General features: G+C 39.6%; 54 protein-coding genes, 2 tRNA genes, 3 rRNA genes and 1 pseudogene (2 of these 60 only partly in view). 31 read left to right on the top strand and 29 right to left on the bottom strand.

Translation table 11 applies throughout. The features are described 5' to 3' along the window. On the bottom strand, nt 1–578 hold the 5' portion of the coding sequence (gene mazG / locus CDG55_RS03815; RefSeq protein WP_087536598.1) for a nucleoside triphosphate pyrophosphohydrolase. Its footprint begins 229 nt before the window's first position; only the first 578 of its 807 coding nucleotides appear in the window; it begins with the start codon at nt 576–578; its stop codon lies beyond the left edge, outside the window. Nucleotides 579–671: 93 nt separating this feature from the next. Between mazG and CDG55_RS03810 the strand changes: the two genes are divergently transcribed. The 5 genes from CDG55_RS03810 (at nt 672) to CDG55_RS03790 (ending at nt 5149) form a co-directional block, all read left to right on the top strand. Continuing rightward, a complete protein-coding gene (locus tag CDG55_RS03810) occupies nt 672–1445 on the top strand; it encodes an SDR family oxidoreductase (protein WP_087536597.1) in 774 nt (257 codons plus the stop codon). Nucleotides 1446–1646: 201 nt separating this feature from the next. After that, complete coding sequence (locus CDG55_RS03805) at nt 1647–3017, top strand: COG3014 family protein (RefSeq protein WP_087536596.1); 1371 nt, start codon at nt 1647–1649, stop codon at nt 3015–3017. Nucleotides 3018–3035: 18 nt separating this feature from the next. Further along, nucleotides 3036–3443 carry a DUF1425 domain-containing protein gene (locus CDG55_RS03800; protein WP_087536595.1) on the top strand — a complete coding sequence of 136 codons (408 nt, stop codon included), beginning with the start codon at nt 3036–3038 and terminating at the stop codon, nt 3441–3443. 28 nt (nt 3444–3471) lie between these two features. Beyond that, nucleotides 3472–4074 carry a penicillin-binding protein activator LpoB gene (gene lpoB, locus CDG55_RS03795; RefSeq protein WP_005164332.1) on the top strand — a complete coding sequence of 201 codons (603 nt, stop codon included), beginning with the start codon at nt 3472–3474 and terminating at the stop codon, nt 4072–4074. A gap of 73 nt (nt 4075–4147) precedes the next feature. Continuing rightward, on the top strand, nt 4148–5149 hold the full coding sequence (locus tag CDG55_RS03790) for a CsgG/HfaB family protein (protein WP_171287531.1): 1002 nt from the start codon (nt 4148–4150) through the stop codon (nt 5147–5149). Nucleotides 5150–5249: 100 nt separating this feature from the next. Here CDG55_RS03790 and CDG55_RS03785 read toward each other — a convergent pair whose 3' ends face one another. The 4 genes from CDG55_RS03785 to cysM all read right to left on the bottom strand — a co-directional run bounded on the left by CDG55_RS03785 (nt 5250) and on the right by cysM (nt 10841). Continuing rightward, nucleotides 5250–7556 carry a RelA/SpoT family protein gene (locus CDG55_RS03785; protein WP_004664174.1) on the bottom strand — a complete coding sequence of 769 codons (2307 nt, stop codon included), beginning with the start codon at nt 7554–7556 and terminating at the stop codon, nt 5250–5252. A gap of 31 nt (nt 7557–7587) precedes the next feature. Further along, entirely contained in the window at nt 7588–8997 is a 1410-nt protein-coding gene (gene rlmD, locus CDG55_RS03780) for a 23S rRNA (uracil(1939)-C(5))-methyltransferase RlmD (protein ID WP_087536593.1), read from the bottom strand. 9 nt (nt 8998–9006) lie between these two features. After that, complete coding sequence (locus CDG55_RS03775) at nt 9007–9828, bottom strand: 3'-5' exonuclease (protein WP_087536592.1); 822 nt, start codon at nt 9826–9828, stop codon at nt 9007–9009. Nucleotides 9829–9917: 89 nt separating this feature from the next. Then, nucleotides 9918–10841, bottom strand: a complete 924-nt coding sequence (gene cysM, locus CDG55_RS03770; RefSeq protein ID WP_087536591.1) for a cysteine synthase CysM — start codon at nt 10839–10841, stop codon at nt 9918–9920. Nucleotides 10842–10990: 149 nt separating this feature from the next. Here cysM and CDG55_RS03765 point away from each other — a divergent pair, with 149 nt between their 5' ends. The 5 genes from CDG55_RS03765 (at nt 10991) to rsfS (ending at nt 16849) form a co-directional block, all read left to right on the top strand. Next, nucleotides 10991–13801, top strand: coding sequence for an ATP-binding protein (locus CDG55_RS03765; RefSeq protein WP_087536590.1), 2811 nt, complete (start codon nt 10991–10993; stop codon nt 13799–13801). A gap of 76 nt (nt 13802–13877) precedes the next feature. After that, entirely contained in the window at nt 13878–14666 is a 789-nt protein-coding gene (locus tag CDG55_RS03760; protein ID WP_005164310.1) for a crotonase/enoyl-CoA hydratase family protein, read from the top strand. An 18-nt stretch (nt 14667–14684) separates the two neighbouring features. Beyond that, complete coding sequence (locus CDG55_RS03755; RefSeq protein WP_087536589.1) at nt 14685–15551, top strand: NAD(P)-dependent oxidoreductase; 867 nt, start codon at nt 14685–14687, stop codon at nt 15549–15551. 23 nt (nt 15552–15574) lie between these two features. Then, nucleotides 15575–16369, top strand: coding sequence for a hydroxypyruvate isomerase family protein (locus tag CDG55_RS03750; RefSeq protein WP_087536588.1), 795 nt, complete (start codon nt 15575–15577; stop codon nt 16367–16369). A gap of 81 nt (nt 16370–16450) precedes the next feature. Further along, the gene (gene rsfS, locus CDG55_RS03745; protein ID WP_087536587.1) at nt 16451–16849 is read left to right on the top strand and encodes a ribosome silencing factor; all 399 of its coding nucleotides are present in this window, start codon (nt 16451–16453) and stop codon (nt 16847–16849) included. A 40-nt stretch (nt 16850–16889) separates the two neighbouring features. Here the strand turns inward: rsfS and CDG55_RS03740 are convergent, their stop codons facing one another. Both CDG55_RS03740 and CDG55_RS03735 read right to left on the bottom strand, forming a co-directional pair. After that, on the bottom strand, nt 16890–17504 hold the full coding sequence (locus CDG55_RS03740) for a hypothetical protein (protein ID WP_087536586.1): 615 nt from the start codon (nt 17502–17504) through the stop codon (nt 16890–16892). 12 nt (nt 17505–17516) lie between these two features. After that, on the bottom strand, nt 17517–18839 hold the full coding sequence (locus CDG55_RS03735) for an ammonium transporter (RefSeq protein WP_087536585.1): 1323 nt from the start codon (nt 18837–18839) through the stop codon (nt 17517–17519). A 263-nt stretch (nt 18840–19102) separates the two neighbouring features. On the opposite strand from CDG55_RS03735, the gene CDG55_RS03730 reads away from it, so the two are divergent. Then, nucleotides 19103–19924: an SDR family NAD(P)-dependent oxidoreductase gene (locus CDG55_RS03730; RefSeq protein WP_087536584.1), complete on the top strand. Its 822-nt coding sequence runs from the start codon at nt 19103–19105 to the stop codon at nt 19922–19924. A 59-nt stretch (nt 19925–19983) separates the two neighbouring features. Here CDG55_RS03730 and CDG55_RS03725 read toward each other — a convergent pair whose 3' ends face one another. The 4 genes and pseudogenes from CDG55_RS03725 to soxR all read right to left on the bottom strand — a co-directional run bounded on the left by CDG55_RS03725 (nt 19984) and on the right by soxR (nt 24085). Beyond that, complete coding sequence (locus tag CDG55_RS03725) at nt 19984–21438, bottom strand: NAD(P)(+) transhydrogenase (Re/Si-specific) subunit beta (protein ID WP_087536583.1); 1455 nt, start codon at nt 21436–21438, stop codon at nt 19984–19986. A gap of 3 nt (nt 21439–21441) precedes the next feature. Next, nucleotides 21442–21765, bottom strand: a complete 324-nt coding sequence (locus CDG55_RS03720) for a proton-translocating transhydrogenase family protein (RefSeq protein ID WP_004881735.1) — start codon at nt 21763–21765, stop codon at nt 21442–21444. An 11-nt stretch (nt 21766–21776) separates the two neighbouring features. Beyond that, on the bottom strand, nt 21777–22904 hold the full coding sequence (locus CDG55_RS03715; protein WP_087536582.1) for a Re/Si-specific NAD(P)(+) transhydrogenase subunit alpha: 1128 nt from the start codon (nt 22902–22904) through the stop codon (nt 21777–21779). A 697-nt stretch (nt 22905–23601) separates the two neighbouring features. Continuing rightward, a pseudogene (soxR, locus tag CDG55_RS03705) lies at nt 23602–24085 on the bottom strand (redox-sensitive transcriptional activator SoxR). A 71-nt stretch (nt 24086–24156) separates the two neighbouring features. Here soxR and CDG55_RS03700 point away from each other — a divergent pair. Then, nucleotides 24157–24576: a RidA family protein gene (locus CDG55_RS03700; RefSeq protein WP_087536581.1), complete on the top strand. Its 420-nt coding sequence runs from the start codon at nt 24157–24159 to the stop codon at nt 24574–24576. Between the two features lie 20 nt (nt 24577–24596). Beyond that, nucleotides 24597–25796 carry an MFS transporter gene (locus CDG55_RS03695; RefSeq protein ID WP_087536580.1) on the top strand — a complete coding sequence of 400 codons (1200 nt, stop codon included), beginning with the start codon at nt 24597–24599 and terminating at the stop codon, nt 25794–25796. 139 nt (nt 25797–25935) lie between these two features. On the opposite strand, the gene orn is transcribed toward CDG55_RS03695, so the two are convergent. Further along, nucleotides 25936–26490 carry an oligoribonuclease gene (orn, locus tag CDG55_RS03690; protein ID WP_034601948.1) on the bottom strand — a complete coding sequence of 185 codons (555 nt, stop codon included), beginning with the start codon at nt 26488–26490 and terminating at the stop codon, nt 25936–25938. A 124-nt stretch (nt 26491–26614) separates the two neighbouring features. On the opposite strand from orn, the gene rsgA reads away from it, so the two are divergent. The 4 genes from rsgA (at nt 26615) to secB (ending at nt 28944) form a co-directional block, all read left to right on the top strand. Beyond that, on the top strand, nt 26615–27673 hold the full coding sequence (gene rsgA / locus CDG55_RS03685; RefSeq protein ID WP_087536579.1) for a ribosome small subunit-dependent GTPase A: 1059 nt from the start codon (nt 26615–26617) through the stop codon (nt 27671–27673). Nucleotides 27674–27767: 94 nt separating this feature from the next. After that, nucleotides 27768–28184: a rhodanese-like domain-containing protein gene (locus tag CDG55_RS03680; RefSeq protein ID WP_087536578.1), complete on the top strand. Its 417-nt coding sequence runs from the start codon at nt 27768–27770 to the stop codon at nt 28182–28184. Nucleotides 28185–28195: 11 nt separating this feature from the next. After that, nucleotides 28196–28456: a glutaredoxin 3 gene (gene grxC, locus CDG55_RS03675; protein WP_004664142.1), complete on the top strand. Its 261-nt coding sequence runs from the start codon at nt 28196–28198 to the stop codon at nt 28454–28456. Between the two features lie 29 nt (nt 28457–28485). After that, nucleotides 28486–28944: a protein-export chaperone SecB gene (gene secB, locus CDG55_RS03670; protein ID WP_087536577.1), complete on the top strand. Its 459-nt coding sequence runs from the start codon at nt 28486–28488 to the stop codon at nt 28942–28944. 60 nt (nt 28945–29004) lie between these two features. On the opposite strand, the gene CDG55_RS03665 is transcribed toward secB, so the two are convergent. The 4 genes from CDG55_RS03665 to coaBC form a co-directional block, all read right to left on the bottom strand. Next, complete coding sequence (locus CDG55_RS03665; RefSeq protein WP_087536576.1) at nt 29005–29613, bottom strand: alpha-ketoglutarate-dependent dioxygenase AlkB family protein; 609 nt, start codon at nt 29611–29613, stop codon at nt 29005–29007. After that, nucleotides 29600–30442, bottom strand: a complete 843-nt coding sequence (locus tag CDG55_RS03660) for a bifunctional transcriptional activator/DNA repair enzyme AdaA (protein WP_087536575.1) — start codon at nt 30440–30442, stop codon at nt 29600–29602. Before CDG55_RS03660 ends, CDG55_RS03665 begins: the two co-directional genes overlap by 14 nt. A 203-nt stretch (nt 30443–30645) precedes the next feature. Then, on the bottom strand, nt 30646–31023 hold the full coding sequence (locus tag CDG55_RS03655) for a cytochrome b562 (RefSeq protein WP_087536574.1): 378 nt from the start codon (nt 31021–31023) through the stop codon (nt 30646–30648). A gap of 154 nt (nt 31024–31177) precedes the next feature. Further along, on the bottom strand, nt 31178–32434 hold the full coding sequence (coaBC, locus tag CDG55_RS03650; RefSeq protein WP_087536573.1) for a bifunctional phosphopantothenoylcysteine decarboxylase/phosphopantothenate--cysteine ligase CoaBC: 1257 nt from the start codon (nt 32432–32434) through the stop codon (nt 31178–31180). Nucleotides 32435–32544: 110 nt separating this feature from the next. On the opposite strand from coaBC, the gene radC reads away from it, so the two are divergent. Together radC and CDG55_RS03640 are read left to right on the top strand one after the other, a co-directional pair. After that, nucleotides 32545–33285, top strand: a complete 741-nt coding sequence (gene radC / locus CDG55_RS03645) for a RadC family protein (protein WP_087536572.1) — start codon at nt 32545–32547, stop codon at nt 33283–33285. Between the two features lie 38 nt (nt 33286–33323). Continuing rightward, complete coding sequence (locus CDG55_RS03640; protein ID WP_087536571.1) at nt 33324–34235, top strand: bestrophin family protein; 912 nt, start codon at nt 33324–33326, stop codon at nt 34233–34235. A 212-nt stretch (nt 34236–34447) separates the two neighbouring features. On the opposite strand, the gene CDG55_RS03635 is transcribed toward CDG55_RS03640, so the two are convergent. After that, a complete protein-coding gene (locus tag CDG55_RS03635; protein ID WP_087536570.1) occupies nt 34448–35299 on the bottom strand; it encodes a PHP domain-containing protein in 852 nt (283 codons plus the stop codon). A 45-nt stretch (nt 35300–35344) separates the two neighbouring features. Here CDG55_RS03635 and CDG55_RS03630 point away from each other — a divergent pair, with 45 nt between their 5' ends. Genes CDG55_RS03630 through mnmC form a run of 4 tightly spaced genes read left to right on the top strand, consistent with a single transcriptional unit; the run spans nt 35345 to nt 38655 of the window. Next, entirely contained in the window at nt 35345–35956 is a 612-nt protein-coding gene (locus CDG55_RS03630) for a septation protein IspZ (RefSeq protein ID WP_087536569.1), read from the top strand. Between the two features lie 24 nt (nt 35957–35980). Continuing rightward, nucleotides 35981–36283, top strand: a complete 303-nt coding sequence (locus CDG55_RS03625; RefSeq protein WP_005164260.1) for a YciI family protein — start codon at nt 35981–35983, stop codon at nt 36281–36283. A gap of 3 nt (nt 36284–36286) precedes the next feature. After that, a complete protein-coding gene (locus CDG55_RS03620; protein WP_087536568.1) occupies nt 36287–36739 on the top strand; it encodes a hypothetical protein in 453 nt (150 codons plus the stop codon). Between the two features lie 17 nt (nt 36740–36756). Next, nucleotides 36757–38655, top strand: a complete 1899-nt coding sequence (gene mnmC / locus CDG55_RS03615; protein ID WP_087536567.1) for an FAD-dependent 5-carboxymethylaminomethyl-2-thiouridine(34) oxidoreductase MnmC — start codon at nt 36757–36759, stop codon at nt 38653–38655. A gap of 69 nt (nt 38656–38724) precedes the next feature. Here mnmC and CDG55_RS03610 read toward each other — a convergent pair whose 3' ends face one another. Beyond that, nucleotides 38725–39039, bottom strand: coding sequence for a rhodanese-like domain-containing protein (locus tag CDG55_RS03610; RefSeq protein WP_004678456.1), 315 nt, complete (start codon nt 39037–39039; stop codon nt 38725–38727). Between the two features lie 90 nt (nt 39040–39129). Between CDG55_RS03610 and CDG55_RS03605 the strand changes: the two genes are divergently transcribed. Beyond that, nucleotides 39130–39618, top strand: a complete 489-nt coding sequence (locus CDG55_RS03605) for a YajQ family cyclic di-GMP-binding protein (RefSeq protein WP_004756136.1) — start codon at nt 39130–39132, stop codon at nt 39616–39618. A 14-nt stretch (nt 39619–39632) separates the two neighbouring features. After that, nucleotides 39633–40127, top strand: coding sequence for a DUF4442 domain-containing protein (locus CDG55_RS03600; protein WP_004681821.1), 495 nt, complete (start codon nt 39633–39635; stop codon nt 40125–40127). A 49-nt stretch (nt 40128–40176) separates the two neighbouring features. Here CDG55_RS03600 and CDG55_RS03595 read toward each other — a convergent pair whose 3' ends face one another. From CDG55_RS03595 to CDG55_RS03585, 3 genes are read right to left on the bottom strand one after another with little or no spacing between them, the layout of a single operon-like run. Next, nucleotides 40177–40590, bottom strand: a complete 414-nt coding sequence (locus CDG55_RS03595) for an acyl-CoA thioesterase (protein ID WP_087536566.1) — start codon at nt 40588–40590, stop codon at nt 40177–40179. An 18-nt stretch (nt 40591–40608) separates the two neighbouring features. Continuing rightward, the gene (trxC, locus tag CDG55_RS03590) at nt 40609–41031 is read right to left on the bottom strand and encodes a thioredoxin TrxC (protein ID WP_087536565.1); all 423 of its coding nucleotides are present in this window, start codon (nt 41029–41031) and stop codon (nt 40609–40611) included. Further along, nucleotides 41032–41928, bottom strand: a complete 897-nt coding sequence (locus CDG55_RS03585) for an alpha/beta hydrolase (protein WP_004906487.1) — start codon at nt 41926–41928, stop codon at nt 41032–41034. Between the two features lie 122 nt (nt 41929–42050). Here CDG55_RS03585 and CDG55_RS03580 point away from each other — a divergent pair, with 122 nt between their 5' ends. Beyond that, complete coding sequence (locus tag CDG55_RS03580) at nt 42051–42386, top strand: TIGR01244 family sulfur transferase (protein WP_004955517.1); 336 nt, start codon at nt 42051–42053, stop codon at nt 42384–42386. Nucleotides 42387–42441: 55 nt separating this feature from the next. Here CDG55_RS03580 and CDG55_RS03575 read toward each other — a convergent pair whose 3' ends face one another. The 6 genes from CDG55_RS03575 to CDG55_RS03550 form a co-directional block, all read right to left on the bottom strand. Continuing rightward, nucleotides 42442–44418 carry a hypothetical protein gene (locus CDG55_RS03575; protein WP_087536564.1) on the bottom strand — a complete coding sequence of 659 codons (1977 nt, stop codon included), beginning with the start codon at nt 44416–44418 and terminating at the stop codon, nt 42442–42444. A 280-nt stretch (nt 44419–44698) separates the two neighbouring features. Next, nucleotides 44699–44813, bottom strand: a 5S ribosomal RNA gene (gene rrf, locus CDG55_RS03570). A 195-nt stretch (nt 44814–45008) separates the two neighbouring features. Continuing rightward, a 23S ribosomal RNA gene (locus tag CDG55_RS03565) occupies nt 45009–47899 on the bottom strand. Between the two features lie 416 nt (nt 47900–48315). Next, nucleotides 48316–48391: transfer RNA gene (locus CDG55_RS03560), tRNA-Ala, on the bottom strand. A gap of 55 nt (nt 48392–48446) precedes the next feature. Beyond that, nucleotides 48447–48523 (bottom strand) — tRNA-Ile (locus CDG55_RS03555). Nucleotides 48524–48582: 59 nt separating this feature from the next. Next, nucleotides 48583–50119, bottom strand: a 16S ribosomal RNA gene (locus CDG55_RS03550). The 16S, 23S and 5S rRNA genes sit together here with 2 tRNA genes alongside, the layout of an rRNA operon. Before the next feature lie 560 nt (nt 50120–50679). On the opposite strand from CDG55_RS03550, the gene CDG55_RS03545 reads away from it, so the two are divergent. From CDG55_RS03545 to CDG55_RS03535, 3 genes are read left to right on the top strand one after another with little or no spacing between them, the layout of a single operon-like run. Continuing rightward, nucleotides 50680–51153 carry a YfiR family protein gene (locus CDG55_RS03545; protein WP_087536502.1) on the top strand — a complete coding sequence of 158 codons (474 nt, stop codon included), beginning with the start codon at nt 50680–50682 and terminating at the stop codon, nt 51151–51153. Nucleotides 51154–51158: 5 nt separating this feature from the next. Next, nucleotides 51159–52382 (top strand): diguanylate cyclase domain-containing protein, encoded by a 1224-nt coding sequence (locus CDG55_RS03540; protein WP_087536499.1) that lies wholly within the window; start codon nt 51159–51161, stop codon nt 52380–52382. Nucleotides 52383–52390: 8 nt separating this feature from the next. Next, a complete protein-coding gene (locus tag CDG55_RS03535; protein WP_087536498.1) occupies nt 52391–52870 on the top strand; it encodes an OmpA family protein in 480 nt (159 codons plus the stop codon). A 48-nt stretch (nt 52871–52918) separates the two neighbouring features. Here the strand turns inward: CDG55_RS03535 and CDG55_RS03530 are convergent, their stop codons facing one another. Further along, nucleotides 52919–53929: a metallophosphoesterase gene (locus CDG55_RS03530; RefSeq protein WP_087536497.1), complete on the bottom strand. Its 1011-nt coding sequence runs from the start codon at nt 53927–53929 to the stop codon at nt 52919–52921. A 168-nt stretch (nt 53930–54097) separates the two neighbouring features. On the opposite strand from CDG55_RS03530, the gene CDG55_RS03525 reads away from it, so the two are divergent. Then, entirely contained in the window at nt 54098–55663 is a 1566-nt protein-coding gene (locus tag CDG55_RS03525; RefSeq protein ID WP_241306663.1) for a phospholipase D family protein, read from the top strand. Nucleotides 55664–55679: 16 nt separating this feature from the next. Here the strand turns inward: CDG55_RS03525 and CDG55_RS03520 are convergent, their stop codons facing one another. Beyond that, nucleotides 55680–56492 (bottom strand): lysophospholipid acyltransferase family protein, encoded by an 813-nt coding sequence (locus CDG55_RS03520; protein ID WP_087536496.1) that lies wholly within the window; start codon nt 56490–56492, stop codon nt 55680–55682. A gap of 404 nt (nt 56493–56896) precedes the next feature. On the opposite strand from CDG55_RS03520, the gene hflX reads away from it, so the two are divergent. Then, nucleotides 56897–57671, top strand: partial view of a ribosome rescue GTPase HflX gene (gene hflX / locus CDG55_RS03515; RefSeq protein ID WP_087536495.1) — the 5' portion only. The gene runs 554 nt beyond the window's last position; 775 of the gene's 1329 nt are visible here — the first part of the coding sequence; its start codon is at nt 56897–56899; its stop codon lies off the right edge, out of view.

The following is a 57671-nucleotide window of genomic DNA, read 5'->3' as shown; positions in this document are numbered from 1 at the left end:
AAAGAAAATAGACAATCTCCAAATTCTTCTTGTATTTCATCAGTTTTTTGAGTTTTTATTGCCTGTTGCAATTCCTCTAATTCCTCATTTAACTTTCCATAAGCATCTTCAACTGTTTCAAAATCAAAACCTAGCTGCGCTGCTTTTTTTTGAATCTCATGTGCCTGTACCAATGCTGGCGCATGTTTCACTTCATCTAGTCGAGATTGAGCCTTACCTTGTTTTTCTTGTTGCTTAATTTGTTTCCATAGTTCACTGACTTGTTCTGGATCTAAATTTTGATATTTTTCAGCTTGAAATACATGTGGATGTCGACGAATTAATTTTTCACTAATCGCATCGACCACATCATGAAAATTAAATGCACCTTGTTCACTATACATCTGAGATTGGAACACGACCTGCAATAACAAATCGCCTAACTCATTACGAATTTCATTTAGATCACCCTCTCGAATCGCAGCTTCTACCTCATAGGCTTCTTCGATCGCATAACGCGTCAAACTATTTGGTGTTTGTTGTTGATCCCATGGACACTTTTGTCTTAATTCGTGCATGATTTCTAATAACTTTTCCATGAGTTTCTCCAAATACACCAAATTGTTGCAGCCTGAACCTGCTTATGCGTAATATACGCCGATTAAAGAAATATGATAAAGCAAGGGAAAGTAATGCAACATAGCGTATTTATCAGTGGGGCCGCACAAGGAATTGGTGCTGAGATCGCACGTATGTTTTATCGACAAGGTTATAAAGTCGGTATATATGATATTAATGATGAGCAAGCGCTTCGTTTAGCCAACGAACTTGGTGAAAATGCTAAAGCGGGTTATTTAGATGTCAGTAACTTTCGTCAGTGGAAAATAGCACTACAAGATTTTAAAAATTGGGCAGGCGAACTGAATATTTTAATTAACAACGCTGGAATCTTATACTCTGGCGCATTTGAAGAGACGTCAATTCAATCCCATCATCGCACTGTGGATATCAATATCAAAGGCGTTCTGAATGGTTGTCATGCTGGGTTACCCCATCTAGAAAAAGCGAGTTTTGCTCGTGTAATTAATCTTTCTTCAGCTTCAGCAATTTATGGACAAGCTGATTTAGCCTCATATTCAGCAAGTAAATTTGCTGTTCGTGGTTTAACAGAAGCCTTAGATGTAGAGTGGCAAAAATATAATATTCGTGTACTCGATGTAATGCCTTTATTTGTACAAACCAATATGGTGAAGAATATGGATGCGGGTAGTATTCAAAATATTGGCGTTGATTTAACCCCCGCTGATGTAGCAAAACAAGTATTACATCTAGCACAACAAAAAGATCATGCCCTGATTCCAACTCATACCCCTGTAGGTATCAAAACTAAGCTGATGTATCAACTCTCAAGCATTAGTCCACAGTTTTTAAATCGGCTGACTAATATTTTTTTATCAAAAAGATAAATTAAAAGATTCATTCAAACAATATTTGAATGAATCAAAATAAATAATTATGTTTCAAAAACTTATACTAATAAAAAAATCTTTTACTTTATAAAATAAAAATATTTATTAAATATCTCCTTAAATCCCTGTTAATTATTTATAACTTTTTGTATATTTACATAATTTTTTGATACATTTTGTATTTTTACAGGGGTTTATATGTCATCTTTATTATTAAAACCAAAGCTTTCACTCTTATTCATCAGTTGCATAAGTTTATCGATTTCTAGTTTAACAACTCAAGCACATGCTGGTTTATTTGATAACTATACGGATACGGCTCAAAATTTTCGTTCATCATTGACTCAACCGATATCGGCACCAACGCAAGAATTATTTGAAAAAAAAGCTAAAAGTAATGATGCAGCGTTGTATCTATTAGAAAAGGCGCGTTTAGAACAAGCAAACAAACAATATGAAGCCAGTAAGCAAACTTTTGAAAAAGCATTTGAACTATTAGATGCTCAAAATAATAAAGCAACAATTAGCGCCTCTAAATTAGGTTTTAAGGCACTTTCCCTCGTGAGTAATGATAGTGTAGCACCTTATAAGATTCCTGAATATGAACAGGTATTAGCACATGTTTACCAATCGATAAACTATCTAGCTTTAAATAATACTGAGGGCGCAGCTGTTGAAATGCGTGTAGCGCAACGTATTCAACGCGAAATTGAATTAGCTCATAGCAAAGAAGCAGAAAAAGCAGCAGCTAAAGGTCAAAATGTTAATTCTGCTCCAGCTGAATACGATGAAGCTTTAGCTGGACTAAATACAATTGCGGGTAAAGTAAAAAATACCTATCAAAATGCGTATGCATTTTATATGGCGGCAACATTATGGGAAGCCTTGGGTGAAAAAAATGATGCTTTAGTTGATTATAAAAAAGCATATGAACTACAGCCAAATGATTTTATTAAAAATGATGTAAAACGACTCGATAACGCCGCAAAGAAAGCAAATGGTCAATATCCAGTTGTTATTTTTCTGGAGCAAGGATTAGTTCCTCAAAAAATTTCTTCGACCTTAGCAATTCCAACACCAAATGGGTTAGTGAATATCTCATTTGCAAGCTATGACCCTTCAACCTATGTTGCACCAAGTCAGGTTGATGTGGCTGTAAATGGGAAAACCGTTGCAAATACAGCATTACTTACTGATATTGGTGCGTTGGCTGTAAAAACACTAAAAGAAAAGATTGCCGCTAATCTCACAACTCAAATTGCACGTTCTACAGCGAAATACGCTGTACAAAAAGAACTGGGCAATCGTTTAGGCGTATTTGGACAACTTGCAGGCAATATCTATAACACTGCCACAGAAAAAGCAGATGTTCGTGCATGGAATACCCTCCCAAGCAATGCACAAGTCACTCGCCTTTTACTCCCTGTTGGTAGTCATACCATCCAACTTAAAAACAACTATGCAAATCAATCGATCAATATTGAAGTGAAAGCTAATCAGACGACCTTCATTCATGGTATCGAAACCAACCAACAAATTGTCGCTGATAGCTTCAGTATCGCTAAATAACAACTTGAGTAAAACATAATGAAACAACGCCTTTTACCCATAATTCTGTGTAGCTTTAGCCTTGGCTTAACTGCATGTACAGCACCAAATGCGATGCGTACACAAACAGACCCAAATACTGGTGTAAGCAATGTCAGAACCATGACAGGTAATCCTATTCTCGCAACCCGTATTGGTGTCAATCGAATCAATATGGTCAGTCTTGGAGATATTAAAAAAGCATCACTCGCCTTAAAAAATGGTTGGTTCTACGAACAATCTTTTGAATACAAAGTTGTTTGGTTTGATGCCAATGGAACAGAAATCAATCCAGAAGGTGCAACTTGGAAACCAATCACATTACAAGGGCGTGAAGTAAAAACCGTTCAGTCTGTCGCACCCAATCCAAGTGGTGTTGATGTACTTATTTACATGAAGAAAGACTAATCAACAGCTTATTTATAAGGGGTAAAACATGAAATTCCGTACTTTGGCTTTAGCAACCACAATTGGCAGCATGGCATTGTTCAGTGGCTGTGCCTCTCAGGCTGTATCTTATGGCGATGCACAGGCAACTGAAACCTTAACCAAAGATTTTGGTTCAACCGACCTTCAACAAATCGCAGCCAAGATGGTTGATGACATGCTGGCGTTTCCACCCGTGATTGAAATGACTCAGGCTCGCCGTCCAGTACTGTTTGTTGACCGTATCAAAAACAAGACCCAAGAGCATATTGATACTGAATCCATCACTGACACCATCCAGAATAAACTAATTAATTCTGGAAAATTCCGTTTCGTTGACATGACTTCTGTCGGTGCAATGGCAGACCAGTTGGCTTATCAACAGCAAAGTGGCATGGTAGACAAACGTACAGCAGTGAAAACAGGCTCTCAAATTGCCGCTGAATACATGCTGAATGGTAACTTATCCAGCATCGTCAAAAATTCAGGCGGTAAGAGTGATGTGTACTACAAGTTCACTTTCAAATTACAAAACCTGAAAACAGGTATTGTTGAATGGACAGGCGAAAAAGAAATTCGTAAATCGGCTAAACGTGCTACTTTTGGTCTATAAACCATTCACAACAACAATAAACCCGATGCTCAGCACCTGCTGAACATCGGGTCATATAGAATGATAGAAAATGATGAAATCCTTACTTTGTGCAGCCCTGTTCTGCTTAACAACAATTCACTCAGCCAACGCCGCCCTACAAGAAGTCATGAAAGAAGCCACAGGTAGCGGCCCAACCCAACAACAGGCTATTGCAGAAGCCTTGCTGATTGCAGCCCAGTCTGTAAATGGCACCAGTGTTAGTTCACGCACTGACTTAGCGGAAGAAGTGAACATGGTGGTCAGCAACAACCATTGGAGCTACCAAGGAAAAACCTCACCTGTGTTCAGTGTTGAAACGCAGGGCACTAATGCGATTAATCGTTTTCAGGTGTTAAGTGTTTCGGGTTCGGGCAAGAACTACCGCGCCAAAGTGCGTGCTTATGTCAGCAAGTTTCAATCAAGTGTAGCGGATCAACACTTACGCCGTATTGCGGTTATGCCATTTCAATATAACTATTCAAAAACTCAACTCACAGATGGCAGTGATGCTGATGACTTTGTGACAGAAGTTGCTGATTTGGTCGGCACTCAACTGGCAAACTCACGCCAGTTAAGTTTGGTGAGTCGTGACTATATTGAGGAAATGGCAAGTGAAAATGCCTTTCTTCGTTGGGATGGTGCACCAGCAGAAATGGCAAGACTTGGGCAAAAAGTGGGTGCTGACTATATTTTAGTTGGACGTATCAATGAAGCAAAAACGACTCAAGGACGTTCATTTTATGGCGCTGTTCCAGCTGGGCAACAAGCAATCCGTCTAAATTGGCGAGTGATTGAGGTGAATACAGGAAAAGTTGCTGCTGCAGGAACTGTAAATCAACAGCAACGCCAATCTCTAGGAGAGCTTATTCATAATTCACAATCTACAACCTCATCAGACTTACTCGCACAACAAATAAGTAATGATGTCTTAAATGGCTTGTCTTTAATGCCGATCAGTTACCCTCGACAAAACTCGACACAAGTAGAGAGTTCAGAACCACTCTCGGATGCTGAACTCACACCAGGTTCGAGTGAAAAACCGATTCGTTGGTGATCGAATAATCTGTGTATATTCAATTTATGATTTTTTGTTGATGCAAAAAAGAACACTTTAAATTCGTTTAAAGTGTTCTTTTTTATAAATATAATGTCAATCAACTACCCTGAACCAAACGTCTTGCACTAATAATGCCTGGTTGCTGCTCTAAACGAGCCAATAAACGAGACAGTTGTGCCAAACCTTTCACTTCAATCAACAACTTCATATTGGCAATCCCATCTGCCTCAGAAATCGTATTGACCTGACGAATATTGATTTGATCTGAGAAAATCACTTGCGTGAGGTCTTTAAGCAGACCACGGCGATCATAAGCCTCAACCACGATTTGCACACTCTGACCACGGGTCGGTTGCATTTCCCAATCGGCTTCAACAGCACGTTCAGGCTCTTGAGTCGTCATACGCAAATAATCTGGACAAGCAACCTTATGGATACTGACACCACGATTTAAAGTGATATAGCCCCCAATCGACTCACCATGTACAGGTTGACAACACTGTGCAATATGCAATTCCACATTATCCAAACCGTCAATCAAAATCCCGTGTGCTGAGAGCGTATGGCTGGCACGTGGATTTAAGGCAGGTTTTAAAACCAGTTCAGGCTCATCTTGATCCAAGTGCATCTGACGATTCACTTGATTCATCAAAGCATGCAAACTGATATCGCCACTGACTAAAGCAACTAAAATGTCATCGCCTGATTTCAGATTAAAGTGAGATGAATAGTCTTTAAGATCGATACTTTTCGGGTGAATTGCTAACCGTGCTAACTCTTTATTGAGTAACTCACGCCCTACCTCAACATTCTTACTCCGATCTTGCTGTCTAAACCAATGGCGCAACTTGTCACGCGCACGAGCAGTTTTGATATAACCTAAAGAGTTCACCAACCAATCACGGTTCGGTTCACGATCTTTTTTGGTTAAAATCTCAACCTGTTCACCCGTTTTAAGCGTATAAGTTAATGGCACATAACGTTGATTGACACGTGCTGCATAACACTTATTACCTACCTCAGTATGTACATGGTAAGCAAAATCTAAAACCGTCGAACCTCGTGGCAATTCTTTAATATCACCATCACGACTAAACACATAGATTTTTTCAAAATTTTCAAAATCTTGAATTTGATCTATACCATTTGACTCTTCATCCTCGCCATGGGGTGTGGTTTCGGTACGCTCTTGATAATGTTCCAATACCGCACGTAAAGAATGTAGACGATGATTAAATGAATGATCGGTATTTTTTGCACCTTCTTTATAATTAAAATGCGAACAAACGCCCAGTTCGGCTTCGTTGTGCATTTCGAAGGTACGAATTTGTACTTCTAAAGATTTATTTTCAGCAATCACTGCCGTGTGTAATGAGCGATAACCATTGGCTTTTGGATTGGTGACATAGTCATCAAATTGGTTCGGGATATGACGCCACAGCTGATGCACAATACCTAAAGCGTGATAACAGTCTGGTACACTTTTGACCAATACACGCACTGCACGAATATCATAAAGCTGATCAAAACTCAGATTTTTACTTTTCATTTTTCGATAAATCGAATAAATGTGCTTCACTCGTCCAGTGATTTCCGCCTGAATATGATGCATACCCAGTTCAGTCTTTAGCTTATCAATCACAAACTGAATATATTGCTCTCGCTCTAAACGTTTTTCATTCAGCAACGATGCAATTTCTTTATAACGCTCAGGCGCCAAATAACGGAAAGCGAGATCTTCTAATTCCCATTTTAGTTGTGCAATACCTAAGCGATGTGCAAGTGGTGAATAGATCGTTAAAATCTCACGTGCAACGCGTTCTTGGCGTTCTTTACTTGCAGTGGCTAATTCACGTAAAGCATAAGTACGTTCAGCCAATTTGATCAAAACAACGCGTACATCTTCTGTCACTGAAATCAGCATTTTATAAATGCCGTTTAAATGCTCACGCTGATTGTTATTAAAATGATCTTCTAAACGTTTATTTTTTTCAATCAATTCAGAGAGCTTACCCATCGCAAGCGTGCCTTGTACAAGACCAAGCACCTGTTCGCCGAATTGCTGTTGAATATCCTCTAAAGTAATTAAACCTTCGCGCACACTTCGATACAACACTGCCGCTGACAATGTGTCTTCATCAACATGTAAATGCGCCAAAATATCAGCCATGCCAATACCTGTACTAAAGGTATTGCTACGATGATGAACCGTGGTTTCTAATTCTTTTGCCAAGGTCAGCTCTGCAACTTTTTGAAGTTGCTTTAGCTCCGCCCCATCCAAAATATCACGCACTCGATCTAGCCAAGAGACCAGACCACTTTGCGCTTCAGCGGCATGTTCTACAGTCGTTTCCTCTGACAACTCATGGAGTCGCCCAGGTAACTGCTCACGTACTGTGACCATACCATTCTCCTCTGGATATGTAACTCATTCTCTAATCGTTTATCTCTTGGGTCTTTTCAAATTGCTCAATTTTTTCAAATAAGGCAATTGATTCAACATGCTCAGTATGGGTAAACATGTCCATGACTGCCGCTTTTTTAAGTTGATAACCATATTGTGCCAGTACACCCGCATCCCTTGCTAGCGTTGATGGATTACATGAAACATAAACGATTCTTTTTGCTCCAAAATTAGGTACATATTGCATAACCTCAAACGCACCTGATCGAGGAGGATCAATTAATAATGCATCAAATCCCTGTTTTGCCCAAGAATGATGCGAAAAGTCTTTTGTTAAATCTTGTGAAAAGAACAATGCCTGAGACAATTGATTTGCTTTCGCATTTTCAGTTGCCCGTTGTACCATCTCATCACTTGCTTCAACACCAATGACCTGACCTGTCTCACCAACACAACGTGCTAAAGGTAAGGAAAAATTACCCAGTCCACAAAACAGGTCGAGCACTCTCTCCCCTTTCTGTAAATCTAGCAATTCACATGCCAAGTGAATCATCTTTGCATTTACACCGCTATTCACCTGAGTAAAGTCTAAAGGTGAAAATGCAAATTTAACCGCAAACTCATCCAGACTATAGTGCAAACGCATCGGTGCTTGAGCATCATCAACACGATGTAAACTATCTGCGCCTTTAGGTTGTAAATACAACTGCCAATCCTTTAGTAACGCAAATTGACGTAATTGGTTGACATCCGACACATTTAATTCATCCAAGTGGCGAATCAATAAGGCTGTCTCGGTATCACCCATTGCTAATTCTATATGACCAATGTGGGCTTTGCCTGTTAGACTTTCGAGTAGTTTTCTCAACTCTACTAAACTTTCGGACAAATGCTGATCAAGAACATGACACTGCTGAATCGGTGTTAAATGATTACTGTGATGTTCACGAAAGCCCATCACCAAACGATTTTGTTTCGCAATATAGCGAACGCCGACTCGAGCACGACGACGATAATCTATTTTTTCAGAGCGGATTGGATCTAACCATTGCTCTGGTTGTAAACCAGCAAAATGTTGTAAATGTGACTTTAATACATTCTGTTTTAATAAAATCTGTTCATCTGGATGAATATGTTGCAAGCTACAGCCACCACACACCCCAAAATGCGGACAAATTGGATCGACTCGTCCCACAGCCGCATCACTTTCTAGCTTAAGCATATCCGCTTCTTCTAAACGAGAAGTTTGATTGCTAATCTTGGCTTGTACTGTTTCACCCACGAGCGCATAACGAATAAAAACCTTCTTGCCATGCTTTTCTTTTGGATGATCAGGATGCGTTCCATAATGCGCAATCCCTCGCCCCTCATGAGAAAAAGCTTCGATTTGAAAGGTATATGTTGGATATTGAGCTGGGCGCTGTTTCGCTTTATGTTTCAAAAGATCAACCTAATTTTTTGGCGCAAACGTATTTGCGGTAAATACAGTATATTGCGATGTTTGTTGCCATACCTGTAAGAATTCTGTTTGTTGCGTTTGAGTTTGTAAATAATCGATCGTGGTTTGAAGCCAATGCTGATGATCATGTTGATTAAGCTGCCCTTTGAGCAACAACCAACGTAAATAGATCAACCATGTATTTAAAACATCACCTTCACAATAACTGGTCAGTTTTAACCATTGTTCAGTACTCACATACTCTGGCACATGATAACCCGTTTCACCACGCTTTCCAGGGAATCCCAACAGACAAGCAACATCATCAAGTTTTTGAAAATTTCGACCATTAAACATTGCCATCACATCCATCAAATCGACATGACGGTGGTGGTAACGGTTCTGGTAGTTGTTAAAGCGCTTTTGGTTATCAATTTCACCCTGATCAAACAGGCTGGGCGCAGAAAGCCCATGATACATGGCTCGGAACAGAATCACAGGCAAGTCAAACTGCGAGCCATTCCAGCTCACCAGTGTCGGCTGCTTCTTGTCAAAAATGGACAGGAATTTTGTCAGCATTTCAGCTTCTGTACTTTGCTCCTGACTAAATGAAAACAGGCGGAAGCCCTTTTCATCAATCCATAAACCTGAAATACAGACAATTTCATGCAAAGGTAGGCGTTGAAAATCCATACCAGATTCTTGACGGCGAATCTTAGTTAATGCTTGTTCAACATCGGCTTCAGGTAAATCAAGATGATAAAGATGAGCACCCGCCTTTAAATCGGTTAGTGTCTCAATATCAAAAACTAAAATTGGAAAACGTAAATTCATCTTGAAATCTCTTCAAATCCCTCCCAACCCACCTTTTATAAAGGAAGGTGTTCTCCCTCTTTTTAACAGAGAGGGATTAGGGGGAGATTTTAATCTTGAACTGAAAACAGCCCTGTTGATAAATAACGATCACCTCGGTCACAGATAATGCAGACAATCACAGCATCTGGGTGTTCTTCAGCAATTTTAATTGATGCCCAAACTGCACCGCCTGAAGAAGTACCTGCACTAATACCTTCTGTGCGCGCCAACTTACGCATGGTTTTTTCTGCTTCGATTTGTGGAATATCAATAATTCGATCCACACGACGACGATCAAAAATAGTTGGAAGATATTCTTCAGGCCAACGGCGAATTCCCGCAATGCTCGAACCATCAGAGGGTTGTAAGCCCACAATTTGAATATCAGGGTTCTGTTCTTTTAAATACTTAGAGACCCCCATAATGGTTCCTGTCGTCCCCATCGAGCTGACAAAATGAGTGATTTTTCCACCCGTCTGCTTCCAGATTTCAGGGCCTGTGGTGAGGTAATGCGCCTCTACATTGTCTGGATTACCAAATTGATTTAGGACAAAACCTTTGCCATCAGCCTGCATTTGTAAAGCTAAATCGCGTGCGCCTTCCATACCTTGCTGTTTAGTCACTTCGATTAACTCAGCACCATAAGCCAACATTGCATCTTTACGTTCTTGGCTCATGTTATTCGGCATGATCAGCTTCATTTTATAACCACGCATGGCTGCAACCATGGCTAAAGCAATGCCAGTGTTACCGCTAGTGGCTTCAATTAAAGTATCACCAGGTTGAATTTGTCCACGTTTCTCTGCTTGAACAATCATGTTATAAGCAGGGCGATCTTTGACTGAGCCAGCAGGATTATTACCTTCTAATTTCGCTAATACGGTAGCTTGAGTATGACTTGCTAAACGTTGCAAACGCACTAAAGGGCTTTTACCGACATAATAATCTAGTAAAAATTCATCTGCTAAAAAATCAGTTTGCGTATTCGTCATGATCGACACCGATATTAAGGTGGCGACTATTGTATGAAAAAATAAGAAATACTGCACCTTTTCACTATGCTTTTTATTGGCTAGCCCGTACCTCTGTTTGCCACAAAGCATGCTAAGATGTTGCACAGAATGATAAATCTGACCGCACTATGTCAAATTTCAATAAAATCCTGTCAAAACGCTTACGGCTCAATCATGCTTATGGACAATTGATTGCACTTATTTTAGTGCCGATCGCCGTACTGACAGGGGTTGGAATTTTATGGGTTTTATCTGAAACCACCAGTGCAGCCAAACAACAACAGCATTCCGATGCTTCAGCGATCTTAGCTCGTTATCATCAAACCGCAGAAAAATTACTGCAACTGGTACAACAACACCCCGATCAATATGATCGCGCTCAAAACATTATGCAAAAAATGTTTGATGAGAAAAACTTACAACGCGCTGTCATTATTGATAATCAAGGGCAAACCTATCTCAGTATTGGTTATCAAAATAATCGTTTTTGGCCAACTTTTCCAAATAACAGTAATTTTTTTGGTCCAATCGCACATAAACACAACAGCATCTATGGTGCAAAATTGGCTGGTGGTCATAACGAATCAATTTGGCTCATGATTGAATTAGACAATCAGCCACTTGAGTTAGCTCGTTATAAAATTCTATTAGCCTTGGTTATGACTGGACTAATTACCCTATTACTTTTATTACTTTGCTTAAACGTATTTTCAAGAATTTGGCTTGCGCCACTCTATGAAATTCGTATGCAGATGCAGCGCCTGAATGCCGATACGCTGGATCAGCATATCGTGGTGAACAGTACAGGTGAGTTACGCCTGCTCCAGCGTGATATTGCCAATGCAGTCAAACGTTTACATTTTAGTTTCTTGGAGTTGAAAGAGCATACTGAACAAACCGAAGAGGATTTACGTCGTACCTTAGACACACTCGAAGTTCAGAACATTACCTATCGTCAAGCACGTGACCAAGCGATTTCATCGAATCAATCTAAATCAGTCTTTTTAGCCAATATCAGCCATGAACTCAGGACTCCACTGAACAGTATTGATGGTTTTATTCATTTGCTGTTACGCCAGCAAAACCTGAGTAATGAGCAGAATCTTTATCTGCAAACCATCCGCAAATCATCCGCGCATTTATTGGCACTCATTAATGATGTCCTCGATTTTTCTAAAATTGATGCGGGTAAATTAGAGCTCGAAACAGCGCCATTTGATTTGGAAGAAGCTATTTTTGATGTGATGGATATGCTTTCTCCGCTTGCAGCGCAAAAACATATCAACATGGCATTTTACTACGCTGAGAATATTCCACAGCATGTGGTTGGCGATGCCTTACGTTTTAAACAAATTCTGACCAACCTCATTTCCAATGCCATTAAGTTCACTCCAGATGGTGAAATCATTGTTCGTGTACGTATGGAAGATGATGATATTGGACAATGCCTATTACATTTCAGCGTTCAGGACAGTGGCATTGGTCTCAGCGGTACCGACCGTAAAAAACTATTTGAATCATTTTCTCAAGGTGATGCTTCCGTTACTCGTCAATTTGGAGGTACAGGATTAGGCTTAGCGATTTCCAAACAACTTGTTCATTTGATGCATGGTCAAATTGGCTTTGAAGACAACCAAGAACGTGCACCGACAGAAAAAGGTTCAACTTTTTGGTTTACGGCTTCATTTAAAGTAGATGAACAAGATGAATTTGTTGAGCATCCACATTTCGATCATTTAAAAGTAGTCTCTTACCTTGCCCATCCTGCCACAGCGAGTGTGCTTCGTTCATATTTAGAAAACTACCGTGTCTCACATATCGAAACACAATCAATTTTGGATTTATTTAGTCGTCTGAATCATTTAAATCAGCAAGAAAATACATGGCTTATCGTTGACCATAGTGGTGATACAGAAGCACTACTCAAAGAAATTCGTCAGCGTTACCAAGGAAACTTAGCCGTTTACGGTTATCAAATGAGCCTTGAGCCAAACATGCTGAATGAATATCGTGCACGCCCGCTCTACCAACCGTTGAGTCGTCGTGAACTAGTTCAGTTATTGGGAAATCAACCTATCTTTGAACCAGAACCAGAAAACTTTAATGGTCAAGGATTACATATACTTGCTGTAGACGATCATTTACCTAACTTGATTGTATTGGAAGCATTACTTGGTGAATTGAACGTCACCACTACAAAAGCGCTCAGTGGGCAGAAAGCGATTGATATCATTCAAGCACGTATACAACAAAAATTACCGCCATTTGACTTAGTCTTTATGGACATCCAAATGCCAGTGATGTCTGGAATTGATACAACAAGAGCAATTCGTTCCTTAGAGTCAACTTTAGATACAGGCATGCAACTTCCGATTATTGCACTCACGGCACATGCTCTAGCAGACGAAAAGCAAAAATTACTCAAAGTGGGTATGAATGATTACGTAACCAAACCGATTCAAATGGAACAAATCATCCAAATCTTAACGCACTGGACGAAAAACAATTTCTCTTCCCAACCAGCACATACGGAACAAAAACGTTCGATTGAAACGATTGATCCTCAAATTTTGAATTGGCAACAAAGTGTTCAATTAGCAGCGAACAAAGAAGATCTAGCACAAGATCTATTGAATATGTTGGTAGACAGTTTCGATACTGAACTTGCTGAAATGCAACAATTGATTGAAATGGAAGACTTCCCTCAACTGGAACATGTATTACACCGTCTATATGGTGCTACTCGATACGTAGGAACACCGAATTTACAACAGGTTTCGGGCGAGTTTGAACAATTCGTTTCAACCCTACGTAAAGAACGACGTAAAGCAGATGACGGCTTTATTCGGGAAACAAATTATCGCTTTAATGAATTAAATACAGCCATTGAACAGGTGCGACAAGCCGCAAATCTCATCTTACACGCTCATGACATTTAATGTGACTGCGGTGTCATGTTTCAGGTTAAAGACTCATGCTATGCTGCCCCAATCAAACACAATAAGAGTATGGTAAATGGCACTTTTACGCGTTGAAAAGAACAATGGGATTGCAACTGTTTCCTTAAATCGACCAGATAAACGCAATGCAATGAGTTTTGCATTATTAAAAGAATTGGTTGCAACAGCTAAAAAAATTGAGAAAGATCGTTCAATTCGTTGTGTCATCCTCACGGGTGAAGCACAGGTATTTAGTGCTGGTATCGACTTATCAGATCTAAATAATCCAAAAAATACAGCATTTGCAGCATGGGAACTGATCAAACCAGGACAAAGCTTATTTCAAAAAGCTTTTTTAATTTGGCAAAATTTGCCTATTCCTGTTATTGCAGCGATCGAAGGTTTTTGCTTTGGTGCAGGAATGCAGCTTGCACTCGCAGCGGATATTCGTATTGCGACTCCCACTACTAAAATGTCGATTATGGAAAGCCGTTGGGGCCTAGTACCTGACATGGGTTTAACCCGCTCATTAAAAGGGCTGATCGGCGTTGATCTAGCCAAAGAACTAACGCTGACTGCGCGTATCTTTGACGCAGAATACGCTAAAGAAATTGGTCTAGTGACACATTTAGATCAAGATCCATTAGCCAAAGCAAACGTGATCGCTCAAGAAATCTTACAGCGCTCGCCAGATGCAATTATGGCAGCAAAACGAGTATTGGATGCAATGGAACATCAACCTGAAAAGGCTTTACGTTTAGAAAAACTGTGGCAGCTTAAATTACTTTTAGGTAAAAACAGTAGCCTTGCACGTAAAAAAGATAAGAATCCAGAAATTCAATTCTTGCCGCGCCAATATAAATAAGCACGAGGATAAATTCACATGCATGCGAATCAACAAACACCTATCGCGTTCTTAGGTATGGGTTTAATGGGTACACGTATGGCCTCTCGACTTGTTCAAGCTGGTTATACTGTAGCGGTATGGAATCGAAGCCAACATGCATGTGAAGCACTTATTCAACAAGGTGCAACTCAGTTAGAATTAGACAAGATTGCGCAATACCCTGTTATTCTAATATGTTTAGCGGATGATCAAGCTGTTCAAAGCGTTTTCGATCAAATCCAGCCCTATTTAAAAGCAGAGCAAGTGATTGTTGATTTTTCTAGCTTGTCGGTAACCGTGACACAACAATTGGCGCAATCTGCCCAACAGCAACAAGTGACTTGGATTGACTCGCCTGTTTCAGGTGGGACTATAGGGGCAGAACAAGGTACATTGGTCATTTTTGCTGGTGGCGATGAACACACCATCCAAGCACTCGAGCCTATTTATACAGTCTTATCACAACGTGTCACCCGTATGGGTGAAACAGGGACTGGACAAGCCACCAAAATTTGTAATCAATTAATTGTTGCAGCAAATAGCACGTTGATCGCTGAAGCTGTTGCATTAGCGAGCCAAGCAGGCGTAGATACCAGCTTACTTGCCCCTGCTCTCGCGGGCGGTTTTGCAGATTCTAAACCATTTCAAATTTTAGCTCCTCGTATGGCAACCCATACTTTCGAGCCTGTGCAATGGAAAGTGCAGACCTTATCTAAAGACCTTAATAATGCATTAAAACTTGCACATAGTTTTAACCTAAATATACCTGTTGCACAAAAAGCTCTGCTACAGTTACAAGCCCACCAAGAAAACGGCTTTGCTGATAATGATTTAGCGACTATTATTCAATATATAGAGCAATAATAATTGATTGAAGGAGATTGAATATGAGCCATCTTGCAGTCAATTTATCGATGATTTTTACGGAAGTCCCTTTGATTGAGCGTTTTGCTTTAGCCCATGCACATGGCTTCCAACATATCGAAATTCAGTTCCCATATGAATTAGAAATTTTTGATATTCAAACTCAGCTTGAACAATACGATCTTTCCCTTTGCCTCATTAATGTGCCTGCTGGCGATTTAATGCAGGGCGGTAATGGCCTAGCAGGTATTCCTGGAAAAGAAATTGAATTTCATCATGCCCTTATGCTTGCAATTCGTTATGCAAAGGCATTGAATGTTCCTCGAGTCAATATTTTAGCCGGTAAACAGCCTCAAGATGCTGACCTCTTACCCTGTTTAAATACCTTAGCAAGCAATTTGAAACTTGCTTGCCACATGCTCACTGAACAAGGTGTTGAACCCGTTTTTGAAATGATTAATGGCACAGATATGCCACGCTTTCTAGTTCAGAATATCGCTCAAGCCCAAGAAATGCTGGAAGTCGTCAACCATCCTGCTTTAAAGATGCAATACGATTGTTATCATATGGCAATGATGGGTGAAGAGATTTTGGCTGGATTACAGGAAAATTTACATCAAATTGGACATATCCAATTCGCCGATTATCCAAATCGACATGAACCTGACACAGGAAATATTCCCTATAAGCAAATTTTTGACTGGTTACGTCAAAGTGACTATCAAGGTTATATTGGTGCAGAATACCGACCAAAAATTCAATCAGATCAATCTTTTGCATGGAAAGAAAAGTACTTTTCTAATGACGTGAATACATAAACTGTTACTGCTGAAATTTGAATTTTATAGAGAAAAACGGTATATTTGACGATGAGCAATTGTCAGGAAAATATACCCTCTATGAATTTAGAACCATCGCCCAGCGCTTCTAATTCTTACGACCTAAAAATCAAAACAGCAAACAAAGATGTACATGCTTGTTTAAAAGTTGTACATGAAGCCCTTACTGATGTAAAAGCCAAAGATATTCTAGAACTTGATGTAAGTTCTATTAGCAATGTTGCCGATGCAATTGTAATTGCAAGCGGAACATCTACTCGTCACGTCAAAGCACTTGCTGACAATGTTGCTGATGAAGCACGTAAAGCAGGTTTTCGCCCGATTGGTGTTGAGGGTGAACGAGACGCTGAATGGATCCTAATTGATCTAGGGTTCGTTGTTGTACACGTTATGCTACCTACCGCCCGTAAGTTCTATGACTTAGAAAGTTTATGGCGTGCACCAGAATCAGTAGCGTAATGCTCAAAAAAGCGACCCAAATTGGTCGCTTTTTTTATATTCATAGTAACTGTTTTAAATCAATTTCAGGATATTGTTGCTTCACTGTATTCTTAATCTGCGCATAAAGCTGATCAGCTTTATTTGGTCCATAAAAATCACAATAAATGGCATAAAAAATTGTAATCAGTTCAGCATAGAGTGTTTGAGGTATTTGCTTAAGACAATTTTTTTCTGAACCATCAATAAATCGATAAGCAGCCAATAAGCGATGCTTTTTCATTTTCACCCCCAATTCATCTACGAACTCTAAATAATCATTCCGATGAACTGACTTTAAAATTGTGATTATAAAATCATAAAAAGCTTGAAATAAATCTACAGGCTGCTCTTCTTCCGCAATCACCACCTCTAGATCGTCTTTAACCTCAAGATGTTGCTGCTTTTCAACAATCGATATTTCATGCAAGACCTGACGCAACATGTCTTTGCGGACCAACTGCAACTCATGTGTTGTACAAATTTCACTTAAAAAACGGTTTAATACAAAAGAAGGCTGATGACCATATTCACTTTCCCAATAGTGTAAAACACGTTGCAACACGGTATCTGGCAAAAATTGGGATAATCCTTTTGTGACTGCCTGCTTCTTTTGTTCAATTGTCAGTTCCACCATAGCAATCACCCCTTAATGCCGATGAGTGATGTTTTCAGTCTCAAAAGTCACATCTCTTTGAAACTCAGGATAAGATAACTCCGCATGTTCAGTGTAGTCCAAACCACGTTGTTCATGTTGTTGTGAAACTCGCAAACCACCCAAGAGCTTATCGAGTAATTTAAACATAATAAAAGATGCACCAAATCCCCAAATCAATGCAGCCCCCACACCTAAGGCCTGAACAAGAATAATATCTAAATTAAATAGTGCTTTTTCAAAGAAAATACCTGCGGCTAATGTCCCCCATGCACCACAAACACCATGAACAGTGACAGCATCCACCACATCATCTAATTGCATCTTTTCTATAAATTGTGGAACAAAGGTAATTAAAAATCCAGCGCTTGCCCCTGTGATAATGGCAAACGGCGGTGACATTGTGGCACATCCTGCCGTAATTGCGACTAGGCCCGCTAATGAAGCATTAATCGTATGACGCATCAAGACTGCTTTTGATTGAAGCAGTGCAAGAATCATGTAAGTTGAAGCTGCTGCACACGCAGCAAGATGTGTATTCAGTGCAATACGCCCAATACTAACACTGGCCGCAACGGTTGAAGCGGCATTAAAACCAAACCAAGCAAACCACAAAATAAAGCCTCCTAATGCAACGAGAGGTAAGTTATGCCCTGCTAAAAAATGGCTTTGCCCTTTGCGACCAAATCGACCTAAACGTGGCCCTAACACGATAATGCCTGCCAGTGCCACCCAACCACCAATTGAATGCACGACTGTTGAACCTGCAAAATCAATGAAACCCAGAGCTTTTAACCAACCATCTCCACCAAACAACCCTCCCCAAGCCCAACTTCCAAATATCGGATAAATCACACCACTGACAAAGATGGCACTCACCACATAGGCCACAAAATGTATTCGCTCCGCCATCGCACCACTTGCAATGGTGGTTGCTGTTGCTGCAAACATCATTTGGAAAAATAATAAATTCCAATGCCAGTCATCTAGTTGGTCTGGCATAAAATATCCCCACCCTATCCAGCCTGTTTGATTTAAACCAAACATCAAACCAAAACCAAATAGCCAGAAAATGATGCCGCCTATACAGGTGTCCATATAATTTTTCATAAGAACATTAACGGTATTCTTACTACGAACAGATCCACTTTCAATTAAAGCAAATCCTGCTTGCATAAAGAAAACTAAAATTCCACCAACAACCACCCACACGCTATCCAGGGAAAGGCGAATTTCTTGAATATTAGGTACAGTTTCGGCAAAAGTAGCGGAAGAGAGAAACAACAGAAATGGCAAAATCAATACGACATTTTTCATATAATTCCCCTAAAAAGAACAAGAAATTAAATGCAAATAGAATGCCAAAACAAACTTCATTTATTCAAAAAATTTATTGGTTTATATTTATCTATCATAAAAAAGCGATTTAACATTCTTATTGATGATTAAAGTTTTTTTACTCAAAGTACAAAGATGAGCTATTGGTAATTTTAAAAAATTGACATGACAAATTGTCAATTTTAACGCACTATAACACCACCTTAGAACTCGGTTAATAAAAAGTATCACAGGAGTAACACATGAAGGTCTTGATTACAGGTGCAAATACAGGAATTGGCTTTGCTACAGCGGAACAATTGGTCAAACAAGGACAACATGTCATTCTTGCCTGCCGCAATCCTCAAAAAGCACAAGCTGCACAAGAAAAATTACGTAAACTTGATCAAGCACAAGTAGACTTAGTTTCACTTGATTTAAATAGTCTTGAACAAACCCGAAAAGCGGCAGATCAAATCGCTAATCAATATGGCAATCTAGATGTTTTAATCAACAATGCTGGCCTTTTTGCCAAAACCAAGCAACTCACTGCTGATGGATTTGAACAACAATTTGGGGTGAATTATCTCGGTCACTTTCTTTTGACGCAAAAACTACTCCCAGTATTAGAAAAAGCACCTAAAGCCCGAATCGTACATCTTGCTTCGATTGCACATTGGGCAGGTTCAATCAAACCTAATAAGTTCCGTGCAGAAGGTTTTTACAATCCGCTGTTTTATTATGGTCAATCTAAATTAGCGAATCTTTTATTCAGCAATGCACTGGCTGAACAAATGGCAAACAGCACAATTACCAATAATGCTTTACATCCAGGCGGTGTTGCATCAGATATCTATAGAGAACTCCCTAAACCAGTATATGAAGTCATGAAAATTGGTTTAGTACCCACCTCGGTTCCTGCAAAGTTAATTACAGATATGGCTATTGCAGATCATTGGGCAAATCGTAATGGTGAATATGTCAGTGCACATATGCCAGATTGGAAATCACCACATGCTAAAAACCAACAGCTTGCGCGCGATCTTTATACTCAATCTATGGATCTTGTAGAAAAATATCTTTAATTAAATCGAAAATAAAAAAGCCACCCAAGGGTGGCTTTTTCAATCCTGATAGGGTCAGATTAGTGACCACCACCATTGATTGCTTTCGTCATATCTTCAACAACTTTCTTCGCATCACCGAAGATCATCATTGTTTTTTCATTGTAGAACAAGTCATTGTCTAAGCCAGCATAACCTGTTGCCATAGAACGTTTGATCACCATGATTGTACGAGCTTTGTGAGCTTCAAGAATCGGCATACCATAGATTGGTGAACTTGGATCATCTTTCGCTGCAGGGTTAACTACGTCGTTCGCACCGATTACAAGTACTACATCTGTTGCTGGGAAGTCTGAGTTGATCTCATCCATCTCTAAGATGTCTTCATACGCAACATCAGCTTCAGCAAGTAATACGTTCATGTGACCAGGCATACGACCTGCCACTGGGTGAATCGCAAAACGTACTGTTACACCTTGCTCTTTCAACAAGTTTGCCAATTCTTTTACCGCATTCTGTGCACGACCTTGCGCCATACCATAACCAGGTACAATCACAACGCTGTCAGCATTTGACATCAAGAAACCTGCGTCATCTGCTGAACCAGAACGATAGTTACGTTGAACTTGTTCGCCTTTGTCCGCTGTAGCAACTGCTGCACCACCCATCGCACCACCAAACAATACGTTGATGATTGAACGGTTCATCGCCTTACACATGATGTAAGAAAGAATTGCCCCAGAAGAACCTACAAGTGAGCCCGCAACGATCAACATATTGTTTTCAAGTGTGAAACCAATACCTGCTGCAGCCCAACCAGAGAATGAGTTCAAAAGTGATACCACAACTGGCATATCACCACCACCGACTGGCGCAATCCACACCCAGCCAAATGCAAGTGCAAGTGCTGTCATTGCCCAGAATGCAGTCATATTACCCGTAGTGAAGAAGTAGAAACCACATGCAAGCATCGCAATAAAGATGATTGCTTGAACTGGTTTAACCCATGCACCAGAAATTGTTTTTGCCCATTTTTTCGCAGCTAATTTACCGTAAGCAAATACAGACGCAGTAAATGTAATCGCACCAACGAAACAACCAACAAACAATTCAAATAAATGAACTGGACTCATATGTGCGTGCTGAACACCAGCAGCAGTTAAAGCAGCTTCATTTTGTTCAAATAATACATTGAGTTGGTTGTTGTGTAGAATCGCAGCAATCGCAATTAATACTGCAGCCAAACCGACGAGAGAGTGCATCAATGCAACCGTCTCAGGCATTTGCGTCATTGGAACTGTTCTCGCACGTGCGATACCAACAACAGCACCCAATACCATTGCACCGCCAATCATCCAAACTACTGGATGCTCAGCAACAAAGAAGGTTGTGACTACAGCAATCGCCATTGCGATCATACCGTAGCGGTTACCTGCAATTGCAGTCTTAGGACCAGACAAGCCACGTAAAGTTAAGATAAAGAGGACAGCACCAATCAGGTAGAACCAATCCGCATAGTCTCGAATAAATTCCATTGCTTAGCCCTCTTTTTTCTTTTGCTTCGGCTTGAACATTTCAAGCATACGAGCAGTTACAGCAAAGCCACCAAAAATGTTGATACTTGCCAAGAACACAGCAACAGCACCTAAGATGCTTACAACATTTACACTTTGGAATGCTACATTGGCATCAACACCAATTGCAGGCATACCTACAGTCTGGATCATTGCCCCAACGATAATGATTGAAGACAATGCGTTCGTTACCGCCATAAGTGGTGTATGTAACGCAGGTGTTACTCCCCAAACTACGTAGTAACCTACGAAGATGGCAAGGACGAAAATTGTAATCGTTTCAACCATGAGAACTCTCCTTAACCGCGCTTGAGCAGTACTTGACCGCCATGAGTCACGAGTAACGCTTTTTGGATTTCATCTTCTTGATTGATCGCAAAGTTTTTGTCTTTGTCGAATAATGTTTCAAGGAAGTTGAAAACGTTACGTGCATACAATGCAGATGCTTCAGTTGCAACTGTGCCTGGAATGTTTGGAATACCCAAAATTTTCACACCATTTTCAGTAACAACAGTTTCGCCTTCTTTAGAACCTTCAACGTTACCACCCGTTTCAACTGCCATATCTAAAATGACAGAACCCGGTTTCATCTTGGCAACAGTTTCAGCCTTGATCAGGCGCGGAGCATTACGACCCGGAATCAATGCAGTCGTGATTACGATGTCAGCATTTGATACAGCTTTATCTACAATCGCAGCTTGATCTTTGATGTATTGCTCACCCGGCTGCCAACCATAACCGCTTTTCGCAGCTTCAGCAGCACGTTGTTTTTCTTCGTCTGACATTGGTACGTCTAACCATTTACCACCTAAAGACTCAACTTGTTCTTTAGCCGTTGGACGTAAGTCAGTTGCTTCTACAACTGCACCTAAACGTTTTGCAGTCGCAATCGCTTGAAGACCAGCAACACCAACACCCATGATCACAACACGCGCAGGTTTTACGGTACCCGCAGCAGTCATTAACATTGGGAACATACGTTGATATTCAGCCGCAGCTAACAATACAGATTTATAACCCGCTAAGTTTGCTTGAGAAGAAAGTACATCCATATTTTGTGCACGTGAAAGCGTACGAGGAAGTAACTCTAAAGCAAAAGCAGACACTTGCTGAGTAGCAAACTGGTCTAATTCTGGATTGCGGTAAGGGTCAAACATAGCTATTACAGTTGTATTTGCCGCAAGTTTTTGAATTTCGTCACCTTTAGGGGCACGTACCTTCAAAATAATTTGGCTGCCTGTATAAGCATCGTCCGTAATAGTTGCGCCAACTTGTTCATAAGCACTGTCAATATAGGCTGCTTTAACACCAGCGCCACGTTGAATGACAATGCTATGACCTGCGTTAATCAACTTCTTAACTGTTTCTGGTGTTGCCGCTACACGACTTTCACCTGCAACAGTTTCGGTTGGGATTCCGATCTGCATGAGCGTTCCTCAAGCTAGTTTTTCTTAAGTAAACATCGCGAGTAGCAATGTTTCCCCCAGGAGTATTCTTTGTTGAATTTTGGATTCTAATGGAACTTTTTTAAAATTCCACCCAATATTTATTTAATAAATACCTATATTTTGAACTGATGATTCAGATTAATGTTTACAACTTATATAATCAGCATGTTTGCCTACTTATAAGTAAAAAAACTTTATCTTTATATACTATATAAGTAAATCTGATTATTTAAACAAACTCACCAGCTCACTATCTTTTTCAGTCATCAACAACAGATAAAAAAGTAAGGTATAAATAATAAATCAGGGCTTTGTTGCATCAATGACTTATAATCAATACAAATTACTTATCTGGTTTAGATATTGAACGTATTGTGATTTATAAACCATCCGAATCTGCATCATAATCATGCAATCAATCGGTGGGATTGGCTTCTTAGAACATTTATAGCGTTTTTAGAGCGACTTCGATCAAATTTTTACAGATAAAATCATCGATTAGTAAAGACTAAGCAAATCATTCAAAATGATTCAAAGATGCGAATAGAGATCAATCAAGATAATTATCAAAAATAAATGTAAAAATTTTAAATGGCATTTTTTCAAGTGATATTTGTATGATTTTGTCTAGTAAAACCTCAAAAAATGCACAAAATTAGTGCAATAAAATCATCTTTTAAAATTCTGACTCATTTTTTTGATTCATTAAAAATAAAATTTCTTGAAAATGTGCACCTATTGCCCCCTCTCCCAGACAATCTTCAGGATTTCGCAAAAGATATTGCTCCAAAGACAAACAACCACAACCGATACATTGATCCAATTGTTGGCCTAACTGCAACAACATCATGATTTGCTGATCCAATTGCCCTTGCCACTCTTGTGACATAATTTGCCAATCTTTTTCGTAGCCACTTGTTGCTTTGGTAAGATACTCAGCGTTTGTTTTATTTGTTTTAAACTGATCCCAACCTGTTGAGCTGCTTTTATAATTGCAATTCGCCTAAGCATCGCACGCTGATACCTACGCTGATCCCCCTCCGTTCTAGTACTCCAAATCAGATTTTTTCTTCATAAAAACGAATGGTTGGAACACTTACGCCGCTACGTTTTGCAAGTTTTCCGATGCTAAGCCATGTTTCTGAGGAATATTGTTTCAAAATTTCCTTGATCTCTAGTTAACTTGAACTTTGATAGTAGCAGATATCATATTTTATAAAGATGTACCGTAATGAATAAAATAAATACTCAAGCCTTTCAAATAATTCATCCTGAAGCGCTCTATCATCCTAGAAGCAATGGATATAGTCATATTGCTGTTGTGAAACCGAATATGCGAATTATTCATCTCGCGGGGCAAGGTGGAGAAAATAAAAATGGTGAACTTTCACCTTTTTTTGACCAACAGGTACAACAAGTCTTTTATAATATTCAACAGGCTTTAGCCTCAATTCAAGCAACACTTTCAGATATTGCCGTGTTACGTGTTCTGATTGTTGATCATGACACTCAGAAACATCAGCTGGTGATTAAAACAATAGTGGATCTTTGGAAAACTTATGAATTCCCTGTTTGTACACTTATTCCAGTCACAGGCTTAGCATTACCAGAAATGCAAATTGAAATCGAAGCGACTGCGTATACTGCCTAAGAACCAGAGAAGAGAATATTATGTCAAACACCCAAAATATGAGTCAAAATAAAGCCTTACTCTGGTTTATGGCAACAGCATGTGGTTTATGCGCAGGTGCAAACTATTATAGCCAACCCTTAATTCACTCCATTCAGCAATTTTTTGCAGTGACAGAGGGGCAAGCAGCCCTGACTGTAACTTTTGCTCAAGTTTCTTATGCGCTCGGTTTGCTCTTTATTGTTCCAATGGGCGATGTCGTTAATAAGACCAAATTTATTCCGCTCTTAATGGCATTATGTGCGGTAGGCCTATTTATTTGTGCTTTCTCTGTGAATCTACCAATGCTTTGGATTGGTACAATTCTAGTTGGACTATTTTCTGTCGCTGCTCAAGTGTTAATTCCACTCGCAACCATGACTGTTGAACCAGAAAAAACAGGTGAAGTTGTTGGCTTTCTCATGAGTGGTTTATTGGTTGGTATTTTACTTTCCACAAGTCTTGCAGGGCTGTTTTCAAATTTGTTTCATTGGAAAGTCATTTATGTCGTGAGTGGTATTTTAATGTTGATTTTGGCTTATGCACTCAAAAGTCGACTTCCATATGTTATGCGAATCAAAATGGATTACAGACAAATTTTTGTCTCTATGGCTGAATTATTAAAACAAGAAAAACGTTTGCTATTACGTGCATTGACAGGTGCTTTTGCATTTGCGGCAGTCAGTATTTTGTACTCAACGATTGCTTTATTGCTCACAGCAGCACATCATCTTCCTGACCTTGTGATTGGAATGGTTAGCCTTGTCGGTATTTTCGGCGCATTATCAACTCAATATATAGGTCGTTACGCTGACCAAGGTTATACCAAACAATTAACTTGGATCGGTTGTGGCTTGTTCATCCTCAGTTGGATTTGTTTCTATTTTGGACAAACTTTTCTATTCAGCTACATTCTTGGATTTGCCGTTACCCAATTGGCTTTAGCGCTTGTCCATACCAGTAATCAAAGTATTATTTTCCGTTTAAGACCTGATGCAAAATCTCGAATTAATGCCATATATATGACGGCGTATTTTACAGGCGGTGCTTGTGGCTCTGCACTTGGGATTTTTTCATGGAATCATGGTGGTTGGACAATGACGTGCATCGCTGGAATAAGTCTTGTTTTTGCCTGTATACTTTTTAGTTTATTGGATAATTACTTAATTTATAAAAATGAAAATACTGCAAATAATTGCTAGGCTTCAAACTAAAATCACTTATCAATCAATGCATGCATCAAAAATTCACCCCAAAACAATCAGCTTAATGCTCATTATTTTGGGGTTACCATTTTATTAGCCAATATCACAGCCAACTACTTTTGAGAATCAATGACTTTTAATGATTCATAATAAAAAAGTATTCACGGTAATATTTTAATTCAGCAATCGAATCACGAATATCGTCCATTGCCAAATGTGAGGCATTTTTCTTTAAACCACTCATAATTTCAGGTCTCCAGCGTTTCGCTAACTCTTTCACAGAAGACACATCTAAATTACGGTAATGGAAAAATTGTTCCAACTCTGGCATTAAACGATGCAAGAAACGGCGATCTTGGCAAATCGAATTACCACACATCGGCGAAGATTTTGGATTGACCCATTTCTTTAAGAACTCAAGTGTTTGCTGCTCTACATCTTGTGCATTCAACTTGCTGCGACGTACACGCTCGATTAAACCAGATTGACCATGTTGCTTGGTATTCCACTCATCCATTGCATTCAAAATGAGATCTGATTGATGAACAGCTAAAACAGGCCCTTCAGCTAAAATATTAAGGTTGTCATCTGTAATAATTGTTGCAATTTCAATAATCTTGTCATTATCAGTATCAAGACCTGTCATTTCAAGGTCAATCCAAATTAATCGTGTATCTGGGGTGCTGCTCATAAATAGCGATTCTAAAGGGCTTAAAAACATCAATAGTAGCAAATTAATTACATCTTGGCTGTAATTCTATAGTGGCTTCATGCTATTTTTGCGGTCTTCAAAGTGTGGATTTTTTGGGACATGAATGGCTTTAATTCGTAAGCGTCGTTTAACTGAACAACAACAGCGTCGTATTGAGAAACAACACAAATCCCGTCAAGACGACATTGATACATCGCAAGATTTAGATGGGCTGGTTGTTCAGCATTATGGGCGTCAACTCGAAGTGCAAGCCTTATCGGTTCCAGAACAACATCCTGAAAAACCACAAATTGCCGAAGGTGAACCAGAGCCATTCTGGAAACCAATCGAGTTAGATAGTATCTGGCGCTGTCATACTCGTACTAATTTAGAACTCTTGGTTACAGGTGATCGAGTCAAGTGGCAAGCAGATCCGAATACGGGCTTAGGTATTATTACTGCGATTTATCCAAGACAATCATTGCTCACTCGACCAGATCGTTATCATAAAGTTAAACCTGTTGCGGCAAATATTAGCCTGATTGTGATTGTATTTGCGCCGTTACCAGAACCTGCTCCAACATTGATTGACCGTTATCTAGTGGCCTGTGCCGATGCCAACATTCCTGCGTTATTGGTACTCAACAAATCAGATTTACTGACTGACCATGATCCTATTCTCACGATGCTCAGTGAGTATGAAACTTTGGGTTATGAAACTCTGATTTGTCATTCTCGTGGTGATCTATCTAAGTTGTCTACACGTTTGGATAATGAGACGGTGGCTTTCGTTGGGCAGTCTGGTGTCGGTAAAAGCTCGCTCATCAATACCATCGTTCCAGATGCTGCACAAAAAACCAATGTGATTTCCGAAAATTCAGCACTTGGTCAGCACACCACCACCTCAACGCGTTTGATTAAATTTGGAACAAACGGTGCGTTAATTGATTCTCCTGGAATTCGCGAATTTGGGCTATGGCATCTCAGTTTAGAAAAGGTGCGTACAGGTTTTCCCGACATCGAAGCCCATTTAGGGCTGTGCCAGTTCCGTAACTGCACCCATACACATGAGAAAAATTGTGCCCTAAAACAAGCGGTTGACGCAGGTGAAATTTTGCCGCGTCGTTTAGACAGTTACCTACGCCTCATTGATGAGATTCAAGAAGCGCAGCAAAAAAGTTAGTTTTCTTCAAGTTTTGCCCTTGAACTAACATTTTTGATCACCATAGAGATAAGTTATACTCAGGGTCAATTTTGATTTTAACTTTAGGTGACTTGTGGAACGCTGGTTAGAGTTTATGGGGAATCACCCCTTCTTGTTTGGTGCGCTCGGCGTATTAATTGTGTTGTTCTTTATTTTAGAAGGACAACGCAATGGCCGTAAAATTTCACCACAATCACTCGGTATTTTGGTCAAGGCAAAAAATGCCATGTTGATCGACTTACGTGATGCGAAAGATTTCCGTGATGGTCACATCAGCGGTAGCCGTAACATTCCATATAGCCAAATCACAAGTCATGTAGATGAGTTAAAAGCAAGTGATCGTCCATTGGTATTTATATGTAACTTAGGTCAAGTTGCGGGTACAGCATTACAAAAAGTTGCGCATGCAGATAGCTATCGTCTAGATGGTGGTATCAGCAACTGGAAAGCTCAAGGCTTACCCTTAGTTAAAAGTAAAACCAAAGCTTAAGGAGAGATGAAATGACAACCTCAAACGTCACAATTTATTCAACGCTGTCTTGCCCATACTGTGTACGTGCAAAACAATTACTTGAGCGTAAAGGCGTTGCTTATAAAGAAATTAATCTTTCCAACGAAGCCCCTGAAGTTCGTATTGAGTTAATGCAACGTACCAATCATCGTACTGTGCCTCAAATTTTTATCAAAGACCAATTCATTGGCGGTTTTGATCAACTTTATGCTTTAGAGCGTGAAGGTAAACTCGACCAATTATTAGCTTAACAACACACTCCAAGATTTAAGGAAAAACCATGAGCGAAGAACAAGTTCAACCACAACTCGCGTTAGAACGTATTTATACAAAAGACATTTCTTTTGAGGTTCCTGGTGCGCAAGTATTTACTAAACAATGGCAGCCAGAACTCAATATCAATTTATCTTCTACAGCAGAAAAAATTGATCCAACACACTATGAAGTGTCTTTAAAAGTTGTGGTTCAAGCAAATAATGAAAATGAAACTGCGTTCATCGTTGATGTAACTCAATCAGGTATTTTCCTTATTGATGGTGTAGAAGAAGATCGCCTTCCTTACATCTTAGGTGCATACTGCCCAAATATTCTATTCCCATTCTTACGTGAGTGTGTAAATGACTTAGTCACTAAGGGTAGCTTCCCACAATTGTTACTTACACCAATTAACTTTGATGCTGAGTTCGAAGCAAACATGCAACGTTTACAAGCGGATGCTGATGCACAAGGTCAAGCATAATTACGCTGATCATAGTATTAAAAAAGGACTGATTTTCAGTCCTTTTTTATTGTCAAATAATCAATCGATAATTGTTCTAAAGGTCAAATTAACTCTAGGTGTGGTCACTTTCTTGGTGGGTGGTAAACGATGTAGCCAGTAGCTTTGTGTTGTATCTTTCATCACCAGTAAACTGCCATGCTCTAAGTACAACTCGATTTTTTCCTTACTATGTTTATGTTTAAATGCAAATCTTCTTTCTGCCCCAAAACTGAGTGAAGCGATTGCACCATCTCTCTTAAGAACTGTTTCATCATCACTATGCCAAGCCATGCCTTCTTCACCTGTGTGATAAAGATTGAGCAGGCATGAGTTAAATAATTCACCTGTTAAGCTTTCAACAAATACCTTTAATTCGAGTAATTCTTTTGTCCAAGGCAACGCATATTTATGGATATTTGAATAGGTATATTCAAATGCCTGATCACCATACCAAGCCACTTTTCTTTTGGTAATGATTTTTCGGCCAAAAATGATTGCTTGATCATTTTCCCATGCAATATTTTGCATGAGCTTGTCAAAATAATCGTCTGCTCTCAAATTTGGAATCACTTTTCCATAATATTGAACAGTGCCTTGATACGGTAAATAGTTATGACTTGGATCCGCATCAATATCAAATAGTTGCATGACTATGAAGACCCTCCCAAGCAATCATCGCCGTTTTTCTCACTTGTCCCCATTCATATCCGCCGAATGCACCTGTCGATTGAATCACACGATGGCATGGAATCAGAAAAGCAATCGGATTACTACCAATTGCAGTACCCACCGCACGTGCGGCTTTAGGATGATCAATCGATTTTGCAAGCTCTCCATAAGTCGTGAGTTGACCCATTGGAATTTTGAGTAAAGATTGCCAAACCTTCAACTGAAACGCAGTCCCTTTTAAATGTAATTTAATCTTGGCCAATTGATTGTGATCTGTCTGAAATAGGGCTAGAGCACTTTGTTGAAGTGAATCTGATTGAGCAATAAACATTGCTTTAGGAAATTGTTCTTTTAAATGCTGTAAAGCTTCTGTTGGGTTTTTTACAAATGTTAAAGCACAAATCCCCTTGGATGTTGAAGCAACTAAAACCTCACCGAATAATGTGTCTGCAAATTGATAAGAAATTGTTAAAGCTTCACCACCATTTTTATATTCAGCAGGCGTCATTCCTTCAATCTGAAGGAAAAGATCATGTAATCGACTGGTACTCGATAAACCTGTGGCAAAAGTCGCATCAAAGATACTGCCCTGTTGCTGCTTCAGAATCTGTTTTGCATATTCAATACTGGTATATTGTAAAAACTTCTTAGGGCTCGTCCCTACCCATTCCGTAAATAGACGCTGAAAATGTGCTGAGCTCAAATGAATATGAGCTGCCACCTCATCAAGTTGTGGCTGCTGCTGAAAATTTTGTTGAATATAAGCAATTGCTTGAGCAACTTTTTGATAATGTTGTTGTGAGGACATAGACCACCTCTCATCATTCACATTTTCACTGTATCAATTTTAAAATGCAGTGAAAATCTGAATCATGCTAAGTTTAAGTTTTTGTTTATCCTTCTCTCTGTACAAATAAAAAACTGTGCTCATTCAAGCACAGCTTTTAAAAGATAGAACATAAAATACTTTAGCTGATTACAAGGGATGACTCACCAATCATCTCGATGAGATTAATGTGTATAGTATTTATGTCCCTGATCACGTAACTCGGCAATTTTTTTGCCCTGTTTTTTTGCTTCATCTAATTTACCTGCTTGAACAAGTACTTTAGCCTTATCAATCTCAACAATAATTTGATCAAATAAAGTTGTTGAGGTCGGTACTTTGTCCGTTGTATTTACCGCTAATTTATATTGTTTTGAATGCGCTGCTGCATTACGCATATTATTTAAAGCAGTTGTCGCTGCTTGTGGATTTTTAGCTTGGTTAAACGCTTTATAGTTTTTACCTAAAGCTTCCATATCATCATGTAAACCCGCAGCCATAACGGTGCTGCTAAGGGCAAGAGAAGAAAACATAATCACGGTGGCTAAAGTTTTTTTAATCATCAAGATATCCTATCGAAAACTGTGGCTGTAGATGGCTGATCAGAAGCAAAACTTATTGAACTCTGATTTGGCCGCATATATTGCGGCGCTGTTTTAGCATACATAAAAAATGCAACGATTTCGTTGCATTTTAATAAAAGTAAAACTGTTTTATTTACGACTTCTGTAGTAAAGCATCATGTATTGCTTCTACCAACTGTTGCGAAATCTCTTGCTTTGACGCTTTCTCTAACTCACGCTTTTCCATATGGTATGACTGAGCAAAAAATACTGTCATTGCATTTTCATCAGAAGCGAAACCAATATCAGGTCGAGACACATCATTACACGCAATCATATCGAGTTTTTTAGCAACCAATTTTCCTGCTGCATATTGCTCAACATTTTGGGTTTCAGCTGCAAACCCAACCATAAATGGACGTTGTTGTTGCTTTGCAATCGTCGCCACGATATCTGGGTTCTTCACCAAAGCGACTGCAAGTTCATCACCTGCTTTTTTAATTTTATGTTCTGCAACTTGAGCCACGCGATAATCAGCAACCGCCGCAGTTGCAATAAAAATATCACAACCTTCTTTAAGCTGATTCATACTGACATCAAGCATTTGCATAGCTGAACTTACATTAATCCGTTGTACACCATTTGGTGTATCTAAACTCACTGGACCTGCAACTAAAGTGACTTTTGCACCAGCTGCGTAACAAGCGGCCGCTAGTGAAAAACCCATTTTACCCGTACTGTGATTGGAAATATAACGAACAGGATCAATTGCTTCTCGTGTCGGACCAGCTGTAATAGTGACACGTTTACCAGCCAATAAGCCAAATTTTTCAGCAATCGCACGTTGTGCTTTATGAAAATAAGCGGCAACTTGACGTGCTAAATCTTCAGGTTCAGGCATACGTCCTAAGCCGACATCACCACATGCTTGTTCGCCTGCATCAGGCATAATGACATGCACGCCATCTTCAACTAAAGTTTGCAGATTACGCTGAGTGGCTTTCGCTGCCCACATTTGTTGATTCATCGCAGGCGCAACCCAAACAGGTGCTTTGGTTGCTAAATATAGAGTGCTTAATAGATCATCAGCCAAACCATTGGCAAATTTTGCAAGGCTGTCACAACTTGCAGGTGCAACAAGAATCAGATCAGCCCAACGTGCCAATTCGATATGTCCCATGCCTGCTTCTGCTTCAGGATCCAATAATTCAGTATGTACAGGATTACCTGACAAAGCTTGGAAAGTGAGCGGTGTAATAAATGCTTTTGCGCCTTGCGTCATTACGACACGAACATCGAAACCAAAATCTTTTAAACGGCGGACTAAAATCGCACTTTTATAGGCAGCAATACCGCCAGTAACCGCTAATATAATGTTTTTATGTGGAATAACACTGAGATCAAAGCTCACAAACAGGATACCTTACTGTTGCAGTGGCGCTCACAATAGCATTAAATACGGTCATACCCAAGTGATGTACTTGGAAAAATCATCATCATAAAAAAATTGTGTGAATAAAAATGAATCAATCAATAAGACAATCTATCAAAGCATGGCCTGAACAAGAACGCCCACGTGAACGCTTATTACTACAAGGTGCACAAAGCCTATCTGATGCAGAACTTTTAGCTATTTTTCTACGCTCAGGCTCAAAACAACATTCGGCGGTGGAACTTTCTCGAATTCTGATTCAACATTTTGGTGGCTTGAATCCGATTTTTGATGCATCACTTGAAGACTTATCCCAATTTAATGGAATTGCTTCTACCAAATATGCCCAACTCATGGCAGTTAAAGAACTTGGACGGCGTTATCTACACAACTATTTTCATCAACAACGTTTATGTCTAGATACATCAACACTGGTATTGGATTATTTGCGCTACGAACTGCAAGGTGAAAAGCAGGAAGTTTTTGCTGTACTTTGTTTAGATGCTGAACTCAGAAAGCTCCATTTCAAAAAACTATTCTATGGTTCACATCATTCATGTAGCGTTTCGCTGAATCAAACCTTACGTTATGCCTTACAACAACAGGCTTGCCAAATCGTGGTTGCACATAATCATCCTTATGGTATTGCTCAACCTTCACCAGAAGATATTTATCTGACTCAGCAACTCAAACAAGCCTGTAAACTCGTTGAAATTAAACTGATTGATCATTTCATCATTGCACCTGATGCTCATTTTTCATTTTCTGAACAACAACTACTCAGCCCTATTCAAATCAAGCAATCTGAGCTTGACAAAGCCCAAATCTAACCCGAACATCAACACATAAAATTAATGATTCAAATAACATGATTGTCCGTGATCAACCGAGTATTTTTAAAGTTTTATTCTCATGGCGCGGGACGATTTTACCTAAAATTTTACCCTCTCTCGGATTTGTCATGCTTATCTCTGCCATTATTGGTGGTGTTGAGTATGTAGATCTGTATCGATTTCCAGAAATTCCTTTGGTAGGTTTTACACTGATTGGGGTTGTCCTTTCGATTTTTTTGGGTTTTAAGAATACAGCTTGTTATGATCGCTGGTGGGAAGCACGTAAGCTTTGGGGTGTTTTAATTGCAACTTCTCGTCATTTTGATCGTGACTGTCGTGTATTAACTCAGGCTCGCCGCGAACGTATTATTCAAAATGTAATTGTATTTGCGAATGTGTTACGCGACCGCTTACGTCACCAAACAGCAAATCCCACTGAACTTATAGAAACCAGTGGTCTAAGCCAGCAAGCACTAACTCAACTCTATCAACAACATAATGCACCACAATACACACTTAGCCTGATTCAATGGGAACTATTACAAGCCATGAAAGAAGGTGAAATATCAGATATTATTTATACTCAAATGAACCGCCATGTCGCGGCTTTAAGTGAAATGCAAACGGGTTGTGATCGTATTGCGAACACCCCGATTCCATTTGCCTACTCTGTTTTACTGAATCGCACCGTATATTTTTTCTGTTTTATGCTGCCATTTAGTTTGGGATCTTTATTAGGTCTAGTGACCCCACTTTTAGTCGGAATTTTGGCTTATACATTTTTGGGGTTAGATGCTTTAAGTACAGAAATTGAAGAGCCATTTGGAACACAAAGCAATGACTTGCCTTTAGATGCGATGGTGCGTTCAATTGAAATTGAGTTACTGGGAACATTAGGTCGCCCAACCCCTCCACCGATTCAAGCGCATGATCATAATTTATTGTAAATTATAAATTTAGATAAACCGATGACGTTTCGTTCAGTTGTAATCAAACTCAGTATTTGATGATTTATCAAATACTGACAGCGGCAAAGATTGATTTTTAGATTAAAGAAATCATTAGATTGCAAAACCGTGAAACATCCATTGTATGCCCCATAAAATAATGATCAAAAAGATGATGATTAAATATAATTCTATTTTTTTCATGTGCAGATTTATCTAAAACTTTCCCAAATACCTATCTGCCCTTCTTTCACTCTAGGTGTATTACCCAGTTTAATCCACGGCATATTTTCACCATGAAAATCACTACCAATCGAAACAGCCAAATCAAACTGCTCAATCATTCGATCCACCATTTGACGTGTTGATGCCGGTTCTACACTCGGAGGAAGTTCAACAGCATCTCCACCCGATTCAGCAAATAATTCAATTAAATAACGAATATTGGTCGCTGATAAATCATATCTGGTTGGATGCGCTAAAACTGCGAAGCCTTGGCTAGCATGGATCACGTCAATCGTTTCTTTTAGCCCTAAACCTTCAAATTTCACAAATGCCTTTTTTCCTTCTTTAAGAAAACGGTCAAATGCTTGTTGTGGGCGACTGACAATATTTTTTTCTACCAATGTTTTGGCAATATGGGTACGGGTCACTCGGTCTGGATGTCCATCAACTTTGGCAATCACATCTGGGTAAATATCAAAATCAATACATTTCTCTAATAAGCTACAAATCACTTTCGCACGTTCAGCACGGACTTTTTTCTGATTTTCAAGCATTGCTTTTATAGGCGTCTCATCTTGCATATTCAAAGCAACAATATGAACACCATAACTCTTTTTAATATTTGGTCTTGACCATTGGCTTGATATCTCCACACCAGAAATGATTTTAATATCATATTCTTGAGCATGTTTCTTGGCACGACTTAAAGCATCCATCGTGTCATGATCTGTCACGGCAAGCATCTTTATTTTTAAGTCAACAGCCGCCTCTACCAGTTGTTCTGGAGAGTACGTACCATCTGAAATGTGGGTATGTGTATGTAAATCGACACCGAACATGCTTTGTATTATGCTATCTGACCTATTTCATCATCGTACTGTAACATGAAAGCGTTGCTCGACTATCTGCCGATTATTATCTTCTTTTATTTTTATAAAACCACTGATCCCAAAGATAGTCAGCACCCTTTATTACAGTTGGTTGGTAGCGCAGGAAATACCGATCAAAATCATATTCTTGTTGCAACCTGTGCACTTTTAATTTCAACGCTTGTTGTTTACAGTTGTTTGTTCTTTTTCCAGAAATTTAAACTGGAAAAAATGCAATGGTTTATTGTTGTCATGTCGGTGATTTTTGGTGGAATCACACTCGTATTCAGTGATGTAACCTACATTAAAATGAAAGCAATCATCATCAATATCGGTATTGGAATAGGTTTTTTAGTTACCCCATTATTCAATAAAGAACGTACCCCGATTATTAAAAAGCTTCTTGGTTCGTTACTCGAGTTAAGTCATCAAGGATGGATGAGATTGAACTTAGCGTGGTGTGGACAATTCTTTTTGCTTGCCGCTTTACATTTTTTCTTTGGATTCGTCTATATGCAAGGCAAATATTGGGGCGAATTCACGGCTTTCGGCGATATTATCGTTTCTATCAGTTACCTTGCTGCTATACTATTTTTCTTAAGAAAGCATTTTAAAACCACCGACTGAATTTTGAATCATTGAGCGACTGCCATGCCTTATTTTGTCCTAACCTGTACTGATCATGAAGGTACCTTAGAAAAACGTTTAGCAACTCGTCCACAACATATTGAACGATTGCAAAAGCTAGATGATGAAGGACGTTTAATTGCTGCTGGCGCTCATCCTAAAGATCCAAATAATCCACAAGCAGGTTTTTTAGGCAGTACGATTATTGTTGAATTTGACACGCGTGAAGCACTAGATAGCTGGATTCAGGAAGAGCCTTTTTTAAAAGAAGGAATTTACTCAAATATTGAGGTAAAGCCTTTCAACAAAGCTTTTCCAAAAGGGTAAATCATGCACTTTGCAGCCAAAAGCTTTTTCGCCTTATGCTTAATGAGTTCATCAGTCTGGGCTGTTGAACCAACACCAGCTATTGCACCGACAACAACTGTTCAAGCTAAACCAAACTCAACAACAGCTTCCCCCCCTGTTACTACGGCAACTGCTAAGCCCTTAACTGCTGAACAAATTGCAAAGGCTAAACAGCAACAAGAAGCAAAAGTCAAAGCATTGGTTCAAGATCAAGCCAATCGCTTAAAACAACTTGAAAATGCCAATCTTGAAGCGCTCTCGCAAAATCAAGAATTACAACTCAAAAATGACAATCTTACTGTTCAGATTCAAGTTTTACAAAGTGAGCGCAGTGCTCAAATGTTCTTGTATGGTGCTATGACCATTGCAGTTGGTGTCATTCTAGGTTTCTTTATTGCGAGCTATGTCTACACCAAACGTCGTCGCCAGTGGTAACAATATAATTTTTATTTATGTCTCATTCATCAAAATTACAAACTGCTGAATTAGATTGGGAAATAGTCGATGGCATCGAAATTCCTATTTCTAAACAATTCGGTGATGTCTACTTTTCTAAAGACAATGGTTTGCTTGAAACCCGACATGTATTTTTAAATGGCAATGATTTAACCGAACGCCTCTCTCAACTACACGATTATCAATATTTCTGTGTAGGTGAAACTGGTTTTGGTACAGGACTCAATATTTTGACCCTGTGGCAACTCTGGCAACAAGTTCGCTTAGATAATCACAGCCATTTACATGTTGTCAGCGTTGAAAAATTTCCATTAAATAAAGCCGATTTAATCCGTGCACTCAATGTTTGGACAGAGCTCAAACCTTTAGCAGAAAAATTGATTCAGCAATATCCCTTGCCAATCGCAGGTTGTCATCGCTTAAGTTTTCCTGAAGAACGTTTTAGTATTGATTTATGGCTAGGTGATGCTCAGGATATTTTTCCAACGATTCCCAAAACCCAAACAGTGAATGCATGGTTTTTGGACGGTTTTGCCCCGTCTTGTAATCCAGATATGTGGCAAGCAAATGTCTTAGATCATATGGTGCGTTTATCTGATTTTGGAACAACTTTCGCATCCTTTAGTGTCGCAGGTGTACTCAAACGTGGACTGAAACAACATGGCATTCAAATCAGCCGTCCACGCGGTTTTGGGCACAAACGGGAAATGCTCAAGGCGATTTGGCTAGATACCTCCCAAACTGAAACCCAGTCGCAAGATTCAGAAACAACTATTGCAGCTCCACCAAAGTCCGAAACATCAAAGCAACGTAAAATCGCCATCATTGGCGCAGGAATCGCAGGTTTAAGCTCAGCGTGGGCATTTGCTCAACGAGGACATCAAGTTACGATCTACGAGCAAAATGAACCGCTTTCAGGTGCATCTGGCAATCCACTGGCGTTGCTCAATCCAAAACTATGCCCAATTGAACAGGCGCATGAACACTTGATGACCTTGAGTTGGCAACATGCCTTGAATTTTTATCCACAATTCAAGGCTTTTAGACCGATTCAAGTACAGCAGATTGCCTTAAAAAATGCGGATGAATTATCAGGTCTAGTTGAGCAATATCCTGAAAACGTTTTAACTGCAAATACAACGCTTGAATGCTTTCCTGAAACAGAGTTTCCAAGCCTCACTTTACATCAGGCAGGTGCAGTTTCGCCTCATCAGTTACGTGATGAGATTTTACAACATGCTAATATTCGAATAGAAAAAGTAAAAATTTCTCGATTAGAGTCGACTGATAGCCAAGTTACACTCTGGCAAGACCAACAAATAATTGCCATAACGGATCATGCGATTGTCTGTTGTGCTAAACAAAGTGCTGAGTTATTTGAAAATTATCCCGTCTTAAAGCCAATTCGAGGACAAGTCAGCTGGGTTGAGAATAGCCAGCGGCCTTTAGCACTGGATCAGGCTTATAGTTATGGCGGCTATTGCATGCAACTGGATACTGCTCAATTGATTCTAGGCGCATCTTTTTATCCTAATCGGGATGATGCAGAAGTGCTAACAGAAGACCATGTGCATAACTACGAACTTATCCACAATGTCTTCCCTCAATATGCCGAACAACTTCCAAAGCTGGAGACTTGGCAAGGAAGAGCATCCGTTCGCGCACAAAGTTTGGATTATTTCCCCTTAGTTGGGAAAATACAAAATTTTGGTCAAATCTATACTTTTGCTGGTTTAGGATCGAAAGGTTTCTTATTTGCGCCATTATGTAGTGAAATCTTGGCAGCATTAATTTTAGGTGAACTTTGCCCAGTTCCTCAAAGTTTATTGGATAAATTAAATCCCCAAAGATTTGAAAAGAAATTAAAAGTTAAAAAACCTTATTATTCTGGGTAAATTATTATTTTAGTTGTTCATTCTTTAAATTTGCCAAAATATCCAAGTATTTTGGCAAATTTAACTGATCTATGCGCCCTGTTCTAAAGCTAAGCCAGCATCACGTGCTGCACGTGTACCGCCCATCAATACAACATATTCACGAGAATCATCTAAACCGTCTAAAAGCTCTGCTGCGCGTGGTGCTTTACTACCACCACCACATAGAATATAAATCGGCTGATCCGCTGCAACCTGAGTCAAACTATCCGCAGTTAATTCAGCAATTGGACGATTCAACGCCCCTTTGACGTGTGCCTCTGCATAAGCTTTGGCATCTCGGACATCCCAAATGACTGCGCCTTCTGGGAACTCAAATGTTGTAATTTCTTGTTTACGGATCATTGTGCACTCCTTTGATGTAAACAACACTTGGCAAATGAAGAAAACACCCTTAGCATCTCAAATATTCTTTCCCTTTGTAAAGGTCTAACCATGCCTTCTTTTGATATTGTTTCTGAATTAGAGTTATTTGAAGTCAATCATGCTGTACAAAATACAGAAAAAGAGATTGCAACACGTTTTGACTTCCGTGGACAAGACGTTTCAATTGAGTTAAATGAAAAAAATAAAGAAATCAAAATCTCAACTGAAAGTGACTTCCAATGTGAACAAGTCTATACCATGCTTGAAAATCACTTCTATAAACGTAAGATTGATGTACAAGCTTTAGATCCACAAAAAGCCACTGCTTCTGGTAAAAATGTGGTCCAAGTGATCAAGCTGAAAGATGGGCTTGACTCAGATACCGCAAAAAAAATTAATAAAGCCATTAAAGAAAGTGGCATCAAGGTGCAATCTTCTATCCAAGGAGACAAAATCCGTGTCACTGATAAAAAGCGTGATACTTTGCAACAGGTCATGAACTTTTTACGTGAACAGCAATTTGGTCTACCGCTTCAATTTAATAATTTCAAAGACTAAGCAATAGGTTCACTATGGCAAAAGATAACCGTCTTTATACGCTGGTTAAAACCACTTCTAAATTTCCAAAAGGTATTCGCAGTACATTATGGAGCAAAGCCTTTGGACGAGTTGTTCCAATGGTGGGGACTGCAAACATTCGCTATTTGGAAGTCGATAAAGACCATGTCACTGTGCGCATTGAAAACCAACGTAATATGCAAAATCATATTAAAGGGGTTCACGCAGCAGCAATGGCCTTACTCGCTGAAACGGCAACGGGTTTCCTAACAGGTCTACATATTCCTGATGATCGGATTTTGTTAATCAAATCACTGCACGTAGACTATTTAAAGGTTGCACAGGGTGGTTTAACCGCAACCGCAACATTATCAGCTGATCAACAAAAGTTTATCGCTGACAATGAAAAAGGCGAGTTATTGATTCCTGTGACCGTTATTGATGATTCTGGTAACGAGCCGATCCAATGCCAAATGCTTTGGGCATGGTTACCAAAACGTAAAAAATAATCTTAGATTTTAAAATAAAGCCCAATTCAATTTGGGCTTTATTGTTTTATCAGCTTGCTAAAAAATCTTGCTTAATTTGTTCTGAGATTTGTCGTTTATTACCATTCACGTCAACAGCAACAAAGGTAAACACCCCTTCAGTAATTCGTACTGGTTCACGCGAATCATCATGACTGTTCCATACTTCAATTTGTACTTGAACCGAAGTATTACCAACTTTCAAGATTTTTGTATAGCAACTAATCACATTTCCGACTTTCACAGGGACTAAAAAAGTCATCTGATTAATTGCAATCGTTGCACAACGACCTTTACTGAAGCGCTCGACGTGAATTGCACCAGCCAAATCCATTTGAGATACAATCCATCCACCAAAAACATCACCACTCCAGTTAGTATCAGCAGGCATTGCAATCGTTTGCAAAGAAAGCGTGCCTTCAGGATGGTTCAAACGCTCAGTCATATCAAATATCTCTTGATGTTACTTCAAATGTTGCTCTAGCCATTGCTGAAGTTCAGGTGCACGTAATGCTCCGCTCACTCGAGCAATTTCAGTTGTTTTGTTCATCAGCACTAGGGTTGGAATACTACGTACGTTAAATGCTGCACTCAATCTTGGATTTGCTTCTGTATCAATCTTTGCAAAAATCACATATGGATTTTGGGTTGCAACTTGAGCAAAATGTGGAGCCATCATTTTGCATGGGCCACACCATTCTGCCCACAAATCAATCAATACAGGTAAATCAGTATTAGAAATAAAATTACTGAAATTTTGTTCATTCAATTCAATAGGTTGTTGTGGTAATAATGGCTGATGGCATTTACCACAACTTGGTTGCGTACTTAATTTCTCTTCTGGTACACGATTTTTTGCACCACATGAACTACAGACTATAATCATTTACATCACTCCAATATGTTGATGCAAAAATTCTAATTGGGTTGTGACTGCTTTTTCAAACCATGAACCATGATAAATATCAAAATGTTTAATATCCCACTCATGATACGTGACAAATGGCGCAATATTGGTCGCTGCTTCACGACTAGACTGAATTGGAATTAAAGTGTCATTTTTAGCAGCAATGAATAAAACAGGAATATTAATTTTTCGTACAAATTGGATTGGGCGATAACGCATCAAATTAAAAAATACACGTGCTGGAACTTCACCACTCCAATAATAATCAGGATTCACTATTGAATGATATCCAAAGTAGCTATCAGATGTAGGTAAAAAACAAAGCTTGTATTGATCAACAACAGGCAGTGTTTTAGGTGCAAGCCCCATTTTTGAGCCCATATAATCCTGGCTTGATCGCTTTAATGCTTCAGGATAGCGTTGTAAAGGATAAAGTTTCGCTGTTTCAGCACCATCAACATACGGAACTTGAACCATGATTGCCTGAATGTTTTTTAGGTCTGTCGCTAAACTTAAAGCATAACCGCCGCTTAATGAGGTTCCCCACAAGATAATACGTCTACTATCAATATATTTACAATTTGATGCATACTGAACTATGGTTTTCCAATCATCTAATTGAGCACTTAAAGAGATCAACTCTCGAGGTTTCCCAGTACTCCCCCCCCAATAACGATAATCAAATAAAATAACAGCATAACCCGCTTGTGCAAAACGCTGCGCATACTGAATTAATTTAAACTGACGTAATCCAGCAAAACCATGCGCCATAATAATAACGGCTGGTTTTATGTTGGATTTCGGTAGATAAAAATCGGCAGCAATCGTTTCATCACCACTAGGAACATACAACGGCTCAACTGTATAGGTGTGCATGCGCGCTCCATTGCGTTATCTTTTGCTTATCATCATGTATTTACTATAGACATTTAAGCTCAAGATCAAGCTTAATGCTATGATAGAGCATAAAATGTTTTGTTTATTTTTGGAGTGACAAGATGTCAGAAAATGTTGGTTTTGCAGGTCAAATCGGTCCTGAACATGTTGAGCAAGTCGTCGAAAAAGGCTTCAAATCAATCATCAATAACCGTCCTGATATGGAAGGTGGACCAGAACAACCTACTAGCGCTCAAATAGAAGAAGCAGCACGTTCAGCAGGTCTTGATTATGTGTATCAACCCGTTGTATCAGGTCAAATGACTGAGTTAGATGTTCGTACTTTTGCCAATCATTTTAATGAATTACCAAAACCCGTTTTAATGTTCTGCCGTACAGGTAATCGTTCAAATAACTTATACCAATTAGCGAAGCAGATGGATTTATTGGATGATTAATAAATAAAAATAAAAAAACAGTGCTATTGCACTGTTTTTTTTAGCAATTTAATAACTATTCATAATTTACATAAATAGTTGAAACTTTTTTGTCAGGTGAAGCCACAGATACTTTTAATGCATCACCTACTGCACATTCTTTCAAGCGATAGCCATAATAAGCTTGATCACTATTTTTAAATGTTGTTGGTGTCAAAAGATCAAATACATTAGCAACAGGTGAACTACCGCTTGCTAATTCTGCTGTGCAAGATAAATCATTGTTTTTAGTATTGTCTTCAGCCGTTACACTTACTATCGAACCTGTAGGCATAGGAACACTTAGCAGGCTATTCCCATACATATTAAATGATAATAAGCTACCACTTGCCTTAACATTTGTAAATGTCGGTGTGTTATCAGCAAAAGCAAATAATAATTGTTGGCGAACAATTGCATCTAAACTACTGTCACACGTTTTTGTAATATTAGGTTGTAGAATACTAGAAGCTGCACAATCTAAGATACCAGCACTGCGCTTATAGAGAAACTCACCAAAATTAGCATTATAAGTGTTATCTTCATTATCATCACGGAAGAAATCACCAATATTACTTTCCAGCTTATCTACACCAGCAGTATAAACATTATCACCATTGATATCTGTATAGCTCTTATCACCTTCTACATAAGCGAGTACAGTAACACGATTATCTAAAGGACGAGGATTCTGGGTAGTTAATGTTACTGAACATACACCTTTAACTGTTGAACAATTTGGTTCAACGTTACCACCTTCCGAAACAAAGCTAATTACAGTACCATCTGGAACAGCATTTCTTGTACGATCAACCATTCTTGCAGTAATCGTAGCCGTATCTCCATCAACCACGTTTTGTAAAGAATTTTTAGATACAGATAAACTTAAGCCTGTTTGTGTTACTCGTCCTGTTGATACAGCCACATTTTTAGACAAAGCTGATACATTAGCATTCGATGTTAATGTTGCTTTAATTTCTACAGGACCAGGTATATTGCCAGGATATAAAGTCACAATAACCTTGCCTGAAGGATCGCTCTTAATCGTTTTAACGTCACGGTTTCCTAAAGCAAAGAAACTTAAATCATTTGGGGCACGTAATAATTCAATCTGAACATCTTTATTTGCAGCAGGCGTACCATTTGCATAAAGAGTAAATTCAATTTGACCCGATGCCGCAGAACCACTACTTTTTATGCCTAAATTCACTGCAGCAGATGTATAAACCAAAGAGTCTGCCTTAATCTCAGCTATATTAACAGTTACTTTTGCTTCAGGAATATTTGACCCTGATGCTGTTATTGTTTGTGCTCCTTCACATAATTTACCATTTGAACCAATTGATTTATAAGAAGTCGCAATATCTCCCTGATTGGAAGAAATAACAGTTGCAGGCTCAAAAGTACCACATGTCGCACTGAAATTGACTGTCACATTATTTTGATTCACTTTAGAAGTTGCATCTTGTGTTTTTAACGTAATGTTCGTTGATGCACCCGATTCTAAAGAAGTTGCTGCTGCAGTTATACCAGCTAAAACAATATTCGCTGCTTGTAATACAAAGCTATATGGCTTAGTCGTAGCTGAAACACCGTTATAGCTCGCTATAGCAGAAACCTGATATGCACCTGTTGCATTCAAATCTTGCGGTTTAATCGAAATACTCGCCTCACCATCTACATTTGTGAGCACAGCACCATTTGTTGTACCAAAAGAAATGCTATCGCCACTAAAAGTAACGATTGCTCCACTAATTCCTTTTCCTGATGCATCTGTTACTTTTACTTTTGCAGTCACACCTGCCGCAGTAATTGAATTTGTAGCAATATTATTCGCATCATATAAAGCAATATTTGTAATATTTACTGCTGTAACTGGAGTTTGACCATTTCCTTCTGATGTATTGTCATTACTATTATTCGAACCATAATAGCCACCACCACCACCACAACTCGCCAATAAAATAGATACAGCAATTGCAGACAACTTTAGAGTAAGCTGTTTTTTATTCATCATCATTCCTTTATATCCCCAATCTAACCTAAAAACAGGATAAGATTTTTAATTATAAAAATATGCCTAATGAAATCACAATCTAACTTTTATGTAAATATACTTTATCTTCAAGTAAAAAATATATAAGAGAACTTAATCAAACTATTTACTTGAAACGAGAAGTCTACAAAATTTTCTCTAATTATTCTTATCCTTTAAATAAAGATTCAGTAAATAAAACTCTGGACGATAAAAAACACCCCCTCTGCTTATGCGGAGGGGGTGTTTCGTATTTAAAAGCTGGCGATGACTTACTCTCACATGGCAAATGCCACACTACCATCAGCGCTAAGAGGTTTCACTTCTGAGTTCGGGAAGGGATCAGGTGGTTCACTCTTGCTATTGTCGCCAGCAAACTGTTGTGGTGTTTTGGGGTCTTATTGATCATGTTGTGTTTTCACTTCATGTCTGCCTTACTTACGAACCAAAGAGTTATTAACGGATTAGATATTGAGTCTAACTTTGTGTTCAGCATTTTAACTAGTTTTCACACTAAATCAAGTTATGTATTGAATTTATCTTGAATACAACAACTGTTTGGGTGTTGTATAGTCAAGCCTCACGAGCAATTAGTATTGGTCAGCTTCACACGTCACCGTGCTTCCACACCCAACCTATCAACGTCCTAGTCTCGAACGGCTCTTTAGAGGAATAAATTCCTAGGGAAATCTTATCTTGAGGTAGGCTTCCCGCTTAGATGCTTTCAGCGGTTATCCCTTCCGAACATAGCTACCCGGCGATGCGACTGGCGTCACAACCGGTACACCAGAGGTTCGTCCACTCTGGTCCTCTCGTACTAGGAGCAGATCCTCTCAAATTTCCAGCGCCCACGGTAGATAGGGACCGAACTGTCTCACGACGTTCTAAACCCAGCTCGCGTACCTCTTTAAATGGCGAACAGCCATACCCTTGGGACCTGCTTCAGCCCCAGGATGAGATGAGCCGACATCGAGGTGCCAAACACCGCCGTCGATATGAACTCTTGGGCGGTATCAGCCTGTTATCCCCAGAGTACCTTTTATCCGTTGAGCGATGGCCTTTCCATACAGAACCACCGGATCACTAAGACCTACTTTCGTACCTGCTCGACTTGTGGGTCTCGCAGTTAAGCGCGCTTTTGCCTTTATACTCTACGCGTGATTTCCGACCACGCTGAGCGCACCTTCGTACTCCTCCGTTACTCTTTAGGAGGAGACCGCCCCAGTCAAACTACCCACCAGACATGGTCCTCGCCCCGGATTACGGGGCAGAGTTAGAACCTCAACATTACCAGGGTGGTATTTCAAGGACGGCTCCATTGGAACTAGCGTTCCAACTTCAAAGCCTCCCACCTATCCTACACAAGTAAGGTCAAAGTTCAATGTCAAGCTGCAGTAAAGGTTCACGGGGTCTTTCCGTCTAGCCGCGGGTACACTGCATCTTCACAGCGATTTCGATTTCACTGAGCCTCTGCTGGAGACAGCGCCGCCATCATTATGCCATTCGTGCAGGTCGGAACTTACCCGACAAGGAATTTCGCTACCTTAGGACCGTTATAGTTACGGCCGCCGTTTACTGGGGCTTCGATCAAGAGCTTCGCTTACGCTAACCCCATCAATTAACCTTCCAGCACCGGGCAGGCATCACACCCTATACGTCCACTTTCGTGTTTGCAGAGTGCTATGTTTTTAATAAACAGTTGCAGCGGCCTGGTTTCTGTGGCTGCCAATAGCTCAGGGAGCAAGTCCCATCACCGTCAGCAGCGTACCTTCTCCCGAAGTTACGGTACCATTTTGCCTAGTTCCTTCAGCAGAGTTCTCTCAAGCGCTTTGGTCTACTCGACCTGACCACCTGTGTCGGTTTCGGGTACGATTCCTGTGTAACTGAAGCTTAGAGACTTTTCCTGGAAGCATGGTATCAGCCACTTCACTGTACAAGTACAGCTTGCTATCAGTTCTCAGCATAGAGTACCCCGGATTTGCCTAAGATACATGCCTACAACCTTCCACCTGGACAACCAACGCCAGGCTGACTTAACCTTCTCCGTCCTCTCATCGCATTACACAGAAGTATTGGAATATTAACCAATTTCCCATCGACTACGCCTTTCGGCCTCGCCTTAGGGGTCGACTCACCCAGCCCCGATTAACGTTGGACTGGAACCCTTGGTCTTTCAGCGAACGGGTTTTTCACCCGTTTTGTCGTTACTCACGTCAGCATTCGCACTTCTGATACCTCCAGCATACTTCTCAATACACCTTCATCGGCTTACAGAACGCTCCCCTACCACTTGACTAATGTCAAATCCGCAGCTTCGGCACATAGTTTTAGCCCCGTTACATCTTCCGCGCAGGCCGACTCGACTAGTGAGCTATTACGCTTTCTTTAAAGGGTGGCTGCTTCTAAGCCAACCTCCTAGCTGTCTATGCCTTCCCACATCGTTTCCCACTTAACTATGATTTTGGGGCCTTAGCTGGCGGTCTGGATTGTTTTCCTCTTGACTACGGACGTTAGCACCCGCAGTCTGTCTCCCGGATAGTACTCATTGGTATTCGGAGTTTGCATCGGTTTGGTAAGTCGGGATGACCCCCTAGCCGAAACAGTGCTCTACCCCCAATGGTATTCGTCCGAGGCGCTACCTAAATAGCTTTCGGGGAGAACCAGCTATCACCAGGCTTGATTAGCCTTTCACCCCTATCCACAAGTCATCCCCTGGCTTTTCAACGACAGTGGGTTCGGTCCTCCAGTTAGTGTTACCCAACCTTCAACCTGCTCATGGATAGATCGCCTGGTTTCGGGTCTACACCCAGCAACTAAACGCCCTATTAAGACTCGATTTCTCTACGGCTCCCCTATACGGTTAACCTTGCTACTGAATGTAAGTCGCTGACCCATTATACAAAAGGTACGCAGTCACCGAACAAGTCGGCTCCCACTGCTTGTATGCATGCGGTTTCAGGATCTATTTCACTCCCCTCACAGGGGTTCTTTTCGCCTTTCCCTCACGGTACTGGTTCACTATCGGTCAGTCAGGAGTATTTAGCCTTGGAGGATGGTCCCCCCATATTCAGACAAGGTTTCACGTGCCTCGCCCTACTCGTCATCATTGTGTGTGCCCTTTCGTGTACGGGAATATCACCCTCTACGTTCGCACTTCCCAGAGCGTTCCACTAGAACACACACAACTTAATGGGCTGATCCCCGTTCGCTCGCCGCTACTAAGGGAATCTCAATTGATTTCTTTTCCTAAGGGTACTGAGATGTTTCACTTCCCCTCGTTCGCTTCATAAGCCTATGTATTCAGCTTATGATACCCGCCTTATAGCGGGTGGGTTCCCCCATTCAGAAATCTCCGGATCAAAGGATATTTGCCGCCTCCCCGGAGCTTATCGCAGGCTATTACGTCTTTCATCGCCTCTGACTGCCAAGGCATCCACCACATGCACTTAATTACTTGACTATACAACCCCAAACAGTCGTTACACCTACAAGTGGGTGTAGCAACAGAGCTCATGATTTCTCATTTACTCATACAGCTTGTTGTTTCGTGAACTTAATCACCGTACAGCTTCAATCTAAATTCATATACCAAAACGCTTGATTCAGTGTTTTTGCTAGTTCTCATTTCTAACAACTCAGCTCAAAGAATTACTTCCTCTTGCTTTGTTATTGAATGAGTGAACAATTTATTTCAGACTCAAATTCTAATCTGTTAATGATTAACTACCGCCTCGTCAGCGAGTAGTAAACTGTGATAAATCACAGAAGTTAATAAACTCAAATCAAAATCTCTTTTGATTTATTTAGATATTTATTAATTTCTATAATTTACTTTAGCTTTGAATTAACTTAGTTTTTACAAACTCTTTTAATTCATGGTGGAGACTAGGAGAGTCGAACTCCTGACCTCCTGCGTGCAAAGCAGGCGCTCTACCAACTAAGCTAAGTCCCCAGCTTATCACTTAATGAACGACATATCTTTCAATCCAAGCTACTGCAATCAGATTTGGTGGGTCTGACAAGACTTGAACTTGTGACCCCACGCTTATCAAGCGTGTGCTCTAACCAACTGAGCTACAGACCCTCAGATACATCTTCGAAGAACAACTTGTTGTGGATTCTTACCGATCGTCAATCTTTCGTTAAGGAGGTGATCCAGCCGCAGGTTCCCCTACGGCTACCTTGTTACGACTTCACCCCAGTCATCGGCCACACCGTGGTAAGCGTCCTCCTTGCGGTTAGACTACCTACTTCTGGTGCAACAAACTCCCATGGTGTGACGGGCGGTGTGTACAAGGCCCGGGAACGTATTCACCGCGGCATTCTGATCCGCGATTACTAGCGATTCCGACTTCATGGAGTCGAGTTGCAGACTCCAATCCGGACTACGATCGGCTTTTTGAGATTAGCATCCTATCGCTAGGTAGCAACCCTTTGTACCGACCATTGTAGCACGTGTGTAGCCCTGGCCGTAAGGGCCATGATGACTTGACGTCGTCCCCGCCTTCCTCCAGTTTGTCACTGGCAGTATCCTTAAAGTTCCCATCCGAAATGCTGGCAAGTAAGGAAAAGGGTTGCGCTCGTTGCGGGACTTAACCCAACATCTCACGACACGAGCTGACGACAGCCATGCAGCACCTGTATCTAGATTCCCGAAGGCACCAATCCATCTCTGGAAAGTTTCTAGTATGTCAAGGCCAGGTAAGGTTCTTCGCGTTGCATCGAATTAAACCACATGCTCCACCGCTTGTGCGGGCCCCCGTCAATTCATTTGAGTTTTAGTCTTGCGACCGTACTCCCCAGGCGGTCTACTTATCGCGTTAGCTGCGCCACTAAAGCCTCAAAGGCCCCAACGGCTAGTAGACATCGTTTACGGCATGGACTACCAGGGTATCTAATCCTGTTTGCTCCCCATGCTTTCGTACCTCAGCGTCAGTATTAGGCCAGATGGCTGCCTTCGCCATCGGTATTCCTCCAGATCTCTACGCATTTCACCGCTACACCTGGAATTCTACCATCCTCTCCCATACTCTAGCTGACCAGTATCGAATGCAATTCCTAAGTTAAGCTCAGGGATTTCACATCCGACTTAATCAGCCGCCTACGCACGCTTTACGCCCAGTAAATCCGATTAACGCTCGCACCCTCTGTATTACCGCGGCTGCTGGCACAGAGTTAGCCGGTGCTTATTCTGCGAGTAACGTCCACTATCCCAGAGTATTAATCCAGGTAGCCTCCTCCTCGCTTAAAGTGCTTTACAACCAAAAGGCCTTCTTCACACACGCGGCATGGCTGGATCAGGCTTCCGCCCATTGTCCAATATTCCCCACTGCTGCCTCCCGTAGGAGTCTGGGCCGTGTCTCAGTCCCAGTGTGGCGGATCATCCTCTCAGACCCGCTACAGATCGTCGCCTTGGTAGGCCTTTACCCCACCAACTAGCTAATCCGACTTAGGCTCATCATTTAGCGCAAGGTCCGAAGATCCCCTGCTTTCTCCCGTAGGACGTATGCGGTATTAGCATTCCTTTCGGAATGTTGTCCCCCACTAAATGGCAGATTCCTAAGCATTACTCACCCGTCCGCCGCTAGGATCAGTACCGAAGCACATCACCCCGCTCGACTTGCATGTGTTAAGCCTGCCGCCAGCGTTCAATCTGAGCCATGATCAAACTCTTCAGTTTAAAATCATTTGTACTTTACTAAAAGTACTAAATCTGGCTCATCAATTTTCTGACTAAAAATTCGCTCAAATAAACTTCGAGAAATTTCTACCATTCAATCAATGAAATATTTTCGATCGATCAACCAGTAAAAATCCACACAAGTTGTTCTTCTATTCTCTTAATGATCCTCTCGATGATTCGTCATCATCAAGCTAGGTCGGCTATGTTACTCTAATCTAAACTAAAGTCAACAGGTAATTTCGATATTTTTAAAACTCACCAACTAACCCAAGAATCTAACTACTCTAGCCAAACCCTTGTTTCTCAACAAGTTTTTATCTGCATCACCGCCGATGGATGTGCATTCTACATCATTCCTTACCCAACACAACCCCCTTTCCTAATCTTTTTATTTAAGTGGACGTTTTTTAGACTAACTCAGTTACTTTTTGTCTATTTTCTTTATCGATAAGAACTTTTTTTAAACAATTAAGTTAAGTAGAATGTATCTCTTGCTTCAAACTTTTTGGCATTTTTGATTGAAAATACGGTTTATTATTAAAAAAGTACAATTACTGTTGCTTTTAGCCTTGATCGCTACGAGTCAGATTTGTTACGCCATTTCAAATCATAATTTTTATGAATTAGCATTAACCATATTGAGTTATAGCAAGTGGTCGAATACATCTCGCCCAATTATTTGTGTAATAGATAATGCCGAGGCTTCGAATCAATTTCAATCCAATATTAAACAACTTGGCTATGATTATCAGGTACAAGCTGTTAATTCAAAAGATTTTCAAAAAACAGAATGTCATGTTGTGTATTTCTCAACAACAACACCGCAACAACAACAAAACTTGATTCAAGCTTATCCATCGCGTTCATTACTGTCATTAAGTATTAATAATCCAGCATGTGAAATTGGCAGTATTTTCTGTTTATACAACAAAAAGACCTCTTCTACATTTAAAATAAATCTAGATGCTTTGAGTTACTCCAAAGTTCATATCGATCCCCGAGTCTTAATCTTGGCGAAGAATACGGAGTAATTAAAGTGATTTCGAATTTATATCAATCTACTTCGCTACATGCTTTATTCCGTAAATCTCAATTTACGATTTTTGCAATTACTTTTTTAATTTGCTCTTGTACTTTTGCAACAATTTCCATATTCACAATGGAAACACACGCCAAACAAAATTTACAACTATTAAGTCAAACGCTACTTGAACGAATCCAGCCCGCTGTTGTCTTCAAGGACAAAGGAGCAATTGATCAAATTTTAGCGGACTACACAACAGAACATGCGATTCGTAGTATTCATGTTTATGTTCCAGAGCATCAATTATTAGCAGAAAGTACCAAGCAAATCCACCACACATCATTTTTACAAAGCGTATTAGATAAATGGTTTCTACATGATCCAATTAAACTGACGGTTATTCATCATAAGAAACAAGTCGGCGAATTAGTTTTATATGGCAGCTCAGAAAATATTTTACATTTCTTAAAAACCATCATTATTGGCCTTGCCATATCAATGTTTTTTATTGTGATTGCACTGTTATGGTCGGTTAATCTTACCTATCGCCAAATCATGCAAGCGATCAAACCATTAACCCATATTGCTCAATTAGTGAGTGACCAAAAAGCTTACAACTTACGTTTTCCAAATAACCATATTAAAGAGTTTCAAAATCTTAATACGGTATTTAATGAGCTCTTAGAAGAAATACAAGTTTGGCATACTCATTTACAGAAAGAGAATCTCCAACTTTCATTTCAAGCTCGCCATGACCAGCTCACAGGTTTACCTAATCGACACTATTTTTATGAAGAATTGCTCAATATTTTTAAAAATAAGCAATTTCGTCACAATTCTGCACTGATTTTCATAGATAATAATAAGTTTAAAGCAATTAATGATCATTATGGTCATCTTGCTGGTGATGCGGTATTAAGAGAAATGGCAAATCGATTAATGCAGTCTGTCAGACAAGAAGACTTTATTGCTCGTTTGGGTGGGGATGAATTCGCAATCATTTTGCATACCATCCATCATTCTGATCATTTACAAACAATCGCTGAAGGTTTACTAGCAAGTTGTGATGAGCCTTTGGATTTTAACGGTCAACTTATCCATTTTAGCTTTAGTTTAGGGATTGCATTTTCACAGTTTGCAGACAATCCAGATGATTTAGTCATGCAAGCAGATCAAGCAATGTATAAAGCTAAAAATTTAAATCCACATTGGTTTCTTTATAAACCAGAAATTTAGGACATGTTATGCGCGCTCACACTTTTAAGATCTCCTTTGTAGCGTTACTCTGCCTAACATTGGCTGGCTGTTTAAGTTTTGGTTCTTTGAAATATCGTCAAGTCAAAATGCTTAAAAAAGAAGGTTTCATTTTAACAGAAGAAGGTTGGAGTCTGGGTCTACCTGAACGTTTACTTTTCGACTTTAACAAAGCAGATATCAAACCTGAACATCAAAGAGAAATCGTTCGTCTTGCCAATCAATTGAACAAATATGATCTGCAAAAATTAAAAGTTGTGGGTCACACTGATGATATTGGTAATCCTGAGTATAACCAGAAATTGTCTGAAGAACGCGCTCAAAGCGTTTCTTCGATTTTTATTCATCAGGGTTTCAAGCCAAATAATGTCACTGTGATTGGTCGTGGTGCAAGCCAACCTTTCGTGCCCAATACGTCTGATGAGAACCGCGCGAATAACCGCCGAGTTACGATTATTATTATTCCTTAACTTGTAATTTTTTTAAAAAGCCAACTATTTAAAGTTGGCTTTTTTAATTTATATGAGTTCAATAATATCAATCGTCGGTGGAACTCGAAATCGAAATGGAACACCAACCATTCCAGTTCCCACCGTTACAAATACATCAGCATGTTCATGTGTATAAAAACCTTTTTTGTGCCCCAAAATAGACACTTTTTTCATAATATACGTTGTAATCCAAGGAAGTTCGATTTGCCCTCCATGTGTATGACCAGCAAGCATTAATGGTCGTGTAGGTAATGCTGGCACCATATCTACTGTATCAGGGTTATGAGATAAAATGAGCCATGGTTTATCTTGTGGTAAGTCTGGCATAAATCGCATATTTGCTTTACCCGCCCATAAATCACCAATTCCAATTAATCGAAACTCATCAAAATCGATAATCTGCCCTTCTATATCAATCACATTATTCTGCTCTAATGCATCTTTTAATAATGTTTGTATAGGTGGACCAGGATACTGCTCATCATGGTTACCGGGGACAGAATATACAGGGGCATGAATTTGTTTTAGTACTGAGAGTTCCTGAATTAAGCGATTCTCAGGTTCATAAGTCCAATCACCTGCAACCACTACAATATCTGGTTTAGCGTCATTTAACTTTTTAACAATGCTTTTTAATTGACGTTCATGACCAGAAAACAATCCCACATGCATATCTGCAATTAAGGCCACTTTAACAGGTCGAATAAAATCACGATCTGGATTTAAACGGTATTGATGATGTTTAATATGAACCATATGTGGTTCAATAAATCGTGCATAAATCAATATGCTCGTTAAAAGGAAAACAAAAATACTCTCATGTAAACTATAAAATTCAGACCAACCTGCATACAAGGTAAAAAACCAGAGAGGAACTAATAAATAAGAAAGATAAAATGCTGCTAGATGTACAAAAGCTTTAAAAGGATGAATCGTTTCAGTTCTTGCTTGATGAATCCATGCCTGAGCGAATGCCCACAAGGCTAAAACAATAAAAATAATATAGAAAATTAATATAACTGTGTCCGAATTCGACATTACCACTCTCATTAATCTGACATTAGGGCATACATCGCATCTCATATTTATAATTTTTGATGAAATGCTATACTCAAGTCCAACTTTTAATCAGTAAAGATTATGACGCAATTTTCTCATCTAAATCGCAAACATACAAAAATAAGTACAACTACTTACAATAAAAGTATGCTTGCGATTTATTGCAGTATTGCGATCACAATCACAGGATGCAGCACACTACCTAAACATAAAATAGAGCCAATACAACAATCTAACATTCAACAATTAGAAATAAATCAGACAACTTTGGCTCAGATCATTCAACCTTTAGAACAACAAAATCCTGGATTGACGGGTTATCATGTTTTATTTGAACCCCTAGAAGCGTTAGCAGCACGACTACGTTTAATTGATAAGGCAGAGAAAACCTTAGATTTGCAATATTATATTTGGGACAATGACAAAGTAGGTGCTCTTGCTTTGCATGCGCTGATTCGCGCAGCAGATCGTGGTGTCAAAGTGCGATTACTTATTGATGATAATAACGCAAAAAAAACTGAAGGCATCTTCTTAGCTCTAGCACAGCATCCAAATATTGAAGTTAAATTATTCAATCCCTATCGTTTTCGCAAATACCGTGCGCTTGATATGGTTTTGGACTTAAAACGAATCAACCGCAGAATGCATAACAAAAGTTTTATTGCAGACCAACAAGTTGCCTTGATTGGTGGACGTAATATGACGAATCAATACTATAACGTGAGTGATAACTATCAGTTTTCTGATGTCGATGTGATGTTGGTAGGTAAAGCAGTAAATGACATTTCACAATCTTTTGACGAATACTGGAATCACAGTTACGCTTACGATGTAAGGGAGATTGTCAATCAAAATGCTCATCGCTTAAGCTATGAGAGCCTAAAACAGCAACTTGATGAGCATTATAAGAGAGCAACGGTACAGAATTATCTTGATCTGACTGGCAACTCACAGGCAATTGATTCAATTATCAGTCGGGATATTCCTTTAAACTGGGTAAAAGCTGAAGTTGTAAAAGACTCTCCTGACAAAATTAAATCAAAAGCCAAAAAACAAGAACATCTTAATTTCCAATTGATTAACCATTTAGAACAACCTGAAAAAAATATTGACCTCATCTCAGCTTACTTTGTCCCTGAAAAAAAGGGGGCCAAAATTCTCAATGATCTTGCAAAAGATGGAATCGAGGTTCGAGTGCTCACAAACTCATTTCAGGCAAACGATGTCGCTGTTGTTCATGCATTTTATGGAAAATATCGTCAGGATTTACTGGAACATGGTGTACAGCTATATGAGTTCCTCCCAGCCTTAAATAAAAATGATCTCGATAAACATACTGAAGAACTCGCGAAGAAAGCAAAAGTAAATATCAAAGGACTAAGCCGTTCCAGTTTACATGCCAAACTGATGGCGCTAGATGAAAAGCAAGTTTTTATTGGTTCATTTAATTTTGATCCACGCTCAGCATACCTGAACACTGAAATTGGCGTGCTTTTAGATAGCCCACCTTTAGCGCAAGCTGTTCATGCGACTATGGATCAAAACCTAAGTAAATATGCCTATAAATTAGTGTTAGATGCCAATAAAAAAATTACATGGCGACGTGAAACACCACAAGGCCCTGTCATCTACACAAAAGAACCTCGAATGAAATGGTGGCAAAAGGCAGGCATGAAAATTATTTCATGGCTGCCAATTGAAGGCTTTATGTAATTTAAAGCGAGTGTTGTTATGGCTGAGTATTTAAAACTTTGCTTTGTAACTCAAGCAGCCCTGCTCGCATTTGACGATCAACTTCTTTAGTTAAGCTATCTACCGTATGGCCTGTTACAGGAATTGCAGGTAGGGTCAATAAATGTGCGGTAACTTTTGGCATTTCTAAAACACGTTGCACATGTTCTGCAAAAGACATTTCACCAATAAATGGTGCGACTAGATCTAATTCACCTTGCTGATTGACATAGCAAATCACACAAATTTGAACTGGACGTTGCGCGTCAATCGCAGCACCCAATAAGCGCCCATGTACTTTTTTGACCTGACGACCATCTGTGGTTGTGGCTTCTGGAAAAAACAAAACTGGAATATCTTGTTTTAAAAACGCTGTAATTTGTTCTTTTATTCGGATTGAGTCACCAGAACCTCGCTTAATAAATAAGGTTCCACCGCCTTTTGCTAGATTACCCAAAATAGGCCATTTTTCGACTTCTGCTTTTGCTAAGAAGAAAATACGTGCTCCAGAGCCAAGTACAGCAACATCTAACCAAGAAATATGATTACTCACCCAAAGCGCTGGTTCTCTTGGAATAGTGCCATGAATCTGCACTTCGATATTAAAAACTTCGCATAAACGGCGGCAAAAATACTGAACATAACGCGTATTCGTTGGATTATTTGGATCCTTGTATAAACCGTGTCGATAAATGAGATAAAAACCTTCACCAATTGTTTCTAGACCTGAGGCTAATTTTTTACTATACAAGCTCAATTTAGAGATGAAATTTAATGGTGTGTTATTTGCTACTGTTGCTTCTTGAGTCATAAATCATTAAAACCGTACGCATGTATGCACATTGCATTGAACTAGCTCACTTATATCATGCCCGTATCTATTTATAAAAGTTACCACCATGAGAAAAAACGAATGTGAATATAATTATTTTCAATTTTAAAAGGTTTTTTAAATTAAATATCATAAATAAATCGAATTAATAAATTAAGAGGTCATATGATGAATCCTCAACACACAACATCTCATAATCAAGTGAATATTCCTTATGGCTATGCTTTAAGAATATTTTTGGGCTGGTCAATTTTATATATCGGCACACTCGTTGGTTTTATCAAACTTATTCACCACCATGTCATATAAATCCATGAAGCCTTTGCCCTTTGCTTGAAGTTTATTCTAGAATAAGACTTCAATACTCAGGATATGATAATAGCGTGGAATTTTTTGAGCGGCAACAAAGTGGTGAACGAGCAATTTTAGTCAGTGTTTCTGTGCAGTTACTCGATGACCTTGATGCTGAAGAGTTTCGATTGCTCGCTCAATCCGCTGGTGCTGAAATTCTTGAACATATTTCTGTACAAAGAAATAAACCAGACCCTAAATTTTTTATTGGCTCAGGTAAAGTTGATGAAATCGCAGAATTAGTTCAGCAGCTAGAAGCTGAATTAGTTATCTTTGACCACTCTCTTTCACCAGCTCAAGAACGTAATTTAGAAAGAATCCTAAAATGTCGTGTGATTGATCGTACAGGGCTTATTTTAGATATCTTCGCATTACGAGCGCGTACACACGAAGGAAAATTACAAGTTGAACTTGCCCAACTTAAGCATTTATCAACGCGCTTAATTCGAGGCTTCACAGGTAATTTAGAACAACAAAAAGGTGGGATCGGTCTACGTGGTCCTGGTGAATCACAACTTGAAACTGATCGCCGACTCATCAAAGTACGTATTACCCAACTGAAAGACAAATTGGTTAAAGTTCAACAGACGCGATTACAAGGTCGTGCCGCACGCCAAAAAGCAGCAATTCCAACGATTTCTTTGGTTGGTTATACCAATGCCGGTAAATCGACACTGTTTAATATTTTAGCCCAAAGTGATGTCTATGCAGCAGACCAACTTTTTGCAACACTAGATCCAACCTTACGTCGTCTAGAATGGGATGGTATTGGTACTGTCGTACTCGCAGATACGGTTGGATTTGTAA

This window comes from Acinetobacter sp. WCHA45, from assembly GCF_002165255.2.
Taxonomy (GTDB): domain Bacteria; phylum Pseudomonadota; class Gammaproteobacteria; order Pseudomonadales; family Moraxellaceae; genus Acinetobacter.
The sequence above is the reverse complement of the archived record's forward strand: the minus strand, read 5'-3'. Positions and strand labels throughout refer to the sequence as shown.

What these genes read in the sequence shown, in the direction of transcription:
- trxC (WP_087536565.1), bottom strand. Translation starts at nt 41,031, where the DNA reads ATGATTATAGTCTGTAGTTCATGTGGTGCAAAAAATCGTGTACCAGAA.
- CDG55_RS03740 (WP_087536586.1), bottom strand. Translation starts at nt 17,504, where the DNA reads ATGGTGGAACTGACAATTGAACAAAAGAAGCAGGCAGTCACAAAAGGA.
- CDG55_RS03605 (WP_004756136.1), top strand. Translation starts at nt 39,130, where the DNA reads ATGCCTTCTTTTGATATTGTTTCTGAATTAGAGTTATTTGAAGTCAAT.
- CDG55_RS03760 (WP_005164310.1), top strand. Translation starts at nt 13,878, where the DNA reads ATGGCACTTTTACGCGTTGAAAAGAACAATGGGATTGCAACTGTTTCC.
- radC (WP_087536572.1), top strand. Translation starts at nt 32,545, where the DNA reads ATGAATCAATCAATAAGACAATCTATCAAAGCATGGCCTGAACAAGAA.
- orn (WP_034601948.1), bottom strand. Translation starts at nt 26,490, where the DNA reads ATGAGCAGCACCCCAGATACACGATTAATTTGGATTGACCTTGAAATG.
- secB (WP_087536577.1), top strand. Translation starts at nt 28,486, where the DNA reads ATGAGCGAAGAACAAGTTCAACCACAACTCGCGTTAGAACGTATTTAT.
- grxC (WP_004664142.1), top strand. Translation starts at nt 28,196, where the DNA reads ATGACAACCTCAAACGTCACAATTTATTCAACGCTGTCTTGCCCATAC.
- CDG55_RS03755 (WP_087536589.1), top strand. Translation starts at nt 14,685, where the DNA reads ATGCATGCGAATCAACAAACACCTATCGCGTTCTTAGGTATGGGTTTA.
- CDG55_RS03695 (WP_087536580.1), top strand. Translation starts at nt 24,597, where the DNA reads ATGTCAAACACCCAAAATATGAGTCAAAATAAAGCCTTACTCTGGTTT.
- CDG55_RS03585 (WP_004906487.1), bottom strand. Translation starts at nt 41,928, where the DNA reads ATGCACACCTATACAGTTGAGCCGTTGTATGTTCCTAGTGGTGATGAA.
- CDG55_RS03520 (WP_087536496.1), bottom strand. Translation starts at nt 56,492, where the DNA reads ATGACTCAAGAAGCAACAGTAGCAAATAACACACCATTAAATTTCATC.
- cysM (WP_087536591.1), bottom strand. Translation starts at nt 10,841, where the DNA reads ATGACGAATACGCAAACTGATTTTTTAGCAGATGAATTTTTACTAGAT.
- CDG55_RS03725 (WP_087536583.1), bottom strand. Translation starts at nt 21,438, where the DNA reads ATGGAATTTATTCGAGACTATGCGGATTGGTTCTACCTGATTGGTGCT.
- CDG55_RS03580 (WP_004955517.1), top strand. Translation starts at nt 42,051, where the DNA reads ATGTCAGAAAATGTTGGTTTTGCAGGTCAAATCGGTCCTGAACATGTT.
- CDG55_RS03720 (WP_004881735.1), bottom strand. Translation starts at nt 21,765, where the DNA reads ATGGTTGAAACGATTACAATTTTCGTCCTTGCCATCTTCGTAGGTTAC.
- CDG55_RS03635 (WP_087536570.1), bottom strand. Translation starts at nt 35,299, where the DNA reads ATGTTCGGTGTCGATTTACATACACATACCCACATTTCAGATGGTACG.
- CDG55_RS03595 (WP_087536566.1), bottom strand. Translation starts at nt 40,590, where the DNA reads ATGACTGAGCGTTTGAACCATCCTGAAGGCACGCTTTCTTTGCAAACG.
- CDG55_RS03535 (WP_087536498.1), top strand. Translation starts at nt 52,391, where the DNA reads ATGCGCGCTCACACTTTTAAGATCTCCTTTGTAGCGTTACTCTGCCTA.
- CDG55_RS03765 (WP_087536590.1), top strand. Translation starts at nt 10,991, where the DNA reads ATGTCAAATTTCAATAAAATCCTGTCAAAACGCTTACGGCTCAATCAT.
- CDG55_RS03790 (WP_171287531.1), top strand. Translation starts at nt 4,148, where the DNA reads ATGAAATCCTTACTTTGTGCAGCCCTGTTCTGCTTAACAACAATTCAC.
- CDG55_RS03665 (WP_087536576.1), bottom strand. Translation starts at nt 29,613, where the DNA reads ATGCAACTATTTGATATTGATGCGGATCCAAGTCATAACTATTTACCG.
- CDG55_RS03610 (WP_004678456.1), bottom strand. Translation starts at nt 39,039, where the DNA reads ATGATCCGTAAACAAGAAATTACAACATTTGAGTTCCCAGAAGGCGCA.
- CDG55_RS03625 (WP_005164260.1), top strand. Translation starts at nt 35,981, where the DNA reads ATGCCTTATTTTGTCCTAACCTGTACTGATCATGAAGGTACCTTAGAA.
- CDG55_RS03735 (WP_087536585.1), bottom strand. Translation starts at nt 18,839, where the DNA reads ATGAAAAATGTCGTATTGATTTTGCCATTTCTGTTGTTTCTCTCTTCC.
- CDG55_RS03640 (WP_087536571.1), top strand. Translation starts at nt 33,324, where the DNA reads ATGATTGTCCGTGATCAACCGAGTATTTTTAAAGTTTTATTCTCATGG.
- CDG55_RS03630 (WP_087536569.1), top strand. Translation starts at nt 35,345, where the DNA reads ATGAAAGCGTTGCTCGACTATCTGCCGATTATTATCTTCTTTTATTTT.
- CDG55_RS03600 (WP_004681821.1), top strand. Translation starts at nt 39,633, where the DNA reads ATGGCAAAAGATAACCGTCTTTATACGCTGGTTAAAACCACTTCTAAA.
- CDG55_RS03660 (WP_087536575.1), bottom strand. Translation starts at nt 30,442, where the DNA reads ATGTCCTCACAACAACATTATCAAAAAGTTGCTCAAGCAATTGCTTAT.
- CDG55_RS03785 (WP_004664174.1), bottom strand. Translation starts at nt 7,556, where the DNA reads ATGGTCACAGTACGTGAGCAGTTACCTGGGCGACTCCATGAGTTGTCA.
- CDG55_RS03715 (WP_087536582.1), bottom strand. Translation starts at nt 22,904, where the DNA reads ATGCAGATCGGAATCCCAACCGAAACTGTTGCAGGTGAAAGTCGTGTA.
- CDG55_RS03525 (WP_241306663.1), top strand. Translation starts at nt 54,098, where the DNA reads ATGCTTGCGATTTATTGCAGTATTGCGATCACAATCACAGGATGCAGC.
- lpoB (WP_005164332.1), top strand. Translation starts at nt 3,472, where the DNA reads ATGAAATTCCGTACTTTGGCTTTAGCAACCACAATTGGCAGCATGGCA.
- CDG55_RS03700 (WP_087536581.1), top strand. Translation starts at nt 24,157, where the DNA reads ATGAATAAAATAAATACTCAAGCCTTTCAAATAATTCATCCTGAAGCG.
- mnmC (WP_087536567.1), top strand. Translation starts at nt 36,757, where the DNA reads ATGTCTCATTCATCAAAATTACAAACTGCTGAATTAGATTGGGAAATA.
- CDG55_RS03620 (WP_087536568.1), top strand. Translation starts at nt 36,287, where the DNA reads ATGCACTTTGCAGCCAAAAGCTTTTTCGCCTTATGCTTAATGAGTTCA.
- CDG55_RS03805 (WP_087536596.1), top strand. Translation starts at nt 1,647, where the DNA reads ATGTCATCTTTATTATTAAAACCAAAGCTTTCACTCTTATTCATCAGT.
- CDG55_RS03530 (WP_087536497.1), bottom strand. Translation starts at nt 53,929, where the DNA reads ATGTCGAATTCGGACACAGTTATATTAATTTTCTATATTATTTTTATT.
- CDG55_RS03800 (WP_087536595.1), top strand. Translation starts at nt 3,036, where the DNA reads ATGAAACAACGCCTTTTACCCATAATTCTGTGTAGCTTTAGCCTTGGC.
- CDG55_RS03775 (WP_087536592.1), bottom strand. Translation starts at nt 9,828, where the DNA reads ATGAATTTACGTTTTCCAATTTTAGTTTTTGATATTGAGACACTAACC.
- CDG55_RS03655 (WP_087536574.1), bottom strand. Translation starts at nt 31,023, where the DNA reads ATGATTAAAAAAACTTTAGCCACCGTGATTATGTTTTCTTCTCTTGCC.
- rsfS (WP_087536587.1), top strand. Translation starts at nt 16,451, where the DNA reads ATGAATTTAGAACCATCGCCCAGCGCTTCTAATTCTTACGACCTAAAA.
- CDG55_RS03730 (WP_087536584.1), top strand. Translation starts at nt 19,103, where the DNA reads ATGAAGGTCTTGATTACAGGTGCAAATACAGGAATTGGCTTTGCTACA.
- CDG55_RS03810 (WP_087536597.1), top strand. Translation starts at nt 672, where the DNA reads ATGCAACATAGCGTATTTATCAGTGGGGCCGCACAAGGAATTGGTGCT.
- CDG55_RS03575 (WP_087536564.1), bottom strand. Translation starts at nt 44,418, where the DNA reads ATGAATAAAAAACAGCTTACTCTAAAGTTGTCTGCAATTGCTGTATCT.
- CDG55_RS03750 (WP_087536588.1), top strand. Translation starts at nt 15,575, where the DNA reads ATGAGCCATCTTGCAGTCAATTTATCGATGATTTTTACGGAAGTCCCT.
- rsgA (WP_087536579.1), top strand. Translation starts at nt 26,615, where the DNA reads ATGGCTTTAATTCGTAAGCGTCGTTTAACTGAACAACAACAGCGTCGT.